This window comes from Streptomyces sp. 135 (assembly GCF_020026305.1).
GTDB lineage: Bacteria > Actinomycetota > Actinomycetes > Streptomycetales > Streptomycetaceae > Streptomyces.
This window is the reverse complement of the sequence record NZ_CP075691.1, coordinates 8,653,655-8,711,325: the sequence shown is the minus strand read 5'-3', so window position 1 is coordinate 8,711,325 and position 57,671 is coordinate 8,653,655. Positions and strand designations below refer to the sequence as shown.

Here is a 57,671-nt window from a genome sequence, read left to right as displayed (position 1 = left end):
CCACACCTTTACCGTGAGCTCGGCGATGACCAATGGGTTCCTCCGCTGTCCTCTGACATTCGCCGTTTCATGGACCCAGCGGTCAACCCGTACTTCGCGGAGGCGGAGATCGAGCACTTCCTCGCGGTCGACTCCGCCGGCGAGAGCGTCGGCCGGATCTCCACCACCATCGACCCCGCCTACGTGGAGCGCTTCGGCAAGACCGGCTTCTTCGGCTGGTTCGAGTGCGTGAACGACCCCGAGGTGGCCTCGGTGCTGCTGCGTACGGCCGAGACCTGGGTCGCCGAGCGGGGCATGGAACGGGCCGCCGGCCCCTACTCGTACTGCGCGACGCAGGAATTCGGGTTGCTGGTGGAGGGCTACGACGACCAGCCGGCCGTCTTCCAGCCGCACAATCCGCCCTATTACCGGCAGCTCCTGGAGGACGCGGGTTACGGGCCCGACTTCCGCACGAACACCTTCAGCTGGGTCGCCGAGCGCGACGCGGGCATGATGGAGCCGCTCGTCCGCCGGGGCGAGGAGCTCTGCGACAGGCTCGGCCTGACCGTGCGGGACCTGGATCCGGAGCGCTGGGACAGCGAGGTCGACCTCGTCCAAGGGCTGCTGGCGGCGTCGTTCGCCGAGAACCACGACATGGTCCCGATCAGCAAGCCCGTTCTGCGGTTCCAGCTGGGCGAGCTGCGCGAGCTCATCGATCCGCGCCTGACCCGCATCGTGGAGCACGAGGGCCGGGCCGTCGCCTTCGTCATGCTCGCGGCCGACGGCAACGAGCTGCTGAAGGTGGCCGGCGGCACCGTCACCGAGGAGTTCGCCGCCCGCTACGAGGAACTCAAGGCGAACATCCGGGGCACCGTGGTGCTGATGATGGGCGCCCGCCCCGAGTTCGAGGGCCAGGGCGTCGGACGGGTCCTGGTCGGCGAGATCGCGAAGGTCGTCCTCGGCCGCGTCGGTTCCTACCGCGACATGCACACCACGTGGATCCACGAGCACAACTGGCAGAGCAGGGCCTATCTGGCACACACCAGGACCGGGCCCGCGCGTACCTACGCCGTCTACGGGAAGGACCTCGCGCCGTGACCCGCGTGATGATCACCGGAGCGACCGGCAGTCTCGGCTCGGCGTTCGCCCGCCACCTCATCGAGTCCGGCGCGGACGTGGTCTGCCTGCTGCGCCCGGGCGAGGGGCCGGGCGGCCTGGAGCACCACCTGCACCGGTGCGAGGTCCGCCGGGGCGACGTCACCGACCTCGCCTCGCTGGAGAGCGCCCTCCAGGGCATCGACGAGATCTACCACTTCGCCGGCATCGCCATCACGCTCAACAAGCTGCACTCCCTGATGCAGGAGGTCAACGTCACCGGCTGCGCGAACCTCGTCAAGGCCGCGAAGAAGGCCGGGGTCCGACGGATCGTGCACGCCTCCTCCATCTCCGCCATCGGCTATCCCGCACCCGGTGAGATCGCCGACGAGAACTTCGACATCTCCCGCTCCAGCTGCCGGAACAGTTACATGATCACCAAGCGGGCCGGGGAACGTGAACTGCTGCGCGGATGGCGGGCGGACGGCCCGGAAGTGGTGATCGTCAACCTCAGTGCCTGCATCGCCCCGTACAGCGACCGCCGTTACGGCTGGGCCATGCTCATCGACAGTGCCCGGCAGGGGAAGCTCGTCGCCTACCCCCTGGGCGGCGCCGCCTTCACCTCGGTCGAGGACATGAACTTCGGCATGCGGGCCGCCATGGAACGCGGTGAGCCCGGATCCCGCTACATCGTCTCGTCGGTGAACCTCACCTACCGCGAACTCTTCCACCAGGTGGCGCAGGTCGTGGGGTGTGCGCCGCCGAAGCGGGCGGTGCCCAACAGCGTGGTCCGGGCCGCCGGCCGCGTCGGCGCGATCGTGGCCTCACTGCGCAAGGACCCGATGCGGTCGCCGTTCCTCGTCCCCGAGAACGCGGCGCTGTCGGTCAACCGGCTCTTCTACGACACCTGCCGAGCCCAGCGCGAGCTGGGGTTCCGCCCCACGTCACTGCACGACTCCATCGCCGCGGTCGACAACTGGCTCACCGAATTGGAGGTCGACGGGCTGATAGGCGCCCTGGGGCCCGAAAGGAGGCGGGGCAATGCCCTCCGCAGCGTCACAGACCACGACTGAGCACCACACCCTCGGCCACGCCCTCGCCTCCCACGCGGAGCGGCTGTCGGCCACCACCGCGCTCGTCTACGGCCGGTCCGACGGCGCTCAGGACCGACGCACCTACGCCGAGCTGTACGCTCAGGCGGCGGCGGCCGGCGCGGTGTTGCACGAGTTGCCTCCCCGTACGCACGACCGGCCCTTCGTGCTGATCGCGCTGCCCGACGGCGTGGACTACGTGGCGTCGTTCTTCGGATGTCTGCTGGCGGACGCCGTGGCGGTCACCTTCCATCCGCCGCTGATGTCGACCATGCGGGCCGGCAGAGCGTGGGACCACCGGCTGGAGCAGATCCTGCGGGACTGCGAACCCTCCGCCGTCGTCACAGCGCCGGAGCTGCGCTCCCGGGTCCGGGCCGTCGCCGACACCGCCGCACTGGCTCCTTTGGTGATCACACCGGACGAGATCCCTTGGCAGGCCGACGGTGAGGCGGGCCCGGTGCGGACCCGGCCGCGGCATCTGGCGCTGCTTCAGTACACGTCGGGCTCCACGTCGAGTCCCAAGGGCGCGATGGTCTCCAACGCCAACCTCGCGCACAACATCGCGCACATCCGGCGCAATCTCGGAACCGGGCCCGGTCAGTCGGCGGCGGGCTGGCTGCCGCTGTTCCACGACATGGGCCTGATCGGTATGGTCTGCCACCCGCTGACGGCCGGCATGAGCCTTCACATGTCGACGCCCACCGGTTTCCTGCGCAACCCGCTGGGGTGGCTGCGGACGCTCAGCGACACCGGCTCCAGCTTCACCATCGCTCCCGACTTCGGTTACGCGACGGCCGTGCGGAAGGTTGCGCAGGAGCGCCGTGAGGGCCTTGACCTGTCGGGGCTCAGGCACGCTCTCAACGGCGCCGAGCCGGTACGGCGCAGGACCGTCACGGCGTTCGCCGAGGCATACGAGCCGTACGGCTTCAACCCCCACGCGATGATGCCGGTCTACGGCCTGGCCGAGGCGACCCTGGTCGTCACCTGCCTGGACCGGCAGGCCCCTCCGGCGCTCGGCGAGGTGGAGAGGCAGACGCCGGGCGCCGCGAATGGGACAGTGCAGGGCTCGCGGCCCGGGACCACACGGACGGAACTGGTGGGCTGCGGGACCAGCATCGCCGCGGACATCGAGGTGGCCGTGGTCGATCCGAAGACGTCCCGGCGGCGCCGGCCAGGCGAGGTCGGTGAGATCTGGATCAGCGGTCCCAGTGTCACCGGCGGCTACTGGGGACACGAGAAGGTCACCCGGGAGACCTTCGAGGCAACGGTGGACGAGCCAGAGTTCCGCGGACGTCGCTTCCTGCGCACCGGGGACCTCGGGGTCTGGCACGAAGGCCAGCTGTGCATCGCGGGCCGCATCAAGGACGTGATCATCCATCGCGGCACCAACCACCATCCGCAGGACCTCGAAGCCACCGCGGAGGGCTGCCATGAACTGGTGGCGCGCGCCGTGGCCTTCGCGACGCGCGACGAGTGGGACCAGGACGAGCAGGTGGTGCTCGCCTGCGAACTGCTCGCCTACGGCCCCGGGGTGGACTGCGCCGCCGTCCTGTCGGCGGTTCGCGGGGCGGTCCTGGAAGAGCACGGGATCGCTCCCGCGGCGGTCGCGGTGGTCCGGTCCGGAGCGGTGCCGCGGACGACCAGCGGGAAGCTCCGGCGGGCCGAGGCGGCCAAGCGCTGGAGCGCCGGCGAGTTCAAGCCGGTGGCCCTCTGGCACCGGGGAGAGACAAGCGAGGGAGGACAGCGGTGACCACCGGAGCCACCATCACTCAGCGCGGCATCGCGGCCGTGGTGCAGGCGTCGATCGCCGGCGAACTGGGTCTCGCCCCAAAGGAACGGGTGGATCGCCACGCCACGTTCGTGGATCTCGGCCTGGACTCCGCCGCCCTGATCGGGCTCGCGGGAACGGTCGCCGAGGAGCTGGGGGTCGAGGTGCCCACGGAGTGGCTCTTCGACCATCCGACCGTCGACAGCCTGGCGGCGTTCCTGGCCCACATCCTCGCGACGCCGGAGCCCGCCCGTGGCTGAGGACGGCAAGGACCGCGCGGTCGCCGTCGTCGGGCTCGGCTGCCGGGTCCCCGGTGCCGACACCGTCGAGGCGTTGTGGCGGCTGCTGGACGAGCGGGGGGACCAGATCACCCCGGTGCCCAGCCACCGGGAACCCCTGTACACCGGCGTGACCTCGGCCGGCTCTCAGGCCGCCGGAGCCCAATGGGGCGGTTTTCTGGACGAGTTGGAGAGCTGGGATCCCGGATTCTTCGGCATCTCGCCCAGCGAGGCAGCTGGGATCGACCCTCAGCAGGCACTGGCGCTGGAGGTCGCCTGGCGCGCCCTGGAATGCGCCGGCATCGTCCGGGCCGACCTGCTCGGCAGCCGGACCGGGGTCTTCTTCGGCCAGGCCACGCACGATCACGCGATGCTCCTGGGCGGGCAGTCCCCCCAGGACATGCAGGGTCCGTACACCAACACCGGCCTCTCCCACGCCATCACGGCCAACCGCCTCTCGTATCTGTGGGATCTGCGAGGCCCTTCGCTCACCGTCGACACCGCCTGCTCGTCCTCCCTCGTCGCCGTGCACCTGGCCGTCCAGAGTCTTCGGTCACATGAATGCGACCTCGCGATCGCGGGCGGGGTGAACGCGCTGCTGTCCCCCGTCCCACAGCTGGGCGCGGCCGGCCTGACCGCACTGTCCCCCGACGGCCGCTGCCGCACCTTCGACTCCTCCGGCCAGGGCTACGTCCGTTCCGAGGGCGGCGGGGCCGTCGTCCTGCGCCGCCTGGAGGACGCCCTCGTCGTCGGCGAGGACATCCATGCCGTGATCAAGGGATCCGCCGTCAACCAGGACGGACGCACCAACGGGCTCACCGCGCCCAGCGGCCGCGCCCAGACCGAGCTGATCGTGCGCTCGCTGAGGCAGGCCGGAGTGACCTCCGCCAAGGCCCTCGGCTACGTCGAACTGCACGGCACCGGCACCCCGCTCGGCGACCCCATCGAGGGGCGGGCGCTGAGTGCGGCGCTGAACCGGGCGGTGGGACAGGACCGCCCCGCTCTGCCCGTGGGATCGATCAAGGCGAACATCGGCCACCTGGAGGCGGCGGCAGGCGTGCTGGGCCTGATCAAGGCAGCACTGGTGCTGCGGCACGGCGTCGTGCCCGGCAACCCCCACCTGCGGCAGGTCAACCCTCGTATCGACCTGGACGGTTTCGGACTCTCGATGTCGGCCGACCACACCGATCTGCCGACGGACGCCTCCACGGTTGCCGTCAGTTCCTTCGGTTTCGGAGGCACCAACGCCTCCCTCGTACTCGCCCGCGCGCCGCGCCGACCATCCCCCGTGCAGGGCGGCGCGCGGGCGAACTCCGGGCCCGTCCTGCTCCCTCTGTCGGCCCGGAGCGCCCAGTCGCTGGCTGCGACGGCCGGCGACTGGGCCGACCGGCTGGGCACCCTCGACTCCTGGGAGCAGGTACGCCAGGCAGCGCGCGCCGCGTCCGCCCACCGCACGGCCTTCGAGTGGCGCGCCGGGGTGGTCGCGACCGACCGGGAGGAGCTGCTGGGTGAACTGGCGGCGATCGCGGACGGCACGCGGAGCGCCGTGCGCGCGAGGACCGGCTCGCCTTCGTCCGTGGGCTTCGTGTACTCGGGGCACGGCTCGCAGTGGGAGGGGATGGGCCGCGAACTGTTACGCGCCTGTCCGCCCTTCGCCGCCCGGGTGCGTGAGGTGGACGCCGTACTGGCGCCCATGCTGGGCTGGAGTCCGCTCGCCGCACTGGAGCAGACCGCGCCGACGGACCTGGACGACATCTGTGTGGCGCAGCCCCTGATCTTCACCGTGCAGCTCGCTCTGACCGCGCAGCTGGCCCATCTCGGGATCCGGCCCGATGCCGTGGCCGGCCACAGCATGGGTGAGCTGAGCGCGGCCGTCGTGGCGGAGAGGCTCGATCTGGCCACCGCCTGCCGGGTTCTGCGGGCCCGCAACGACGCCGTCGAGGCGGCTCGCGGCACGGGCGGCATGGCCGTCGTGGAGGCCGGCGCGCGCGAAGCCGCCGAGATCCTGCGCCGGTCGGGCAGCCCCGTCACCGTGGCGGCGGACAACAGCCCTCGCTCCTGTGTGGTCTCCGGGGCCGCCGACGCGCTGGCGGCAGCTCTCGCGGAATTCGAACGGCGGGGATGTGACACCCGCCGGGTCAAGGTCGACTATCCCTCTCACGGCCCCTTGATGGAGGCGCCCGCCGAACAGCTCGGCCGGGTGCTGGGCCAGGTGGACGCGCCCCGGCAGAGCTCGGGACCGGCGTTCTACTCCTCGGTCGCCGGCGGGTTGCACGAGGCACCCCTGGGCGCGCGGTACTGGCAGGACAACCTCACTCATCCGGTCCGTGCCAGGGAAGCGGTCACGGCCATGGCGGACGACGGCGTCGCCCACGTCCTGGAGATCAGTCCGCATCCCGTGCTGCTCCTCGCACTGCGCGAATCCCTCGAAGCACAGGGCGAGGGGGCGGTGGCCATCTCCACGGGGCACCGCGACCAACGCGGAGAGCTCCGGCTGCGGAAGGCGGAGGCGGCCCTGTTCGAGCAGGGCCTGGACCTGCGGGCGGATGCCGACGCGGAAACCCGTGCGTGGGCCGCGCTCCTTCCGGTCCATCCCTTCCGGCGCACCCATGTCTACCGGGCTCCGGCGGCCGAGCCGTCCGACCGGGTAAGGGGCGCCGGACCCGGTGTCCTCACGGAGGCGTCCTTCCAGCCGGGGACGTACCTCGCGAGCCTGGCCATCCCCGCGACGCGCGAGAGCCACACGGTGGCGGGCGAGCCCGTGGTGTCCGTGCCGGAGCTCGTGGCGGCGGCGCTCTGGTCGGCGCGGGAGGCCGGCGTCGAGGATGCCCGGTTCGTACAGGACCTGGAGATGCACCGGCCGCTGCCCGCCGAGCCCGGTGTGGCGCGGCAGTTGGTCGTGCACCTGGGCGGGGACGGGTCGCGGCCCGCCCGGTCGGCGGCGGTGCGGTTCCTCTATCGGCGCGCCGGCCGGTGGACGACGGCGGCGGCGTGCACGGTCGGCGTCCGGCCGCCCGCCCCCTTGCGGGAGATCACGGCGACGGCCCGGTGTGAGGTGACCGTGCCCACCCCGCCACCGACCAGTTCGCCCGCCTCGCTGGTCAGTGTGCTGGACCGGGCGCTCCCCGCCGTGGCGCGGGCGCTGCTGGCCGACCGGCCCGGTCTGGATCCGGAGCAGGTAGCGGTCTCCCGCGTGATGGCCGTGCACACCTCGGCGGAGCTGTGGACGGCGGACAGCGCCGTGGCGCAAGGACAGCTGCGGGAGTGCGACGGGGAGGTGGTCATGGATCTGGCGTTCGTCTCCACGGCGGGCGACTTGCTGGCGCAGGTGCAGCATCTGGCGTTGGCACAGTTGTCGCGGCGCACCGGAACCGATCATCCGGCGGGGCTCGCTTCCGTCGGATCGGGCGACCGCCCCAGGCCCGGTGGTGAGCTGCGGCAGACGCTGCTTTCGCTCCCCTCCGACGCCGAACGGCGGCAGGTTCTCGGCAGCCGGCTGCGCGCCGCGCTCGACAGCGTCCTGCCGAACGGACTGAGCGTGGGCGCCGCGGACGACCTGCCCTTCGCCGAGATGGGGATGGAGTCGCTGGTGGGTGTGGAACTGCGCAACCGGCTGGAGAAGGAGCTGGACATCCGGCTCTCGGCCACCTTGGTCTGGGCGCATCCCACCATCCGCCAGCTCACCGACGCTCTGCTCGGGCGCGTCGTGCGGAACACGGAGCCGTCCCGGGGGTCGGCGCCCGGCGCCGCCCGGGACGCGACGGTGGCGGAGCGCATGGAGCCACCACCGGCGGCCGGCTCTGACGCCCTGAGCCGGCTGCTGGCAGAACTCGACGGCCAGCCACGGGGGAAGGCATGACCACCGACACCACGACCGAACAGGCACTGCTGCGCGCGGCGGAGACCATCCGTTCGCTGCGCACGCGTGTCGCGGAACTGGAAGCACGCTCGCGGACGGAGCCGATCGCCGTCGTCTCCTCGGGCTGCCGCCTGCCCGGCGGGGTCGAAAGCCCCGAGGAGTACTGGCAGTTGCTGGCCGACGGCCGCGACGCGGTACGGCCGCTGCGCGGTGAGCGCTGGACCGGCATCGACTTCTCCGGCCTCGACGACCCCGGATTCGCCCGGCTCACCCAGTACGCGGGACAGATCGACGACGTCGACGGATTCGACGCCGCCTTCTTCGGCATCGGTGACGCCGAAGCAAAGTTGCTGGACCCGCAGCAACGCGTGCTCCTGGAGATCGCGTGGGAGGCCGTCGAGCGCGCGGGGTGGCCGGCCCGACAGCTGGCCGGGTCCGCCACCGGAGTGTTCGTCGGCGTGGGCCATCAGGACTACATGCTGACCTCTCTCGCCGCGAGCGAGGACATCGGCAGCAGGCTCTCCACCGGCAGCGGGGCACGCAGCCTGATCGCCAACCGGCTCAGCTACGAGTTCGGGTTCCGGGGGCCCAGCATGGCCGTGGACACGGCGTGTTCCTCCTCGCTCGTCGCCGTGCACCTGGCCTGCCAGGCCCTGCGATCCGGCGCGTGCGACCGGGCGCTCGCCGGCGGCGTCAACCTCATCCTGTCCCCGCTGTCCACCACGATGACCGGGCGCGCGCTGCCGCTGGCCCCCGACGGACGCACCAAGGCGCTTGCCGCGGACGCCGACGGCATGGTGCGCGGCGAGGGCGCCGGTCTGGTCGTCCTGCGCCGGCTGTCGGACGCGCTGGCGGACGGCGACCCGATCGAGGGCGTGATCCTCGCCGACGCGACCAACCAGGACGGCCGCACCAACGGCCTCACGGCGCCCTCGCCCGTCGCGCAGGAACAGCTGATGCGCCAGGTGCTCGACGCCTCGGGGCTCGCCGCGGGCGACATCACGATGGTCGAGATGCACGGCACCGGTACGCCGCTGGGCGACCCCATCGAGTACGAGGCCGTGCGCGCGGTCTACGGCGGCCGGGGCACGCAGGAACCCACCTGCTGGCTGGGCTCGGTCAAGGCGAACCTGGGGCACCTGGAGTCCGCCGCCGGAGTCGCCTCGCTGATCAAGGCCCTCGGGGCGCTGCGCCACGGTCGGCTGCCGGAGCAGATCAACCTCAAGGAGGTCAATCCCTTCATCGAGCTGGAAGGCGAACGCTTCGAGATCCCCCGCCGCCCGGAGGCGTGGCAGCCGTCCGAGAAGCGGTACGCCGCCGTCAGCTCCTTTGGTTTCGGCGGCACCAACGCGCATCTCATCGTCGCCCACCCCGACGCCGTCCCGGCCATCCGCAACCACCGGCGCGCTACTCAGGACGCGCCCCGCCCGGACACCGGAACGGAGCCCGTGCTGCTGCCGGTCTCGGCGCGATCAGGCCCGGCGCTCACCCACGCGCTGCGGGAATTCGCCGTTCATGTGGGGGACTTGGGCGGCGCGGAGCTCCGCGATGTGATGGCCGCCGCCGCGCGCAGACGCCAGCACCACCCCTGGCGCGCGGCCGTGACCGCGGCGGCCCCCGAGCTGCTGGCCGAGGCCCTGCGCCGTACGGCGGACAGTCACGGCGGCCTGGCCTCCGGGGCGCCCTCGGTACCGCAGCGGATCGGCTTCGTCTACTCCGGCCAGGCAGGCCAGTGGGCGGGGATGGGCGTGGCTCTGGCGGAGCAGGACGGGCTCGTCCGTGACGAACTCCTCGCCTGGGACGGCGCGATCACCGCGGCGGGCGGTCCGCCGTTGATGAAGACGCTCGCGAGCCCCCACTGCGAGGAGGCGCTGCGCGACACGCGCTTCGCGCAACTCGCGATCGCGGCCCTGCAGGCGGCTCTCACGGCGCGGCTGAACGCCTGGGGGCTGGCGGCGGAGGCGGTCTGCGGACACAGCGTGGGAGAGGTGTCGGCCGCACTCGCGTGCGGGGCACTGACCCGCGAGCAGGCCGTGGCCGTGATCATCGCTCGGAGCGAGGTACTCCACGTGCACGCCTCCGGCGGAGCGATGTACGCGGTGCGGGCGCCGTCCGAGCAGGTGGCCGAGGCGCTGGCCCGGGCCGGGCAGCGCCCCGACGGGCCGGGCGACGGGGTGGGCATCGCGGCGGTGAACGGGCCGGAGGGCACCGTGATCACCGGGCCCGCACCGCAGACGGAGGCCCTGCTGCCGCACCTGTCCGACTGGCGCGTCACCCGTCTGGACACGGACTACGCCTTCCACGGCCCAGCCCTCGGCCCCGCCGCGGAGCAGCTGCGCAAAGAGCTGGGGACCGTGCGGCCCGCCGCCGGCCGCATCCCGCTGTACTCGACGGTGACAGGAGCCCTGCACCCGGCCGGCGAACTGACCGCGGCGCACTGGGCCGCCAACGCCGCTCTTCCCGTCCGCTTCAGCGACGCCGTGGAGGCGATGATCGACGACGGCATCACCTGCTTCGTGGAGATCGGCCCCCACCCCGCGCTCCTGCCCCATATGCGGCACCTGGCCGAGGCGAGGCCCGGAGACGTCCGCGTCCACGCGGTGGCCACGCTTCGCCGACGCGAGGACGAACTGGCGTGCCTGCACTCGGCGTTGGGCCAGCTGTGGGCGGCCGGGAACGACGTGGACTGGTCCGGCGTCTTCCCGGGTCCGTGCCCGATGGTTCCGCTGCCCACCTACCCATGGCAGCGCCGCTCGTACTGGGTCTCCGGCACCGAAACCGACAGCACGTCAGATGACGGGCCGGACAGCAAGGAGACGCCGACGCCTGCTCTGGACGTGGACTCGGTCCTGGAACGGCTCATCACGCACCTGGCCGACATCATGCGTGCCGACCCCGCCGCGCTGGTCCCCGACCGGTCCGCGCGGGACCTGGACGTCGACTCGGTGTCCTTCGTGGAGCTGAAGAACCGCCTGGAGAGCGACCTGGGGGCGGCGATTCCGATCACGGTGCTCACCGAGGGCGCGACGCTGCGAGAGGTGGCCCGCACCCTTGCGACAGCCGGTGGGACCCGCGCCCCCACCTCGGCCGAGGCCCGGCACGCCCTGGACCACCTCGACGAACTGTCAGAGGAAGAACTCGACCGTCTGATGGCGGCACTCGACTCCGAAGAGGGACGATAACTGTGGCTTCGACCCCACTGACCAGCACCGCCGAAGAGAAACGTGCCGCGCTGCGGGCCCGGCTGAGCAGCGTCGCGGCCCGGGACGAGACCGCCGAGCGCTACCGCCGTCACGCCAACCCCTACATCGCCCGCATGCTCGACGGCCTCGGCATCGACGTGCACTACGTACGGGGCCAGGGCACCAGGCTCTACGACGGCGCCGGCAACGAGTACCTGGACTTCGCGGGCGCCTACGGTGCCCTGCCCTTCGGGCACAACCCGCCGGAGATGTGGAAGGCGATATCCGCCGTGCGGGACTCGGGGGAACCCAGCATCACCCTGCCCTCGGTCCTCGGCGCGTCCGCGTTGCTCGCGGAGCGGCTGGCCGCCGTGGCACCCGGCCATCTCGACCAGGTGTGGCAGTGCAACAGCGGCGCGGAAGCGGTCGAGGCCGCCCTCAAGCTCGCCCGCGCCGCCACCGGCCGCCGTCTGGTGGTCTCGACGCGCAACTCCTTCCACGGCAAGACCCTCGGCGCCCTGTCCGCCACGGGGCGGCCCCGCTACCAGACCCCCTTCGGCGCGCCCTCGGCCGGCTTCCACCACATCGCTTTCGGAGACCCCGAAGCCCTCCGGCAGATCTTCGGCGAGCATCCCGAGGACATCGCCGCATTCATCGTCGAGCCGGTCCAGGGCGAAGGCGGCATCGTTCCGGCCCCGCCGGGCTACCTCGCCACCGCGCGTGAACTGTGCACCCGGTACGGCGCCAAGTTGATCGTCGACGAGGTGCAGACCGGACTCGGGCGCACCGGGCGCCTGTTCGCGTGCGAGCACCACGACGTGGTCCCGGACATCATGCCGCTGGCCAAGGCGCTCGGCGGCGGCATGGTGCCGATCGGTGCCGTGGTGTTCGGGCAGGACAGCCTCACCGAGGACTTCGGCCTCCGGCACACCTCGACCTTCGGCGGCAACGCCTTCTGCTCCCGGGTCGGCGTGGGCGCCGTCGAACTGCTCACCGCCGACGACCAGGCGCTGGTCCGGCAGGTGGCACGGCGCGGCGATCACCTTCTGGCCGGGTTGCGCGAGGTGGCCTCCCGGCATCCGGAGCTGGTCGCGGACGTACGTGGCCAGGGGCTGCTGCTCGGCGTACAGCTCTCCGACGACCCCGACCTCCACGCGCGGCAGGGCCTGTTCCGTTCGCTGGCCGATCAGGAGGGACTGGCCGGGTTCCTGTGCGGCTATCTGCTGCGCAACGAGGGCATCCGCCTGGCGCCCGCGTACTTCGCCAACAGCGTGCTGCGGGTCGAGCCTCCGCTGAACGTCACCGAGGCCGACTGCGACACTCTGCTGGGCGCACTCGACCGGGGCCTGGATGTGATCGAACGCGGGGACAGCGCACGGTTCTTCGCCCACCTCCTGCCCGCCTCGGAACGGCCCGCGCCCGCTGCGTCCCCCGAGGAGGACGCGTCCGCCGCGCCGCGTCCCACGCGGCTGCGGCCGCGTGAGGGCGAGCCGCGCTGGGCGTTCATCGCCCATCCCACGGACCTGGCGAGCTACGAGAGTTACGACGGCCGCCTCGGACTCCCCGGCGAGCAGGTGCGGGTGCTGTTCGACCGGATGAACCAGTGCCGCAACGTGGACACCGCCGCCGCCATGCTGGTCGGCCGGTGCCGGGTGGAGACCGACACCGGGGAGAGCTCCTACGGTGAGGTCTTCGCGCTGCCCTACGGGGCACAGCGGCTGCTGGACATGCCGAGCGCGCAGTCCACGGCGCTGGTGCAGGAGGCCGTCGACGACGCCGTGGCACGCGGCGCGCAGCTGGTGGGCCTCGGCGCCTACACCTCGGTCATCACGGCGAACGCCACGGCGCTGCGGGACGTACCGGTTCCGGTGACCACCGGCAACGCCTACACCGTGGCGGCCGCGGTGGACGGTCTGGAGGAGGCGGCACGGCAGCAGGACATCGAGCTGGGCGAGGCGTGCTGTGTGGTGCTCGGCGGTGCCGGCGCGATCGGCCTGGCGTCCAGCCTGCTCCTTTCGGAGAAGGTCGGCCGGCTGGTGCTGGTGGGCAACCCCGCCCACCGGGCGCGCAGTGAGCGCCGGCTGGCTGCCGCGCTGGAGTCCGTGGTCGGGCACCTGATGGAGGCCGACGACGCGCCCCACGCGGGTGCGCTGGCCCGGTCGGTGCGCACCCGGGCGTCCTCCGGCGCGAGCGCCCGTGCCATCGCGGCGGATCTCGTCGAGCAGGGGCTGCTGACCGCGTCCGTGGACGCCGAGGCCGTCCTGCCGGCGGGGGATCTGGTCCTGGCCGCCACGTCGACGCCGGACCAGCTGATCCAGCCGGAGCTGGTGCGGCGGGACGCCGCGGTGTGCGACGTGTCGCAGCCGCCGAACGTGGGCCCGCGGCTCAAGGCGGCCCGACCCGATCTGCGGGTGGTCGCGGGCGGTCTCGTCCAGTTGCCCGGCGGCCGGGACCTCGGAGTCGACTTCGGCGTCCCCAGCGGTGTGACGTACGCCTGCACCGCCGAGACGATGGTCCTCGCCCACCGCCTTCACGACCCCGTCGTCAGTCACGGCGACAAGCTCTCCGTCGATCTGGTGCGCATGCTCCGGGACGAGGCCCGGAAGCTGGGCTACCGGCTGTACCTGCCGACGGATACCGATCACCAGCGGCAGGGAGGCTCTCATGCATGACACGTTCGACGACGCCGGTCGGGCACCGGCGACGACCGCGCCACGATCGTCCCACCGCCCCGCCCCGTCGGTGCTCGCCTACTATCCCGACCTGGAGCGCGTTCCCGACTCCCGCTGGCAGCAGGTGTACCGCTCCACGTTCCTGCCCGGCGCCGATCCGGCCCAGGTGTGGCAGGGGGCCACCGAGGTCGTCGGCATCAACGCGGAACTCTCCCCCATGATGCGTATGACCCTGCCCAAGCGGATGCAGGGGATCGGCACGCCGTCGCTGGCGCGGGTGCCGCTCGGGCAGCCGCTGGGTCGCTCCTGGATCCTGCTGGGCCGGCTGCTGCCGTACGACTACGACGATGTCGTCATCGCCGAGCGCGAGGAGGGCCGGCGCTTCCTGGAGGTGTCCCGGATGGCGTCGGCGCATGCGTGGATCCATGAGCGGGTCATCGAGGGCAAGGAGGGCGGCACGGTCCTCTCCGACCGCCTGACGTATGTGCTCAAGCCGCACCTGCGGCCGATGACCCCGGTCTACCGCCGGACCGTGCAGCAGCTCTTCGCCCATCGGCACCGTCGTGTGGCGCGACGCTTCGCCCGTCTGGCCCCCCGAATCGCGGACTGAGGAGAACCCGGTGCCCAATTCCGACAAGACCACCCCCAAGCCCGTCTCCCGCGCCCGCTCCGGTGTCCGAGCCGTCGCACCCGCCGGTGAACAGGACGAAGCGGCGCGGAACGACGATGTGCGCGCCGATGTCTGCGTCGTCGGCCACGGTGTCGTCGGCCTGATCAGCGCCATCGCACTGGCCAAGCGTGGCCTGTCGGTGGTCTGCATCGACCAGCCGACGGAGAAGCAGCAGGCCAGTTACAAGGTCGGTGAGTCCCTGCTGGTGTACTCCAACGCTTTCCTGCGGTCCCTGGGCGAGCTCGACGAGTCGTTGGAGAAGTCCTTCGGCAAGAAGGGGTTCTGGATGGTGCACGGCCTTGAGGGCCGCACCAGTTTCGACGCATCGGTTTCCGAATGGGGCTTCCAGAGCGCGCTGCCCGCGCGCTGGATCGAGAAGATCGAGGATCCCCTCTTCCACCGCACCATGTTCAAGGACGCCCAGATCGTCCGTCCCGAGATCGAGGCGGTGCTGCGCGAACGCGCCCGCTCCACCCCGGGGTTGAGGTTCATGGACTGCGGTCTGGTCCGGGACATCACCCTCGGTGAGGACGGCAACGACCACACCCTGCACTGGAGTTCCCGGGACAAGGACCGCGGCGGCAAGATCTCGGCCCGCTGGATCACCGACTGCACCGGCCGCACCCGTCTGCTGGCCCGCCGTTTCGGCCATGACATCCCCTTGGAGGACGGATTCTCCACGACGGCGGCCTGGGCCCAGTTCTCCCACTGCACCCAGGACATGTTCGACGAGCGCTGGAAGTTCGCCTTCCCCGACGGGGAGGTGACCGAGCGCGAGCACACCACCGTGCACCTGTGGGGCGACGGGTACTGGATCTGGCTCATCCGGCTGAAGGACGACCGCATCAGCGTCGGCATCACCTACAGTCAGCAGCGTCCTCCGGAGGAGGGCAACGCCCGCGAGGTCTTCTGGAAGGTCCTGCGCCGCTACCCGCTGCTGGACTGGCTCCAGGAGGAGAACGTCCTGGAGTTCAGCGCCTACCGGGACGTCCAGCGCATGACCAACACCTTCATCTCCCCCAAGCGCTACGCCATGGTCGGCGACGCCTCCTCGATGATCGACGCCTTCTACAGCCAGGGCATCAGCCTGTCCATGGCAACCGCCTGGCATCTGGCGAACATCGCCCAGCGCGACGTCCAGCAGGGCCGGCTGGACATGGACTACCTCGACCACGTCAACCGTGCCGCCACGGCGGACTGGCGCATCATCCGCTCGATGGTGCGTTCGAAGTACGGTCCGGCCCTCGCCGACAGCCGCTTCTTCATCATGGACCACCTCCTGGACTACATGGTCTTCGGGGCCGCACTGCTGGGACGGTTCCGCATCTCGCGCTGGCTGACCGAGACGGGCGGCCGCACCGACGAGGAGAGCGTGGAGCACGCGCGGCTGCGGGCGGGGCTGGAGCGCCGGTTGTTCCTGTCTCAGTCCGCGCCCTGGCACCGCCTGGATCCGCACCGGGTCGCGGGGCTGGTGGAGAAGTGGCACGAGGGCCTGGAGCGGCGCGCCCTCTGGCGGCTGGAGAACGGCGAGAAGCTGCCTCCGACCAAGGCGGGCATGCGCGCGCACGCCGCCCTCCCCGGCATCTGGCGGCTGCCGTACGTGCACCGGATGGAGCGGGCGGATCTGACCCTGCCCGCCATCAAGGAGCCCGAGTTCATGCAGGTGACCGGAACCGAGTACCGCCCCGTGATACCGGCGGGTTCCGGCCCGATGCTCGTCGCCATCACATCGCTGGGAACGCTCCTGGACATCGCCGACACCCGGGTGCGCAAGGTGCGTCGGGCGCTGCGGCGACGCCGGCAGGGAGGCGCCTGATGACGACCGGGGGGCAGACGCGGAAGACGGCGATCCCGTGGGAACCGGAGATGGTCAGCGCGATGGAGCGGTTCTCCGTGAAGGAGGCGCACGACCTTCTGCGCGGGCTGTTCCGCCCGCGGATGGCGGTCTACTGGACCGATTTCACCCTCAGCGTGCTGCTGGCGGGCGTGGCGTTCTGGGTGGTTCGGCCACTGGGCGGGCTCACGGTGGCGGGGGTGGCGGCGTTCTTGGTCTCGGTCCTGGCCACGTATCGCTGTTTCGCATTCATCCATGAGATCGCGCACTTCAGGGCGAAGAAGAGTTTCGGCCCGTTCCGCATGTGGTGGAACGCGGTGTTCGGGATTCCCATGATGGTGCCGGTCTTCCTGTACGAGTGCCACGGCGAGCACCACAACCGCAAGCTGTACGGCACCGCGCAGGACGCCGAGTATCTGCCACTGGCGCGGATGGCGCCGTCGAACATCGTGGGGCTGCTGATCACGCCGCTGTTCCTGCCGTTCTTCGGCCCGTACCGGTTCGCCGTGCTCACGCCGCTGTCGTGGTTCGTGCCGAGAATCCGGGAGTACCTGTACAGCAATGCCTCGGCCCTGAAGCTCGACTTCGAGTACCGGGGGCGGCAGCCCACCGACGAGGAGAAGTGGCTGTGGCGCGGCCAGGAGCTGCTCTGTCTGGCCTGGATCGCGACGGCCGCGACCCTGCTGGCGGTGGGTGTGGTGCCGCCGGCGCGACTGGCGCAGTGGTACGCGCTGTTCGTCACGGTCGCGTTGCTCAACTCGCTGCGTCTGCTGGCCGCGCACCGTTACCTCGGTGACGAGGACGAGATGAGCATCGTGGAGCAGATGATGGACACCGTGAACCACTCGCGGGCCCGGCTGCTGGGTGAGTTGTGGGCTCCGGTGGGACTGCGGCTGCACGCCCTGCACCACTTGATGCCCGGACTGCCTTATCACAGCTTCCCGCAGGCCCATGCCCGTCTGGTGGCCGGCCTGCCGGAGGGTTCCGCCTACCGGTTGACCGAGAGCCCGGGCCTGACGTTCTCGCTGCGCCGCTTGTTGCGGGAGGCCCGGGCCCACAAGAAGGCGGGGACGCTGCTGGAGCGCTCGCCGTTGAAGGAAGTGTCGACATGACGACCGTGGTTCCGTCACGAGACCGGCAGTCGTCCCGCCCTCGTCGGTTGCCCATGGCGCCCGGTGGTGGGCTGCTCGGACACGCCACGGCACTCCAGGCCGACACCATCGCCACCCTGCACCGGATCGCCTCTGCCTCGGACGGCGTGATGGGCTTCCGGATCGGCGGAAGCCTGGCCGTCACCGTCTCCACGCCGGCCGCTGCCCGCGACGTACTGATCGAGAACGCCGATGGGTTCGGCCGGGGCAAGCGGCAGACGCGCGCCCTCACCCCGCTGATGGGCAACGGCCTGCTCACCAGCGAGGGTGAACTGCACAGGAGACAGCGGCGGTTGGTGCTGCCGCACTTCTCGCCGCGCCGCATGTCCCGCCATGCGGAGGCCATCGTATCGACGGCGGAGAGCGTGGCGGAGCGCTGGCGCGAGGGCGTCGACGTAGACCTGGTGGCGGAGATGAACACGCTGACGATGGACATCGTCAGCCGGCTCCTCTTCACCGCCTCCAGCCGGGACAACCGGGCCCTGGCGGACGCCATCACCGAGGCGTTCGAGTGGGAGATGTACGCCATCACCAGTCCGGCGGCGCTGCCTCTGTGGGTGCCCGTGCCCCGCAACCGGCGGGCGCGGCGGGCGATGACCGGGATCCGTACGTGGATCGCCCAGTTCATCCGGGAGCGGCAGGAGGCCGCGGAGGGCGGCGCCGAGCTCCCTGAGGACATTCTGGGCGATCTGATGGCGTCCCGTTACGAGGACGGCACCCCGATGTGCGGGGAGCTGCTGCTCGACGAGGTGCTGACCGCGTGGGGCGCGGCCCAGGAGACGTCGGCCGACGCGCAGGCCTGGACGCTCTATCTGCTGGCCCGGCACCCCGGGGTCCTCAAGCGGGTGCGGCACGAGATCGACACGGTCCTGGGCGAGAGGTCGGTGCGCTTCGAGGACCTGCCCCACCTGCCGTACTGCTTGCAGGTGTTCAAGGAGGCGATGCGGCTTTACCCGCCGGCGGCGGTGATTCCCCGGCAGGCGATCAAGGACACGGTGGTCGGCGGGTACGCCGTTCCTGCCGGGACCATGGTCTTCCTCAATGCCTTCAGCCTCCACCGGAATCCCGACGTGTTCGTCGATCCGGAGCGCTTCGACCCCGATCGCTTCAGCCGGGAACGGGAGAAGGCACTGCCCAAGGGCGCCTACCTCCCCTTCGGAACGGGCGGGAACGTCTGTCCGGGCAGCCATCTGGCGATGATGGAGGGGCACCTGCTCACCGTGGTGCTCCATCAGCGCCTGGCGTTCGACCTGCTGCCGCAGGGCGCGGAGGTGACGCCGGAGCTGTTGGTGAACCTCCGGCCGAGTCCGGGGGTGCGGGCGCGCGTCAGCGCGCGGTGAGTCCAGCGGAGTTGTCGGCGGCGGCCCCACCGCGTGAGCGGAAATCGTGGGGGCGCCGCCTTTCCCTGTGTCCGCTTCTCAGGCAGCGCGGATCGGCTCACGCCGGACGGTGGGCATACACACCACGAGGAGCAGGGTCAGGACGACGGTCATGGTCGCGCCGATCCGGGCCGTGGTCGTCATCCCGGCGACGAAGGCGTGCTGGGCGAGGGTGACCAGGTCCTCGCCCTCGCGTGCGGGCAGGGTGGCGGCGGCATCGGCGGCGCCGGCGATGCTCCGACGGGCCTCGTCCACCACCCCGTCGGCCAGGCCGGCGGGCGCCTCCGCACGCAACTCCCTCCGGTAGGTGGCGTTCAGGACGCTGCCGAGCACGGCGATGCCGAGGGCTGCGGCGATCTGCCGACAGGCGTCGGCGAGGGCGTGCGCGGTCGTGGCCTTCTCGGGCGCCAGCGAGCTGGTGAGCGCTCCGAGCGCGGTGGGCAGGGTGAATCCGAGCGCGAGGCCGGTGGTGACCAGAGCGCCGGCGGCAGCCGGATAGGAACTGCCGTGGCTCAGTTGCCCGATCCACCCGAGGCCGAGCGACCACAGCAGCATGCCGAGGACGAGCGTCCACTTGGCGTCGACGACGGTCGCGAGACGGCCCCCGGCGACGGCCCCCAGGGCAAGCCCGGCCATCATGGGCATCAGACGCAGGCCGCTGGCCCAGGCGTCGTATCCCTGCACCTGTTGCAGGTACTGGGGGATCATGAACAGCAGCGCGAGCAGCAGCAGCGTGATGCAGGACAGCGTGCAGATCGACCAGGTGAATCGCCGGTGACGCCACAGGGCGGCGTCGGCCAGCGGTGACCGTGTGCGGATCAGCCGGATGACCATCGCGGACAGCAGCGCCGCACCGGTGAGGAACACGGGCAGGATCACCGGGTGGGCCCAGCCCCGTACGGTCGACTCGGTCACCGCGTACGCGAGAGCCGAGGTCCCGGTCAGGACGAGTACCGTGCAGACGGCGTCCACGGGTTCGACGCGACGCCGGCGTGGCTCGGGGACCACCAGGGCGACTCCGGTCAAGGCCGCGAGAATCACCACGACGTTGACCACGAAGATCGACTGCCATCCGAAGGTCACCAGCAGCCAGCCACCGACCACGGGACCGAGTGGCAGACCGAGGGCGAAACCCGCCGAGGCCGACGCGGCTGCCGCCTGTCGGCCCGCCGGTGACGCCAGGCTCGGTGCGAGCGACAGGGCGTGCGGTACGGCCGCCGCCGCACCGGCCCCCATGAGGGCCCGGGAGGCGATGAGGGCACTCGCGCTGTCGGCCTGCACGGCGACGGCGGAGCCTGCCGCGAAGAGCGCCAGACCGGTCATCAGAAGTGGCTTGCGACCTCGGGTGCCCAGTGCCGTCGAGGGCAGCAGCAGCGCGGCGAACGGCAGGGTGAAGGCGTTGGTGATCCACTGCAATTCGGAGGTGGAGGCGCCGACGGCGGTGGCCAGGGTCGGCAACGCGACCGTCAGGACCGTGACTTCCAGCCCGATGATCAGCAGTGCCGCGGTCAGGCAGACCAAGCCAAGCCACCGCCGGGTCGGCGTCGGCAGTAAGTCAGAGATGTCAGCTCCTGGTGTACGCAAGGCTTGCGGTCAGCTGCTGGAGGATGCCCCAGGTGTGCCGGATGCCCCCGTTGCTTGCGCGGGAGCGGGTACCGCCGGGTCGCCGCCCTTGCCGGCCGGGGCCGGGCCGGGGCCTTCGGTGAGGTCGACGCGCGGGAGGACGCGGTCCAGCCAGCCCGGCAACCACCAGTTGGCATCGCCCGCCAGGCGCATGGCGGCGGGGACGACGACGACGCGGATCAGGGTGGCGTCGACCAGCACCGCGGCGGCCAGGGCGAAGCCCATCTGTTTCACCTCGACCACCTTGGTGATCATGAAGGCGGCGAAGACGACCACCATGATGGCGGCGGCCGCGGTGATGACCTTTGCCGTGTGGACGGTGCCGACGGTGACGGCGCGGGTGTTGTCCCGGGTGCGGTCCCACTCCTCCTTCATGCGGGAGATGATGAACACCTCGTAGTCCATGGACAGTCCGAAGAGCACCACGAAGGTCAGCAGCGGCAGATACGCCTGGATGAAGCCGCGGCTGGTGAAGTCGAGCAGCGACTCCCCCGCGCCTTCCTGGAAGACCCAGGTGAGCAGACCGAAGGCGGCGCCGACGGACAGCAGGTTCATCACGATCGCGCTCAGCGCCAGCAGCAGGCTCCGGAAGGCGAGCAGGAGCAGCACGAAGGACAGACCGAGGATGGCGCTCAGCACCCAGGGGGTCGAGCGGTCGATCTCGCCCGCGACGTCGACGGTCTGCGCCGTCAACCCGCCGGTGGCGACGGCCAGTCCGCCGGCGGAGTTCTCCGCGCCCGGAGCGGCGGTGTCACGGATCCAGTGCACCAGGTCGATGGCCTCGTCCGCATCCGGTGCCGCCTTCGAGAAGACGGTGAGGATGGCGGCGTCCGCACGGGAGTTGACGATCCGGTCCAGCGAGCCCCCGTCCTCGGCCAGGGCCGCCTTCAGGGCGCTGACGTCACTGCGTCCGGTCCGTTCCTTGAGCAGACCCGTGACCGACAGGACGCTGTCGACCTGCTTGTGGCCCTCGATCCGGGTGGCGAGCCGGTCCATCGCGGCGAGGTCTCCGTCGTCGAAGGAGCCCTCCTTCTTGGTGACGACGACCTGGATGGGTGTGGCGGCGCCCGGAGCGAACTTCTCGGAGACGAGGTGATACCCCGTGCCCGCCGGCGCGTCGGCGACGGCACTGGCCCCGACGTCGAAGCCCAGCTTCAGACCGGTGACCGGAATGGCGGCCGCGCCCAGCGCCAGGACGGCGGCACCGCCGATCAGCAGCGGTCGCCGTAGCACCAGCTTGGTCCAGCGGGCCCAGATCGAGTGCTCCGGGTCGGGGTGGCTGACCGCGCGTCGCAGGCCGGGCACGGCCAGCCGGTTGATCTTCGTGCCGCACAGGCCGAGCACGGCCGGCAGCAGGGTCATCGCCACCGTGAGCATCACGGCGACGGCCACCATCACGCCGAAGGCCATGGACCGGAACACGGGGGCGCGCACCAGGAGCAGACCCGCGACCGAGATCAGTACGGTGAAGCCGGAGAACAGCACCGCCTTGCCGGCGCTGGCCATGGTGGCGCCGACCGTCTGCGCGATCGGGCGGTCGGGCCGCGCCTGGAGCTCCTCGCGCTGGCGGGTGACGATGAACAGGCAGTAGTCGATGCCCAGTGCCAGGCCCAGCATGGTGACGACGGCTTGGACGAAGGTGTCGAAGCTCGTCAGATAGCTGAGCGCGCCCAGCACGCCGAACGACGTCATCAGAGCGGCCACGCCCAGCAGGATCGGCAGGCCGGCCGCCACCAGGGTGCCGAACGCGATCAGAAGGACGACCAGGGCGATGGGCACGCCGATGGACTCGGCCCGGGCGAGGTCCTTGTCTTCCTGCTCGACCACGGCGGCGTTCAGCGCGCTGGAGCCGGTCAGCATGACGTCGACGCCGTCACCCTGGATGCCGTCCAACGCCTGCTGGATGTCCGGGGCGTTGCCCTGCCGGTCACGCTCGTCCCCGGTCAGTCCCGCAAGGACGATGGCGGTGCGGCCGTCGGGGGCGATCTGCGCCTCACCACCGGGTGCGTACGGGTCCTCGACGCCGGCGACGCCGGGCTGCTCGCGCAGCTCCGCGATGCCGCGCTGGACGACGTCCCGGAACGCGGCGTCCTTCACCGAGCGGGTGGAGGAGTCGAAGACCACCACGACGTCCTCGGTGACGGCGCTGTCGAAGTCCTCCTTCATCACCTCCTCCGCCCGGGCCGACTCCGAGCCGCTCACCTTCAGGGAGGAGCCCGTGAGGCTGTCGGTGAACTTCGGAACCAGCAACCCTCCCGCCACCAGCACCACCAGCCAGACGGCCAGGACCTTCCACACGTGCGTGGCACACCAGGTTCCGAGCCGGTACAGGAGGGACGGGCCGTGGCCGCGCTTCCCTGGCTGCCTACGGGGGGACATACGCCGCTCCTTACTCGACTGACTGGTCGGTCGAGTCGAGTATGGCACTAGACCGACCAGCCGGTCTAGTGATACTTTTGGCGGTAATGGAAACGATCCCCGCTTCCATGTCTTCCGGTCGGAGACTCAGCAGGTCACGAAGGACGAATGTTCATGGCAGTTGACGAGGATCGTGTCGCGGCCCGGAAAACCCAGATCTTCGAGGCGGCTGCCGCGGTCTTCGCGCGGCAGGGGTACCACAACGCCCGCATGGACGATGTGGTGAAGGCCGCGGGAGTGAGCAAAGGGGGGCTGTACTGGTACTTCAAGAGCAAGGAGGAGCTGGCGACCGGCCTCGTCCATCAGATGCTCACCCACGAAGCCGACGCCATGCAGGCCGCGATGGCCGGCGAGACACCGGCCGCCGACCGCTTGCAGCATCTGGTGCGCGCGTTCGCCGGCGACCTGACGAAGAATCCCGACCGGGCTCCCCTGGCCCTGGAACTGCTCGCCCTGGGCCGCACCATCCCCGACATCCGCGCCTGCTTCGACTCCCATCACGAACAGTTCGTCGAGCACATCGCGACTCTGCTGGCCCAGATGAACGGTGCCGGCCCGGACGCACCCGACACACACACTGCCGCCCTGGCGTTCGCGTCCATGATCGACGGCATGGTGCTCCGCTGGACCCTGGCCAGGTCGCCGTTCGACCTGGAGAACACTTTGTGGGAGGCCACGCAGGTCCTGCTCCGAGGGATGGCCATGCCTCAGCCGCGCTGAGCCGCTGACGAAGCCGCGGCGGGCTCGGCGGTCGCTCGCCCGGGCCGTGCCGGGCACCGCCCGGCCGTGGACGACAGCCGCAGAGTCAGGGAGCGATCTCCACGCTCCACTCGTGTTCCCAGTCACCGTCGCACTGCCGCGCGTACCAGTTCTGCAGCCAGTCAAGAAGAGCGGGACGGCCTGGGTCAGGTACGTACACGAACCGGGTATTGCCGGCTGCTCCGTACTGGCGCACGAACCTCGCACTGCGGGAGACTCCTACTGTCATGCACTCGCTCAACTCTATTCGTCCCGGTCTTGCCGGGCGGGGGGTCTCATGGTGTGGCAGAGGTTGGCCGTGATCCTTGCAGTTGCCGGGATGACGATCGGGCTGAACGCGACGTCGGCCAGTGCGGCGGCTTCGAGGTCGGCGTTCGAGGGCATGCCGCACTCCGGGAAATGTCTGGACTACCGGGCGGACTACGGGCCGTATGTCTTCGGCTGTAACTACGGCGACTACCAGACCTGGTACTGGGACGACAGCATCGCGTACACGGCGCTGCGTCAGAAGGCGACGGGGTCGTGCCTCACGGCGCGGAGCGGGCTGATCGCGATGAAGCCGTGCCTGGCCGATGACGCGGCGGCGTACTGGTCGGTGCAGAAGAACGACACGTTGGGTGCGCTGATCAAGAACTCGGTGACGGGCACGTGCCTGGCCAGGAACACGAACGACCGGGTGCAGCTGTCGACGTGCACGGGTGGGCCTTCGCAGCGGTGGTCGATCTCGGCCATCGCCTAGCCGATACGCTCGTCCGCCGCCGCGCCCGCTTCGAGCCCAGCCTGCACGACCTGCGCGATCGCCGTCTCGTACCTCGCCGTCGCGGCGAGAATGAGACGTATGGAGACGAACAGCGTGCAGGACCTGCCCGATTCGACGACGGAGCGAGACGGATGCGCGATCGTGCGCGTGCTCAGTTACAACGTCCGCTCCATGCGGGACGACGTCGCCGCCCTCGCTCGGGTGATCCGGGCCTGTCGGCCCGATGTCGTCTGCGTGCAGGAGGCGCCACGGTTCTTCCGCTGGCGCAAGGCCGCCACCCGTCTCGCGCGGAGCAGCGGGCTCGTGTACGTCTCGGGCGGCGCCACCGCCTCCGGCCCGATGATCCTCTCCTCGCTCCGTGCCCACGTGGAGCGCACCGAGGACATCCTGCTGCCCCGCACCCCGGGGCTGCATCAACGTGGCTTCTCGACCGCCGTGCTGCGGTTCGGCCGGGCCCGGCTCGGGGTCCTGAGCTGTCACCTGAGTATTGACGACCAGGAGCGCTATACGCAGGGCGAGTTGCTGCTGGAGAGGCTGTCCGCCCTCGGGGAGCCGTACGCCGTCGTCGGGGGCGACTTCAACGACCGCCCCGACGGCCGCACCTTCGGCCTGCTCAGCAACGCACTCCAAGACGGCTGGGGGACGAAACCGTGGGGGCGGGAGCACACCACCCGGCTGGGCGATCCGCTGCAGCGCATCGACGCCGTCTTCGCCACACCGGGGGTGCAGGTACTGGGGTGCGGAGTGCCGATGGGCCTGCCCGGGGTTCGGGAACAGGATCTGCGCGCGGCCACGGATCACCTGCCGGTGCTGGCCGCCGTGCGAGTTCCCGCCACCGCTTGCTGATCCGTCCTTGAGGGTGTCGGGGTGTCGGCGGGGGTGGCTGGCAGTGTGGGTGGTGTGTCGTGTCGTCAGCTAGGTGGGTTGTGAACTACGCGCCCGGAGGTTCGGTCAGAGACCGGGGACGGCCTTGGCCCGGGGATTGCGTTCGAAGGCCGACCAGTACGAAGACGAGCAGTAACCGCAGTCAGGGCCGAAGTACAGGCTGCGGGCCTGCTCGTCGCGCATGAGGTGGAAGCGGAACCACGCGGTGATCGGGCCGTGCAGGCCGGGGATCCCGTAGTGATCGGCGCCGCGTTGTTCGGCGTAGATGGCGGGCACCTGGGTGGCCTGACCGTAGGTCCTGCGGACCGTCGAGGGCGACACGATGGTGTCGTTCTGACCGGCGTAGAACACGGCGGGCCCCCGTACGCGGCTGCCGCTGCTGAACGCCAGGGGGTAGATCGGCGCGATGGTGTCCACCCGGGGATCGGCACCGGCGTCGACCGCCGCTCCGCCGCCGAAAGAATGGCCGGTGGCGCCCACGTTGGCCAGGTCGACCTTGCCCTGGTAGGCGCTGCCCGCCCGGCCGTTCTCGGTTGTCAGGTAGTCCAGTCCTTGCAGCATGGGCCCTCCGGTGCCCGCGTTGCCCTCCGCCGCGGCGACGATGAAGCCGTGCGAGGCGAGGTGGTTCAGCAGGGGGGGCGTACCGGTCGAGACCGGAGCGGGCTCCGTTGTTCCACAGGATGACCGGGTGCGTGGTGCAGCCCGAGGTCCCCAGGTCGGTCGGAAGACGGTCGTGCCTCGGCCGTTGGAGGCGGAACTGACGGCGAACGGGCCGGGCGCGGCCCACTGGCCGTCGACCGACGGGCAGGTCGAGGTCGTCGCCCCGGCCGCGGTGGTGCCCGTGCCGCCGCCCACTGCCAGCAGGGTCAGGGCTGCGAGGACCGTGCCGATGGGGCGGCTCACGTGATGACGTTTCCGGGCGGGGAGTGGGGAAGCCATGGTTCTCCTTGCTCGAAGAGGTGGTGACTGCCGGGGAGTTGGACGAATGTGTGCGTCATCGGGTGACCCGTCACGTCGAGACGCCGAGGTCGGCGTCAGCCGACCTGCGCCGCTTCGCCGAGGCAGGCGGAAAACTCCTCCTGCTGCACGGCACCGCGGACGAACTCGTCAGCCACCGCTCCACCGTCGAGTACTTCCGGCGCGTCCAGAAACGTCTGGGCCCACGTGCCACCGGCTCCTTCGCCCGGCTCTACCTCATCCCCGGCGCGAACCACGTCAACGTGGACGCGTCCTTCGCGGCGAGCTACGACTCGCTGAGCGCGCTGGAGACCTGGACGCAAGGCGGCCAGGCGCCCGCACGGCCCGTCGTCACCGACACCAGCCCCGCCGGTAACGCCCGTACGCGGCCGCTGTGCGCCTACCCCTCCTGGCCGAGATACCGCGGGCACGGCGATCCCGCCTCGGCACACAGCTTCGACTGCCACAGCACACGGTCACGAACCTGATCCGATCCGTGCGCCGACCAACTTCGGCCACCGTCCCGAAAGTGGTGCTTCACATGTCGTCCCCGTTCCCCGCGCAACCCCCGGCCCCCACAGGCCTCAAGAAGATCGTGGCCGCCGGCCTCATCGGCACCACCATCGAGTGGTACGACTTCTTCCTCTACGGCGCCGCCGCCGCACTCGTGTTCAACAAGCTCTTCTTCCCCGACTCCGACCCCCTGGTCGGCACGTGACCGGCTGGGCCGCAAGAAACTCCGGGTGCACAGCCTGCTGATGACGGGCGGCGCGACCTTCCTGATCGGCCTGCTCCCCACCCACGCCACCGTCGGCTCGGCCGCTCCCCTGTTGCTCACCGTGCTGCGCCTGGTCCAGGGCTTCGCCTCTGGGCCTCGTGGCCGCAGACGGGAGCGCCGGCCGGGCGTTCGACTCCTGGGAGGGCGGTTTGCAGCGCATGCGGGTGGCGAACATTTCGGAGAAGAACGCCGCCTGCGGGGCGTACATCGCGCCGTGGAAGAGCAGGGCCACGGTGACGGCTGTGATCATGGCCGTGAAGGACTCTCTCCGTCGATGAATCGCCCGTGTGCGCCGCGTCCATCGCCCTTGACGTGATGGCCGGCCTGACATCGTCTTGGGGACAGCTTGCCGTCGGACGCGTGGAGGCCGCCGTAGGCCACCCCGCCCGGGGGGGTGTCAGGCCGGGTGACCGGCGGTGATGTCGCTCGCGTCGTGCAGCGTGAGTGCGGCCTGGTTGCCCTGGTCGTCCGCGGTCTCCTTGGCGTGGGCGGCGGCGATCGGATCGAGGACGAAGGCGACGTGGTCGCCGCCGTCGTACCGGTCATGGATCCGCCCGGTGAACCACGCGAGGGCATCGGTCAGGACGAGAGCCTCCTCCGGTCCTTCGTGCCACGCGAGGCCCTCGAACTTGTCGGTCTCCGCGCTGCAACGGGAGCCGAAGCGTGCGGCGAGGTCATGTCGGTCCCGCGGCAGCAGGTGGACCGTCAGGGTGTGCGCTGCCAGGGCGAGGCGGTAGGTGTGGTTGGCCTTGGAGAGCCACACGGCGAAGCGGACGGGGTCCAGTGAGCATTGGCTGGCGAAGCCGACCAGGCAGCCGGCCCGCTGTCCGTCCGCCGCCGCGGTGACCACGTATACGGAGGGGTCCGCGAGTGTGGTGAAGGCCGCGATGTCCTCGTCGTCCATGTCCACCTCCAAAGGTTCATCATTGCGCCCGCACGCTGACGGGCTGTTCATTCACCTGTGGTCTCAGCGTCCGCCCGCCGAGCGACGCCTGCCACTCGTGTCACTTGCCCCGGGCGGATGTAGTGATGCGCTTCGCTTCCGGACACGGTGTTCCGCGACCGGTGCTGGGTCGCGATGGACGGCCACGAACCGCTCAACACCCCCTGCGCGATCTGAGCGCCGCCGACGAGACATGGTCGAGGGCGAGCAACTACCCTCTGTCCTCCCCGGGCCAGGCGGGTCCGTATCTTAGGCGCAAAGGCCGCTCACATGTTCGGAGGTTGGGTGCGCATCGCAGATCACGCCACGTGGGACCGGGGTTTTCCGGTGAAGTTCCTCCTGGTTCAGGAAGACGAAGACGGCGTGGGACAGCTCTGGGGGAGGTGCGCGGGTGTCGAAGGTTTTTTCGTCGACCCGGTCCCGCCGCCACGGGAGGTGCTCACCCTCCGCGGATGCCGCCCCGACGGTCTCCTGAGCGAGGTACTCGCTGAGCCCGACGTCTCACTACGAGGTCTGGGCGACGTGTGCGTCGAGGTCTGGGACGACGAGGAGCCCGTGCAGTGGTGGACTCTCGTCGATGCGGTCGTGCTGGCCCACCAGCCCCACTCGGCCGATCCGGAACGGTACGACATCGTGCTCGGCGCCGGCGTAAGGAACGAGGAGCGCTTCTTCGAACTACCTGCGACGCCGCGCTTCGAGCTCTTCGCGGGAACGACGGCTGCTGCGGCGAGTGCAGGCCGGTGCTCCGGCGTGGACGGCCTGTTCAAGGCGCGTGTGGACCCGGCCCCCGCTCCGATGGAGCTGATCGGCTGCGAGCCCGCGGAGCCGCTGCTCGCGGCGCTGCGGCGACCCCGTCGGTCGGAGCGGGACTGGGCATACCTCCTGGTTCTGGATCGTCATGCTGCCGTGATGGCCTCCCGGTCCGTGGGCCTGGCCATCACCGGAGCGCGACCGTCCGTGCTCGGCGGTGCTCTCGTCGACATCACCCCTCACCGATGGTGGTGTCGATCGGCCATCGCCGGCAGCCCGCCCGATCTGGGCGGAGTGGTATCAGGGCCCGCCCACCGAACCCAACCTGTGGGCGCCGTACGACTCGCAGGGCAGGGCCGCGTGGTTGGACCTCACCACTCGTGCCTGGAGGGTGCCCGCGCCCCGGCCGGATCGGTCCGGCGGTGAGCACCATCTCGACGGCCGATTCGTCACGGACGTTGCCGGACTGCACTGCGCGATCGCCGAGGCCCTGCTCGGGCCCGGCCGCTACTTCGGCCGGGGGTGGACCGCGTTCAAGGACTGCCTGGGCGGTGGATTCGGAGTGGCCCCTCCCTTCACCTTGACCTGGCACGACTCCGAGATCGCGCGCCGCGCGCTGGCGGACGTTGTGGAGGATCCGGAGGACGGGCTCTCCTACTTCGAGGACATCGTGCGGCTCCTCGAACGGTGCGGCGTCACGGTCGTGCTCCGGTGAGCCGCAGGCACCCGAGCGCATATGACTCCTGGACAGGCTGAGCGGCTTCGGCGCCTGCTGTTGCCGGGCGCGAGCAGGCTGATCCTCGTGTGTCACACCTTTGCCCTTTCGCTGGCTCGGCCGGTGCCCTTCCGGATGTGTCGCCCCAGGAACTCGGCGAGCAGGCCGCCTGCGAGCGCGCCAATGGCCGCGATGGCAAACGGCGCCTTGATCCGCAGGGGCCACGGACTTTCCCACCTCGGCCTCGCGCGAGCGAGGGCTACGTTGCTCCGGGGACCCCCAGGGCGACCATCAAGGCCGAGGAGAGTTCTTCCGCGAACAGGGCCGACCCGGTGAGGGTGTGCCGGATGGCTTCCTCGTCGGGTGTCAGTCCGGCAGCGGCCGACCAGGCGAGTGCACCGGCGACGGCGGGTTCGAGGGGGAAGTGCTCCAGAGGTATCTCGTAGCTCTCCGCCATCTCGCGGTTGAGCAGGCCTTCCCAGCTGCCGCCGTCCGGCGTGAGGGCCTCGACGAATCCCACGTCGCTGTCATGGAAGGACACCATGACCGCCGGACTCCCCGTTCTCCGCACGAGGTTCGCCAGACTGTGCGGTCCGGCCACGGCGAACTCCGTCACCTGCCAGTTCTCCGCCAACGCCGCCGTGTCGTCCATGCCCGTGAACCCGGCTGCCCGCATGAGCTGGTGCAGCTCCCCCGTGGACCGGGTCGTCAATGATCCGCCTGAGTTTCCCATGGCCCGCAAGCTAGCGGATGCCTCTGACAAGTGTTGATGAGGGCGTTCAACGAGGTGTGAGGCGGACGGCGAGGATGGCGAGGTCGTCAGGGCTGTCGGCGCCCAGGCGGATCAGGAGTTCGTCGCAGAACACGTCGAGAGGGTCACCCGCCAGGGCGGCGGTGTGCTCGGCGAGCCGGGCCATGGAGTCGTCGAGGGTTTCGTCCCGGCGTTCGATGAGGCCGTCGGTGTAGAGCAACAGGGTCGAGTGAGCCGGGAGTTCGACGGTCGCGTCGGGACGCGGCATGTCGGGGTCCACCCCGAGCAACAGGCCCGCCCCTTCTTCGAGGAAGCGGGTCTCTCCCTCGGCGGTGGTCAGCAGCGGCGGCGGATGCCCGGCGGAGGAGTAGTGCAGCTGCCAGGGCCCCTCGGCGGGGCCCTTGATCAGACCGTAGAAGCAGGTGGCGGTGGCTTCCTTGTACAGGCTGTGGTTGGCGAGGTCCAGACGGCGCAGGACCGCTTCCGGAGGTTCCTGCCGGTCGATGGCGATACCGCGGAGCATGCTGCGCAGCTGGCTCATGGCGATGGCCGCGTCGAGATTGTGTCCGGTGACATCGCCGATGACCAGCGCGGTCCCGTGCGCCACGACGAAGCTGTCGTACCAGTCGCCGCCCACCTGCGCGGTGGTGGAGGACGGCGCGTACCGTGCGGCCATCGGCAGGTGCTCCACCTCAGGCAGCTTGGCCAGCAGCGCCCGTTGCAGGCGTTCGGCGACGTTCCGGGTGTCCTGGTAGAGGCGGGCGCTGTCCACTCCGAGGGCGAGGGTGCGGACCAGGTCGTCGACGAGGGACAGATCCTCTTGGGTGAAGGGGCGGCTCCCCCTCGTACGGGCGACGGTCAGGGCGCCGAAGATCTCCCGGCGCGCCCTGAGCGGCGCGACGATGGCGCTCGTCGCGCCCATCCGCTCGAACAGCTCCGCGTACTGGACGTCCAGCGGGTCCCCGTCCGGGCTCGGTGGGGGAACCTCGGTGAGCAGCAGCGGTCCCGCGCCGCGCAGTACGCGGGCCAGCGGACCCCTCGCGCCCTCGGCCAGCGGCGGGAGTCTGCCCTCGTACTCCTCGGGGAGCAGTCCCGGGGGCGGATCGCGGTGGGCGACGCAGACCCGGTCCACGCGGGCCTCGTCGTCGAACAGGTCCACCGTGCACCAGTCGGCGAGGCGTTCCGTCATGACCTGGCCCGCCCGTTGGAGTCCCGCGCCGAGGTGGAGGGTGTTGCTCAGCGCACTGCCGGTGCCGGCCAGCAGGGTGAGCCGTTCGAGGGGCGACATGTCCGTCCGCGTACCGCTGCGCAGCCGGTCGCGTTCCGGGGCGGCCGGCGGCTGGGGTCCGGCGGGGAGTTCCTGCGCGACCGTGAGCCGGTTCCTTCCGGAGTCGGCCGGTGTGGCTCCCCGGGGAACGAGGTGGGCCACGAACACGGTGCGGCCGTCGGTCAGCTCCTGGGTCCGGATGACGAGGCGTACGGGGACGAGGTGGCCGTCCTGGTGCTGAGCGGGCAGCGGCACCGAGCGGCCCAGGATGCGTGCCTCGCCGGTGAGCAGCAGAGAGGTGAACGCCGAGAGGTGGCGCTCGCGCAGGTGTTCGGGGATGAGCACGGTCAGCTTCTGCCCGATGAGCGCGTCGGCGTCCCAGCCGAGCAGGTCCGCCGCCGGTCCGTTCGCCGCGACGATGCGGTTCGCCTCGTCGGCGGCGATGGTCGGCACCCTGCTGGTCCGCAGGTGCCCCACGTCCCACGGCACCAGCTCCGAGGTGCTGAGGCCCGGCTCCGGAGGAACCATCAGCAGGGTCCAGGGGGCGGCCGAGCCACCGTCGAGCTGTCCGATGATCTGTTCGAGCACCCATTTGCGGAAGAGACGGTTGAGCGGCAGGGAGGGCAGGGTGAGGAGCTGCTCCTCACGGGCCGCGTCCTCGGCCACGGCGAGGACACGGCGCAGCGTGTTCACCGCGGGGGCGGCATCTGCCGGTACTGACAAGGTCAAGGAAAGGATGTTCGTCTGAGGGTGGTGTTCCTCGAGGGCGGCCCGCAGGCACGCGCTGACCAGGTTGTTCGTGTCGTGAGCGGTGGCCAGGTCCGCCGGCCGCACCTCGGGGTCGTCCCTTCCCGACATGGCGAGCGCCAGTTCGCGCAGCAGTGCGTGCCGGTGCTGTTCGGAGGCCGCGCAGAGGTCGCGCGGCATGTCCACCAGGTCCACGGTCGTGCAGGGGTTGCAGGGATCTGCGGGCGGCGCGGCGGCTTTCCACCCAGGCGATGACGACGGCGCACCACCAGCACCACCAGCACCACCAGCACCACCAGCACCACCAGCACCACCAGCACTATCGGGGCCCTCAGGGCCCCTGGGGCCCCCGCGGCCATCGGGCAGAAGTTCGAACCATGCCGTCTTGCGCTGCCCGTCGGCGTCCACCCCGTGGCGGGTCGCGAGCTCCTCGACGATGCGCAGGCCCTGCCCCGTGCCCGCGTACGGGCGGCCGCCGAGGGGCACCAGGCCGCGCGCGGGACAGAGATCCCTCACCTTCACGAGAGCGCCGCCGCCGCGAGGCAGGACCGCCACCTCGACCTCGGTGCGCGCGTGCAGCACCGCGTTGGTCACCAGCTCGCCGACCAGGAGCCGAGCGGTGTCGACCAGCTCCGACGGGGCTCCCTCCAGAGCGGTCCCGACGAAGCGCCGGGCCGACGCCACGCTCCGGGGCGTCGGCGGAAACCGGCGCGACCTGGCCCCAGGGGCATCGGAACTGTCCATGCGTCCAGCCTGCCTCACCCCACACGACCCCGCAGCCGCGCTCAGCGCGAGCCCTGGCCGGACAGAACCGTCGCAGGTGGGGGCCACTCGACTGTCGCCTTGCTGTGAACGCCATGTGTCACTCGGGCCTCAAAGGTTCCCGCACCGTTCATTTGGTGCCGGACCGGCAACCTCCGCACCGCACTTGCGCATCCGTTCGCCGGGGAAAGTTGGCTCACTCGTCCCTGCCCCTGCCCGGTCGGGGCCTCTACGGTCCCTGTGACCAGTCGGCGACGCCCGTCAACTCATCGTTCGTTTCTCGGTGTAGGAGTATCTGTGGACCGTCGCAATTTCCTGCGTGGTGCGGTGTTCGGCACCTCTGCCGCCGTCTTCGGAGGCACCCTCATGCACGGCGCCGCCTACGCGGCCCCGGCCCAGAACGGGACCGGCCCCTACGGCGGTCTGCTGGCCGCCGACGCCAACGGCATCATGCTTCCGTCCGGCTTCACCAGCCGCGTCATAGCCCGCTCGGGCCGGACGGTTTCCGGCACCTCGTACACGTGGCACGGCGCCCCTGACGGCGGTGCCTGTTTCGCCGACGGCACGGGCTGGATATACGTATCCAACTCCGAACTCGCCACCGGGGGCGGGGCGAGCGCCGTCAAGTTCAACGCGTCGGGGTCCGTCACGGGCGCCTACCGGGTGCTGTCCAACACCCGTAACAACTGCGCGGGCGGGGCCACCCCCTGGAACACCTGGCTGTCGTGCGAGGAAGTCAGCCGCGGCTACGTCTACGAGACCGACCCGTGGGGCGCGAAGGCCGCCGTGCGCCGGGGCGCGATGGGCCAGTTCAAGCACGAGGCGGCCGCCGCCGACCCGGTGCGCAAGGTGATCTACATGACCGAGGACGAGTCGGACGGCTGCTTCTACCGGTTCATCCCGGCCACCTGGGGCGACCTGTCATCCGGGACCCTCCAGGTACTGGTCGCGGGCACCGGCACCACCGGCTCCTTCACCTGGACCAACGTGCCCGACCCGGACGGCTCCCCCACCTACACCCGCGACCAGGTCTCCGGCGCCAAGATTTTCAACGGCGGCGAGGGCTGCCACTACGCCTCCGACACCGTCTGGTTCACCACCAAGGGCGACAATCGCGTCTGGCGGCTCAACCTGCGGAGCAGCACCTACGAACTCGCCTACGACGACAGCCTCGTCACCAACGGCAGCGCGCCACTGACCGGTGTCGACAACGTCACCGGCAGCTCCTCGGGAGACCTGTTCGTCGCCGAGGACGGCGGCAACATGGAGATCTGCGTCATCACCCCCGCCGAAGTCGTGGCCCCCTTCCTGCGCATCACCGGCCAGTCCGGCTCCGAGATCACCGGCCCGGCCTTCTCCCCCGACGGCAAGCGGCTGTACTTCTCCAGCCAGCGCGGTACGTCCGGCAGTTCCTCCGACGGCATCACCTACGAGGTGACCGGACCCTTCCGCACCACCGCCTGAGCACGCTCCGGCCCGCGCGGCGTGTCAGCGGCGGACGCGGCGGATACGGATCGGGCCACGGACGTCCGCCGGGTCCACGGCGTGGCCCCGCTGGGTGATCTCCACCTCGCCGGCCGTGACCAGCCGGCGGGCAGCGCGGCGGGCCGGTTCCATCAGCGCGCGCCAGCCGTCGTCGTCCCCTCCGTACACCGCCCGTGCGGCGTCGGAGGGGCAGATCGTCGCGGTCGGGCCGCGGCGCTCCAGCAGGTCCAGGATGGCCCGTTCCAGGCGCCGGTCCGTCTGCCGTACGTTGTCCGCCACATCCGCCAGTGTCACACCGCGAGTGCCGTACCGCCGGTGCCGTACCGCCGGTGTTCCGTACCCTGACGGCATGCGTATGCGCCCTACTCTGAGCTGGACACCTGCCGAGGACCTGCCGCCGGGTACGACGGATCCGGCGCCAGTCGTCGATGTGCTGGGCGCCGGCGGTGTGCTGGTGCTCAGCGGGGCGGGTATCTCGACGGAATCCGGCATCCCCGACTACCGGGGCAAGGGCGGAAGCCTGAGCCGGCACACCCCGATGACCTACCAGGAGTTCACCGCAGACCACGAGGCCCGGCGTCGGTACTGGGCGCGCAGTCACCTCGGGTGGCGCACCTTCGGCCGGGCGCGGCCCAATGCCGGGCACCGGGCCGTGGCCGCGTTCGCTCGGCACGGGCTGCTCACCGGCGTGATCACGCAGAACGTCGACGGCCTGCACCAGGCCGCGGGCAGCGGGGACGCCGTGGAACTCCACGGAAGCCTGGACCGGGTCGTCTGCCTGTCCTGCGGCACGTTCAGCCCGCGCGGTGAGCTCGCCCGGCGGCTGGAGGAGGCCAATCCGGGCTTTGCGCCGGTGGCTGCCGGCATCAACCCGGACGGCGACGCCGACCTCACCGACGAACAGGTCGGGGACTTCCGCGTGCTGCCCTGCACGGTCTGCGGCGGCATCCTGAAGCCGGATGTGGTGTTCTTCGGCGAGGCGGTTCCGCCCGAGCGGGTCGAGCGCTGCCGCGCCCTGGTCCGCGGGGCGGCGTCGCTCCTGGTCCTCGGCTCCTCGCTGACGGTGATGTCCGGGCTGCGGTTCGTCCGCCAGGCGGCCGAGGCCGGCAAGCCCGTGGTGATCGTCAACCTGGATGCCACCCGGGGCGACCGTTACGCCGTCACACGGGTCGCACTGCCGCTGGGACCGGCGCTCTCCTCCGTGGCCGACCGGCTGGGCGTCCACGTAGAGGGAGCGGCCGGTCGGCGGTCCGACCCGGCCTGATGCGCCCGCGGGCGAGGCGGGAGCAGGGCGCCCGGACCTGGTGAACGCACCTGCTCGCTGCCCTCCGCCCGCGGCTGCGCTTCCGGTCAGATGACGCCCTGGGCGGACATCGCGTCCGCCACCCGCTCGAAGCCCGCGATGTTCGCGCCCGTCACGTAGTCACCGGGGGCGCCGTAGCGCTCCGCGGTCTCGTGGCACGTGCTGTGGATGTCGTTCATGATGCGCGTCAGTTCCTCTTCGACGCGCTCCGCCGACCACGACGTACGGGCGTGGTTCTGGGCCATCTCCAACGCGCTGACCGCGACGCCGCCCGCGTTGGCCGCCTTCCCTGGCCCGAAGGAGACACCCGCCTGCTGGAAAAGGCGTACGGCCTCGGGTGTCGTCGGCATGTTGGCGCCCTCCGAGACCGCCTTCACGCCGCCCCGGATCAGAACGGTGGCGTCGTCGGCGTCCAGCTCGTTCTGCGTGGCCGACGGCAGTGCGATGTCGGCCGGTACTTCCCAGACCCGCCTGCCCGGCACGAAGCGGGCCGAGGCGCCGCGGCGCTCGGCGTAGGTGTCCACGCGGGCGCGTTCGACCTCCTTGACCTGCTTGAGGAGGTCCAGGTCGATGCCCTTCTCATCGACCACGTAGCCGGAGGAGTCCGAACAGGTCACGGCGTTGGCGCCGAGCGCGGCCAGCTTCTCGATGGTGTAGATGGCGACGTTCCCGGAGCCGGAGACGACCGCCGTCCGCCCTTCGAGGGTCTCGCCGCGCTCGCGCAGCATCGCCGCCGTGAAGAGGACGTTGCCGTATCCGGTCGCCTCCGGACGGATCTGGGAGCCGCCCCAGTTCCGGCCCTTGCCGGTGAGGACGCCCGCCTCCCAGCGGTTGGTGATGCGCCGGTACTGGCCGAACAGGTAGCCGATCTCCCGGCCGCCGACGCCGATGTCGCCCGCGGGTACGTCCGTGTGCTCGCCGATGTGCCGGTACAGCTCCGTCATGAACGACTGACAGAAGCGCATGACTTCCGTGTCGCTGCGTCCGCGCGGGTCGAAGTCGCTGCCGCCCTTGCCGCCGCCGATACCGAGGCCCGTCAGCGCGTTCTTGAAGATCTGCTCGAAGCCCAGGAACTTGATGACGCCGAGGTTCACCGACGGGTGGAAGCGCAGGCCGCCCTTGTACGGGCCGAGCGCGCTGTTGAACTCCACCCGGAAGCCGCGGTTGACCCGCACGCGACCGCGGTCGTCCTGCCACGGCACCCGGAAGACGATCTGCCGCTCCGGTTCGCACAGCCGCTCGATCAGCCCGGCTTCGGCGTACTCGGGGTGGGCCGCGATGACCGGCGCCAGCGTCTCCAACACCTCACGGGCGGCCTGGTGGAACTCCGGCTGGGCCGGGTTGCGGTGTTCGATCTCGGTGAGCAGCTGCGAGAGCGCCGGCAGCGCTGACTTCGAATCGGGTCGCGTGGTCAAAGGGGGCCCTTTCTGGCACGGCTGACACCGGCGATCCGGTCAGGGACGCCGCTCGCTCCGGTGCAGCCCGGTCGGAGCGCTCGGCGCCATTGCCGTGCGCGGGACGCGCAAGCCGCAAGTATGACGCGCATGTAAACACAGTGACCAGCCCCTCGGTCCAGAGAGTGACCACGATGCGAGACCGGGCCGCCGGGTGCTTCCGGCCTGCTCGGCCGTCACTTATGGGGTCAGTAGGTCTGAGTGAACCGGCCGACCGCCGGGAACGTGTTCGCTTGAGCCCGGCATCGGTGCCCGGCTGACGTACGAACGAGAAGGCGATATCCCGCGATGGCCGATGACGCATACCTGTTCCTCCTTCCCGACCGGCACCCTCGACTGGGAGCGGCCCTCGCCGCCGTCGGCGCCTTGGAATGCACGGAAACTCCAGCTGTGCAGGGCTGGTTGCAAGCCCACGAGGTCTCCCTGTCCTCGGAACAGGTCAGAATCCTGCCCGCCGATGCACAGGCGCTCATCCCGGAGGACGCCGAGCGGCTGCCGGTGCCGCTGAGCGAGGAGGAGGCGCTGAAGGTCCAGCAGGAGTGCGCGCCTCAAGCCGTCACGGACCTGGAGAGCGAACTGCTCGCGTTCCGGGAGACGACCCAGGACTGGGAGGCCCTCGTGCACCGGGCCCTGACCGCGGGGATGCCGGCGCAGCGCATCGCCCAGCTGACCGGCCTCGATCCGAAGGAGATCGCCCGCCTGACCGCCTGACCGCCCCCCGGGACCCTCCCCGGTCAGACCTCCTCCCTGACGCTTCGTCGCTTCGCCACGAGCGACGCCATGGGGGTCCTCGGGTCGGACACCGCCAGCGACAGGAGCCGGGCGAAGTCGGACATCCAGGCCTCGATGGTCGCGGGGGCGAACAGGTCCGTCGAGTATTCGAAGGTGAGCGTCGTCTTCTCCGGTCCGGGATGCACGACGACGTACAGCTCATTGCGGGCCGCCGCGCGCACGGCGACACCTTCGACGGCGGAGGACAGACGGTGCAGCTCCAGGGCGGGCGGCCGGGCGGTCACCACCGTGAACAGCACCGTGGGGAAGAGCGCGGAGCTGAGGCGCTCCTCCAACAGCCCGGCCACCTCGCTCAATGGCAGGTCCTGGTGGTCGAGCGCCCTGAACAGCGTGCCGCCCAGCTGGTCCACCAGGTCCGCGAAGACGCCGGCGTCACCGATCCGGGCCCGCAGGAGTACGGCGTCACCGATGAACCCGACGACTCCCTCGCGGCCCGGCTTGGCGCGGTTGGCGCTGGAGGCGGCGAGGACGACGTCGTCGGGGCCGCCGCACACGGACGCGGCCCAGGCGGCGAAGGCGGCCGCCCACATCACGTACGGAGTGGTGCCCAGGCCCGCCGCCGTCTCGGCGACCAGCGCGGCCGTGCCCTCCTCAAGGGTGAGGGTGTGCAGCGCGCCGCCTCCCGACAGAGCGGCCGGGCGGGGATGGTCGTAGGGAAGGTCCAACGTCAGCCGCGCCCCGCCGAGTTCACGGCGCCAGTACTCCTCCAGGACCCGACGCCGGTCGGGAGCGAGAGCGTGCTCGGCGCGCGCCACGTCCGTGAACTGTGCTGCGGGCGGCTGGAGTTCGGGAGCGGTGTGCCGGCAGGCGGCGTTGTACAGCTCCTGCAGCTCCTGCCAGAGCACGGTCATCGACCAGCCGTCGCAGATCGCGTGGTTCAGTACGGCCAGCAGGACCCAGCGGTCCGCGGCGAGGCGGGCCAGGCGGAAGCGGAAGAGCGGGGCCCGGTGCAGCGCGAAGGGCCGCGACGCCTCGCTCCGGCACCAGTCGGCGACGGCCCCGGCGTCGTCGCCGTGTGCGGTCAGATCGGTGACCGGCACCTGCACCGGTACCGCGGCAAGCACCTCGAAGAGCTGCTGCCCGGCCCGCTCGACGCACCGGGCGCGCAACGCGTCGTGCCGGGCGACGAGGGCCGACAGCGCCTGCTCCAAGTGGCGGGGGTCCAACTCCCCTTGCAGGTCGAGGCGGTGGGTGACGTTGTAGACGGCCGGGTCGGCGCGCCCGTGGTGGCGTCGCCACAGTCGGCGCAGGCTGGAGGTCAAGGGGACGGCGGCGGCGACCGCCTCGTCCGGGTCCGTGCTCCCGCCACCGCCCCGTGCCGCCAGGCCCCTGATCGTCGGCGTACGGAAGAAGTCCGCCATCGACAGGTGCAGGTCCAGCTCCTCGGCCATGCGGTGCAGCAGCCGGATCGCGCCGAGCGAGTGCCCGCCCAGCTGGAAGAAGGAGCGGTCGACGGGCAGGGACCGGGTGCCGAGTTCGGCGCACCAGAGCTCGTGCAGGGACTTCTCCCGGGCGGTGGCGGGTTCAGCGCCCGAGACGTGCGGGGCGTCCGCCGTCTCGGGATCCGGGAGGCCGCGCCGGTCGAGCTTGCCCGAGGTGTTGACCGGCAGCCGCTCCAGCGCCACCCAGCGGCCCGGGACCAGGTGGTCGGGGAGTTCGGCGGCGAGCGCGGACCGGAGCCGGGCCAGGTCGGTCCCGGCGCGTCTCGGGACGACGTACGCGACGAGTTCCATGTCGCCGTGCGCGTCGCGGCGCGGCACGACGGCCGCGTCCTTGACGTCGGGCAGGGAGGTCAACGCGCTGTGCAGCTCGGCGGGTTCGACGCGGTGTCCCCTGATCTTGACCTGGTCGTCGGCCCGGCCCCGGTACTCCAAGGTGCCGTCCGAGCGCCAGCGGGCGAGGTCGCCGGTGCGGTAGTGCACCATGCCGGTGCCGTCGTCGACGAAGCGGGCCGCGGTCTCCTCGGGGCGGCCGTGGTAGCCGTGCGCGACCTGCACACCGCTCACGTGGATCTCACCGACGGCGCCCACCGGCACCTCGCGTCCGTCCGGGGCGACGAGCCGGATGTGGGCGCCGGGCACGGGGGTCCCGATGGGCGGCCACTCCTCCCCCTCGGGCGCGACGCGGTGCGAGGTGACGACGATCGAGGTCTCGGTGGGGCCGTACTGGTTGTACAGGACGCACCGCGGGTGGCCGGCCAGGAAGCGCTGCAGCGCGGCGGTGACCTGCAGGGGCTCGCCGCACTGCACCACCTCGCGCAGCGCGGGGAGTTCGGGCGCCGTGTCCATCACGTAGCGCAGCGGGGTGCTCGGCATGTAAAGGCGCTGCACCTCGTGGTGGCGCAGCGTCCGGGTGAGCACGGCCGGGTCGTGCCGCACCTCGTCGTCGATCAGGACCAGGGCGGCCCCCGACGCGAGCGTCGTGAAGATCTCCTGGACGCTGATGTCGAAGGCGGGCGAGGTCCACTGGAGGGTGCGCAGCGGCCTGTGCCGCGCCACCTGCCCGCGCACCAGGGCGGCCGGGCCCCGGTGCGGGACGACGACACCCTTGGGCCGGCCGGTGGAGCCGGAGGTGTAGATGCAGTACGCCGGGTCCTCGGGTCGCACCTCGACGTCGGGGGGTGTGTCCGGGAGCGTCGTGTCGCTGTCGTCGCTGTTGTCGCTGTTGTCGCTGGTTTCGGCGAGCAGTACGCCGGGCGCGTGGGCGGCCAGATCGGGGTGCCGGGCGAGCACGGTGGCACAGGTGAGCAGCAGCACGGGGCGGCCGTCCGTGAGCAGCCCGCTCAGTCGGCGTGTCGGGGCGGACGGATCGAGCGGCAGGTAGGCGGCGCCGCTCTTGAGTACGGCGAGCAGCGCGGAGATCAGCTCGGGGCCGCGCGGCAGCAGGACCGCCACGCGCTCCCCGCGGTCCGCGCCCAGCCGGCGCAGGCGGTGGGCCATGCGATTGGCCCGCACCTCCAACTCGCCGTAGGAGACGGCACGTTCGTCACCGATGAGCGCGAGCGCGGCCGGTTCGGACCGGGCCTGCTTCTCGAACAGGCCGTGCAGGCTGGCGGGGCCGGACGGTGCCTGCTCCCCCAGTCCACCCCACCGTGCGAGCGTGCCGCGGTCGGTGGGCGAGGGGGCGGTCAGCTCGGCGACCGGGACGTCGGGCGCTTCGAGGGCCCGCCGCAGCAGTTGCTCCACGTACTCCACGAAACGGCGCACGGTGGACGCGTCGAAGAGTGCCGTGTCGTACTCCACCATGAACCGCAGGCCCGCGCGGTGGTGCGTCAGGTAGATGCTGAGGTCGAAGGGGGCCCGCTCGCTCGGCACGTCCAGGAGCGTCGCGGCCAGGCGTGGCGGGTCGAAGTCGACCTCGGCCTCCTGTTCGTACTCCACCATGACCTGGAAGAGCGGATTGCGGCCCGGGTCGCGACGCGGCGCCAGCGCGCCGACCAGCTCGTCGAACGGCAGGGCCCGGTGTTCGTACGCGGTGGTGCTGGTGTTCCTGACGCGGCGCAGCAGGGTCGCGAAGTCCGGATCGCCGCTCAGGTCCAGGTGCAGCGGAACGGTGTCGAGGAAGAGCCCGACCGCGTGCTCGGCGCCCTCGGGCCGGGCCGCGACCGCGGTGCCGAGCGCGAAGTGGTCCTGCCCGGCGAAGCGGCCGAGTACGGCACCGATGGCGCCGGTCAGCGCCATGAAGACGGTGGCCCGTTGGGACGCGGCGAACTTCTTGATGCCCTCGGTCAGTTCGGCGTCCCACGTGTACGTCAGGCTCGCCCCCTCACCCGTGCGCTCCGGAGGGCGCGGCCGGTCGGCGGGCAGGTCGAGGTCCGGTACGTCCGCCAGCTCGCGCCGCCAGAATTCAAGGCTCTCCGCGGCCGTCGCCGGGTCGGGAACGTCCTCGGTGATGTCGTCGTGGAGCGCCGGAAGCCGGGGCTCGCCGTCGGGCCAGGAGCGGTAGTAGGCGGCCAGGTCGCGGGTGAACACCTCGGTGGAGGAGGAGTCGAAGGCGATGTGGTGGGCGAGCAGGAACAGCAGGTGCCGCTCGGGGGCGAGGCGCAGCAGCCGCACCGCGAGGGGCGGGCCCTCGCGCAGGTCAAGGATGCGGCGGCCCTCGGTGGCCATCGCGGCCCGCAGCGCCTCCTCCTCACCCGCCCCGGTGTGGTCGTCCACCGGGCAGTCGAGTGTGATCCGTTCCAACACCTGCCGGTAGGGGGTGCCGTCGGCGTCGCGGAAGACGGTCCGCAGTGCCGCGTGCCGGTCGGCCACCTTTTGGAGGGCCCAGCACAGCGCGTCGGTGTTCAGCGCCCCGTCCAGGCGGATCGCCTTGGGCTCGTGGTACATGCTGGTGCCGGGGCGCAGCTGCTCCAGGAACCAGATGCGGCGCTGGGCCGGGGTGAGCGGCCTGCGCCCACCGGGACGCGCGTTCCCCTCCGCTTCGGCGTCGCGCCGGCGGGAGCGCAGGCCGTCGAGCAGGGGCAGGGCGGCGAGCACCTTGTCCGCCGGTACACCGAAGTCCACGAAGCACGCGATCTCGTCCGCGCCCGCCGCCCTCAAGCGGCTCACCGTCTCGGCGGCCGTCGACTCGTCCCCGATCAGGGCGCGCGTGTCGCAGTAGCGTTCGTAGGCACGGCCGAGCAGGAACTCCACGTCATCCTCGGGGGTGTTCGCCAGGTCCACGTCGAAGCCGAGGCTGTTGGTGACCTGGTCGAACAGGGAGAGCGAGGAGCGCAGGTACGACACGAAGGGCCGGTACGCCTCGGCGCGTGCCCGGGCCGCGTCCTGGTCCAGATACGTGTGTACGAGGACGACGACACGGCCCGCGGCCGGGTCGAGACCGTGCTCGGCGCGGGTGCGGCGGTACAGGGCGATGTTCTCCGCCAGCTGCTCCACCGTCTGCGCCATCAGGTTGGTGACGACGCCCAGGTCGTTCGCGGCGGCTCGCCGGTAGCTTTCGGGGTTGCCCACCACGGCGACGTACAGGGGCGGTTGGGCTTGGAGGGGCCTCGGGTGCAGCTGGACGTCGACGGGCTCGCCGTCCCCGCCGGTCAGGGTGATGGCCTCCCCGGACCACAGCCGGCGCACGGTCTCCAGCTGCTCGTACATGGCCTCGCGGTGGCGTCCGAAGGCGTCGGGGGCGAGGGCGAAGTCGGTCGAGTGCCAGCCACTGGCGAAGCACAGGCCCGCCCGGCCACCGGAGATGTTGTCGACCACCGACCACTCCTCCGCCACCCGGACCGGGTGATGCAGCGGCAGAACCACGGAACCGGCGTGCAGCCGGACGCGGCGGGTGCGGGCCGCCAGGGCGGCGGCGAGGACGGAGGGGTTGGGGAAGAGCGCGCCGAACGAGTTGAAGTGCCGCTCGGGGAACCACAGCGCGTGGAATCCGTGCTGGTCGGCGAAGTCGGCCGCCCGCATGATCAGGGCGTACTTGTCGTGGGCCGCGTCGTCCGGGTAGTCGCCGAAGAAGTAGAGGCTGAAGTCCGGCGCGTCGGTGGTGGCCGGTAGGTCGGATACCGGCGGGGTGGTGGCCGGTAGGTCGGATACCGGCGGGGTGGTGGCCGGTACGGCATGTACCGGCGGGGCAGTCGGTACAGGGCGTTCCGGTGGGGCAGCGGGAACGGTGAGGGGTTCGGCGGGCGCGGCGGGTGGCGCCGGCCTGGCGGCGGCGAGGGCCGCCGTCTGCCGGTTGACGACGCCGGTCACCTGGTCGATCAAGTGCCGCGTGAGTTCCAGCTGCTGCGCGAAGAGGTCGTGCAGGTCGGGTGAGGCCCCTGCCGGACCGGACTGCGGGAGGGCGGGCGCCTCGGGTGCGGGCGGGGCTTGCGCGGGCCGCGGCGTCGGTTCCGGTTCGAGTGCCGACGTAGCGGTGCGCGGTGGCAGCCCGGTCGCCTCGGCTTGCCGCTGTGCGACGCGGTCGGCCAGTTTGCGCGGCGTGTCCGCCGTATCGAAGAACTCGCGTACGGGGACGCGCACGCCGTAGCGGCGATCGAGTTCCTTGGCCATCCCCATGAGGGAGAGCGAGTCCGCGCCCAGCTCGAAGAACGAGCGGTCCGGCGTGACGTCCGCGATGTCCGCGCCCAACTGGTCCGCGGTCATCTCCCTGATGCCGAGCAGGGGCGCGGCGTCGGGCAGTACGAGGATCGGCTCGTCCGGAGCCGCGTGCGCGACCGGCACGGCGGTGTCCGAGGCCGTGGTGCCCGGGGTCATGGTGTCCCGAGCCGCGGTGTCCCCGGCCGCGGCGGATATGCGGGCGGGAGCCACCTCGCGGCGGCGCAGCGGATGCCCCGGCAGCGGGATCCGGCCCCCGCCGCGTGCGAGGGCCGACCAGTCCAGGTCCGTCCCCGCGCGGTACAGCTCGCCGAGCGAGTGCAGCATGCCGCGCTGCTGTACGGCGGCCCCGCTCCCCTCCCCCTGGCCTCGCAGCCAGCGGCTTTCCGGCAGGCAGTGCCGTCCCAGGCCCCGGAGCGTGTCCCCGGCGCCGAGCTCGACGAAGCCGCCCTGCCCCCAGGCCGCCGCCGTGGCCAAGGCCAGGTCGAAGCGGACGGGCTGCCGTGCCTGTGCGCACAGATACGAGGCGTCGGGGGTCCAGCCCGCGGGGCGCACCTCGCCGTCGAGGCAGCTGACGAGGGGCACGCGCAGCGGCGCGTACGACACGTCGGCCGCCGACGCGCGGAACGCGGACAGCGCGGCGTCGAGCCCCGCCGAGTGGAAGGCCCGGTCCACCGGCAGAGGCCGCCACCGGATGCCGTCACGCTCCAGCAGGCGCGCCGCCTCGTCGAGGGCTTCGGGCGTCCCGGAAAGGACCTGCGAGCGGGGCCCGTTGACCACGGCGACCTCGGCGCCGGAGGCCTCGGCGACGCGCTGGGCGGTCGTCGGGTCGGTGCGGACCGCGAGCATCGTGCCGGGCGGGCTGTTTCGCTGCATGAGATGACCCCGCCGAGCGGTGAGACGCAGTCCGTCGTCGACGCTCAGCGCTCCCCCCGCGTGCAGCGCCGCGTACTCGCCGACGCTGTGGCCCAACACCATGGCGGGCCGCACCCCGCAGGCCCGCCAGACCGCCAGCAGGGCCGCCTGGTGGGCGAACAACGCGGGTTGGGCCACTTCCGTGGGCCACACCTGGTCCGCGTCACCGTCGGCGCCACCGTCCGCGCCGCCCGAATCGCCGGTACTGGCCATATCCCCGGTACCGCTCTCGCCGAGCAGCAGCGGCAGCAGCGTGCCGCCGAACTCATCGGCGTAGAGGCGCTCGCAGCGGTCCACCACCGAACGGGCCTCGGCGAACGCGTCGTAGATCCCACGGGCCATGCCCGCGCGCGCACTACCCTGGCCGGGGAAGGCGAACGTCAGCGGTCCGAACGGGGAGAGGGCGGCCGGTGGTTGCTCCAGGGCTCGCGCGAGTTCACCGGCGTCGGCGCCGACCACAGCCGTGCGTGCGGCGCGGTGCGGACGGCCGCGCCCCATCGTGGCCGCCACGTCGGCGGGGCCCGTGTCCGGCGCGTTCCGCAGGCGGTCGCTCAGCAGAGCGGTCAGCTCCCCCAGCGCCTGGGCGTCGCGTGCCGAGACGGGGACGAGCGCGGGCCTGCTGGACGTGGCCCTGGGGCGCCGGGCCGGGGCTTGTTCGAGGATGACGTGGGCGTTGGTGCCGCCCACGCCGAGAGCACTGACCCCGGCCCTGCGGGGCGTCCCGTCCGGCACGGTCCATGTCCTCAGTTCGGTGGCGAGGCTCAGGGGGCCGTCCTCCAGGCGCAGCCGGGGGTTGGGGTGCGTCAGGTGCAGGGTCGGCACCAGGGTGCGGTGCCGCAGCATCAGCACCGTCTTGATCAGACCCGCCATGCCCGCGCAGCTGTCGAGGTGTCCGATGGCCGGCTTCACCGAGCCGACCGCGCAGAACGCGGTGCGCCCCGTGTCTTCGCCGAGGGCCCGCCCCAGCGCCTCGAACTCCACCGGGTCCCCCAGTGGCGTCCCGGTGCCGTGCGCTTCCACGTAGGTGACGGTGTCGGCCGGGACGGCGGCCCGGCGCAGCGCGTCGCGCACGACCGCCACCTGTCCGGCCATTCCGGGTGCGGTGTAACCGGCTTTCCGGGCGCCGTCGTTGTTGACCGCCGAGCCCAGGATCACCGCATGCACCGTGTCCCCGTCGGCCAGTGCCCTGTCGAGGCGTTTGAGCAGTACGGCCGCCACTCCGTTGCCGCCCACGGTGCCGTCGGCGTCCGCGCCGAAGGCGCGACATCGGCCGGTCGGGGACAGGATGGAGTCGGGGTGGCTGCGGTAGCCGGTCTCCTGCGGCAGGTGCACGGCCGCTGCACCGGCGAGCGCGACGTCCGCGTCACCGGTCAGCAGGGCCTGCGCCGCCAGGTGCACGGCGACCAGTGACGTGGAACAGGCCGTCTGCACGCCGATGGCGGGACCGGTGAGGTCGAGCCGGTAGGCGACCCGGGTGGCGACGAAGTCCGGCTGCTGCCCGATCGTGCTCTGCATCCCGGTGACCGGGTCCCCGTCGGCGTCGGCGTCGGCGTACGAGGGAGATCCCGTCTGCTGGTGGTCATAGAGGTGCATGCCCGAACCGGCGAACACGCCGATTCTGGTGTCCTGTTGAGGGAGTGCGTAACCGCCGTCCTCCAGCGCCCGGTGGCAGCACTCCAGGAAAAGGCGGTGTGCCGGGTGGGTGAGCCGGGCTTCCTTGGGGGTGAGCCCGAAGAAGTCGGTGTCGAAGTCCAGCGCGCCGTCGAGGACCCCGGCGACCGGCACCCGGTCGGCGGCCGCCGCCTGCTCGGCCGTGAGGCCCGCGGCCCGTAGTCGGCCCTCGTCGAAGACGGTGAGGCAGTCGACGCCGTCACGTAGGTTCTGCCAGTAGGCGTCCGGCGAGTCGGCGCCGGGGAAGCGCAAGGCCATCCCGATGATCGCGACCCGCTGGTCTGCGCCCCTCCCGGCCTCTTCGGGCTGGCGCGCGTGCCCCGTTCGTGGCGGGGTTGGTTGCTCGGCGAGGTGCGCGCTGAGGTGCTCGGTGAGCGCGTCAGCCGTGGGGTGTTCGAACACCGCGGTGTCGGCGATCGCCCGCCCCAGACGCTCTTCGAGCCGTCCCCGCAGACGGAGCAACTGCACGGACGTCAAGCCGAGTTCATAGAACGGCAGGTGCACCGGCGCCGGGCCGCCGAGCACGGCGGCGAGCTCCTCGCGCACCGCTCGCCCCGTGTCATCGCTCCGGTCCCCGGCACCGGGGGGAGCGGCGGCGGCGCGGGGGGCCGCGCGCAGGCCTTCTTCGATGAACCGGTCGCGCAGCTCGGTGCGCCGCACCTTGCCGGCGGGTGTGCGCGGGAACCGTTCCGCGGGGACGGGCAGCACGTGTGTGGCGGTCAGGCCGAGGCATGTGAACAGCTCCGCCTTCACCTGGCGAGTGATGCGGGCGTCCTCCTCGTCCCCCCGGCCGACGAAGAACACCGCGAGTCGTTCCGTGCCGCGGCCGGCGTCCGGGATCCCGCAGGCGGCCACCTCGCCGACGCGTACCCCGGGCACGGTCGCTGCGGCGGCCTCGATCTCGTGGGCGTACACGTTGTTCCCGTTGAGGATGATCACGTCCTTGCGGCGGCCGGTGATGACGACCTGGCCCTCGGCGAGGAACGCCAGGTCCCCGGTGGCCAACCAGTCGCCGCCCTCGGGGTAGGCCGAGGCGTCGGCGTCCGGGTTGTCGACGTAGCCCGGCGTCAGACGCATGGGAGAGTGCACCTGCAACTGCCCGATCCTGCCGCCCTCCAGCGGCCGTCCTCCGTCGTCGACGACCCGCAGGGACGTCCCGTGGGCGGGCGAACCGGCCGCGACGAAGGTCACGCACTCGCTGTCCGGAGTGTCCGCGTCCGCGCTCCGCAGCTCCCCGCCGAGGCTGGACTTGACCAGGCGGTGCACGGTGCCCGGCCGGTCGAGGCGTCCGTAGGTGATCGCGGTGACCGTCTCGGCCATGCCCCAGACGGGGACGAGGTGACGCTCGCGGACACCGAAGTCCGAGGTGGCGTCGAGGAAGGCCCGCAGGACCGGCAGCGTGATCTGCTCACCGCCGCACACCAGCGAGGTCAGGCCGCTCAAGTCCCAGTGCCTGTGGGTCTGTTCGGCGAGCGCGTCCGCCACCAGTTGGTACGCGAAGGTGGGCGCCCAGCCGTGCTGGGCGCGGTACTCGTGGAGCAGATCGAGCCAGCGCAGCGGGTCGGTGAGGACCGCCCGGGTGGGCGTGTGCACGTTGGCGCAGCCCGCGAACACCGGAAGTACGTGGTAGAGCAGGAACGCCCCGCTGTGGTCCAGGGGCAGCCAGTTGACGAAGGTGTCACCCGCCCGCACCGGCAGGGTCCGGCGGGTACTGGCCGCGAAGTCGGCGAGCCCGGCGTGCGTGAGCCGCACCGCCTTCGGCGCGCCCGTGCTGCCGGAGGAGAGCATCAGCAGCGCGGTGTCCGCCGCCTTGGGCTCGTGGCGGTCGTACGACTGCGGATGCCGGAGGAAGTCGGCGGCGACGACGACCTGCTCGCCCTGGTCGAGGCCCGCGAGAGCGGCGGCCCCCGGGGCGTCGGTGAGTACGAGGGGGTCTTTCAGCAACGCGCGGGTGTGGCGCAGCCGTTCGGCGGCCACGGAGCCCGCCGCGGGCGGGTCGGCGATGGCCACGGGCACGGCGCCGCCGAGGACGCAGCCCCAGAAGGCCGGGAAGAACACGTCGAGCGACAGCCCGCACAGCACCACGGTGTCCCCCGGCCGCACGCCTTGCGCGCGCAGCCCGGTGAGGAACCGCCGTGCCCGGTCGAGGAGTTGGGGGTACGTCTGCGTCTCGGCCCGCCCCTCGGGGCCCACCGTGACCACTCCCACTGCCTCACCGGCGGCCGCCGCCCCGAGCAGGGCACGGACCGCGTCACGAGGGTCGTCCCCGTCGAGTTCTGGCTCAGGACCCCGGCAGAGGGCCTGCCCCCGTACGCGCGTCATGTCCGCCCCCTTCTGCTTCAGCTGTCAGTGGTGTCGTGGACCCAGGACCGCGGGTGTCGCGACCGGGGGGGCATGGCAGCGCCGCGACGGCGCGCGGCGGCGAACGCCAGGAGCGCCAACGCCCCGCACAGGGCGGTTCCGTGGAAGGCGGCGACGACCGCGAGCACGGGGAAGCCTTCCAGCGCGGCGGCTGCGGCGATCATGCCAAGGGTGAAGCCGGCGGTCTCGGCGGACGCCGACATGCCGAACAGGCGGCTGCGTTCCCGCTCGGGCGCGGCCTGTAGGCGCGAGACGTACACGATCTCGGTACAGCCGTCGGCGATTCCCGCCGCGAGGGCCGCCAGGATCAGGGCGGGGGTGGGCAGTCCCGTGAAGACGAGCACGAAGAAGACCGCCATGGCGGCGGTTCCGAGCGCGAACGCGCGCTCACCGTATGCCTTTTCGGGCTGGAAGCGTTTGAGGACCTGGTGGGAGAGGAGGGCCCCCACGGCCCAGGCCACCCAGAACTGGGTCATGAACAGCGCCGGATTGTCCGGGGACTCCAGGCCGGCCACGATCGGCAGGGCCACGTTGTGCGAGGAGGAGGCGAACGCGTCGGTGCCCCGCAGCAGGAGCGCCCCGGCCAACAGCGCGGGGATTCCCGCCAGTCCGAGCCTCGCGCCGGTCTTCCGCCGCCCCGGGGCCGGTTCCGTCGGGGGTCCCTCGTCCGCCGCGTCCTCGGCGTCGGTGCGGGGCCGCAGCACCAGTACGACCGCCGCCGACACCACGAAGCTGGCGCTGTTGACCGCGAACGCGAGCGCGTACCCGCCGGAGGCGATGACGGCCGCGGCCGAGCCGTATCCGAGGACGGTGGCAGCCGAACGCCCCGCCATCAGCAGCCCGTTGGCCCGCGAACGCTCGTCGTGACCGACGAGTACCGGCACGGCGCTGCGCAGCGCCACCGTGAACAGTGTGTTCCCCGCGCCGAGGACGATGACCGCGCCCAGGAGGAGGGTGAGCGAGGGATCACGGGCGCTGACCGCGAGCAGCGCCATCGCGAGGGCCTGCGCCACGTCGGCGCCCATCATCACGGTGCGGCGGCCGAGGGCCGTGGTGAGCGCGCCCGCGCCCAGGCCCGCCAGCATGCCGGAGAACAACCGGAGCGCCATCACCGCGCCGATACCGAAGGCGCTGCCCACGACTTCGTACGTGAACAGGCTCAGGGCGATCAGGTTGAGGAAGTTCCCATAGGCGGAAACGGCATAACTCGCCACGAGTGCGCGAAATCGCCAGCTGATCGACGCCGTTTCACTTCGCCGACCCGCCCTCACAAAACCCCTCACTCATGTGACCGTTCAACGGATTTGAGGTAGTCAACCCGCTGGGTCAAATCGAGTCAACCCACCGCCGGCCGGCTGCGCGGCTCCCGGACGACCAGGGTCTCCGCCCGTGTGCGCCGCGCGGGTACCGGACTCGGCCGGTCCGGCGTGCCGCGGCTGAACCCTGGGCGGTTTCCCGTCATTCGCACGTGTCCCATACTGCGCAACCTCGTCCGAGCTGGCTGATAAACCGTCAAGCGACGTCAGTCATCAGGCCGTTCCCCTACATCGTCGGCTTCGCGCCCGGGAACTGCCGTCTCATACGAGCCAGTCCAATTCACGGGGCAACCCCTCACCGGCCCCTCGCCCGGCCGTGGCCGAGCTGCTAGACACTGCGCCGCCGGTACGTACCTCAGCCGGCTCCGACCGTTGGCCCACCAAGGGGGACACTCATGGCATCGCGCATGCTCACGAGAGCGCTGTTGACCACCTTCACCGCTGCCGCCCTCAGCCTCGGCACCGTCGCCGGCGCGACAGCGGCCGTCGCCGCGCCCGCCCAGCAGCCCAGCGGTTCCGCCACCATCCAAGCCGTCAACAATCTCGGCCTCTCCATCTCCGAGGGCAAGAGTGTGCAGTGCTACGTCCGCGACGCCGCACCGCGCGGTAGGTACAACCCTGGCGCCATCGACGGCCAGCTCGGCACCAGCAGCTGGAAGGCCTGGCAGCTGTTCCTCAACGACCGCAATTACAACGCCGGAGCCGTCGACGGCGCCGTAGGCCCGAACACCATCCGGGGCCTCCAGCGGTTCCTGGTCGACATCGGCTATGACACCGGCGGCATCGACGGCGTGGCCGGAACCAAGACCAAGGCCGCCTGGAAGGCGTTCTCCCGCCTCCCCAACGACGGCAGCTGGTGCTGATCACGACTGCGTGAGTCCAGACGGCCGGGTCCCGGGGATGTTGGTGTCCCCGGGGCTTTTCGGCGCCTATGCGAGGCCGCCGTTGCTCATCAGCAGCTGACCGTTGATCCACTCGCCCTCCTTGGAGCACAGGAAGTCCACGAGGTGCGCGGTGTCCCTCGGGGTGCCCAGCCGGCCGAGCGGGGTGCTGCGGACACAGTGCTCACGGACTTCCTCGGGCATCCAGCCGGTGTCGACCGGCCCGGGATTGATCACGTTGGCGGTCACGCCGAGGTGTGCGAGTTCGTGGGCGGCGGCCAGGGTGATGCGGTCCAGGGCGCCCTTGCTGGCCCCGTAGGGCAGGTTGCCGACGGTGTGATCACTGGTGAGGCTGACGATCCGGCCGGTTCCCCGTTCCGCGGCGAAGCGGCGTCCGAATTCGCGAATGAGCAGCCAGGTGGCGCGCGCGTTGACGGCGAAGTGCCGGTCGAAGCTCTCGACGGTGGTGTCGAGCAGCCCGGAGTCGACGGACTCGCAGTGACTCATCACCAGCGCGGTGACATTGCCCATTTGCGCTTCGACTCTGTCGAAGACGCGTGCCGGGGTGTCCGGGTCGGCGAGATCCGCCTCGATCGCGGTGGTGGACGCGCCGTGTTCGGCCAACGACCGGCTGATCGCTTCGGTCGCGCCGGGCTCGCTGCCCCAGCTCATGCGGTCGTCGTAGGGGGTCCAGTACGTGAAGGCGATGTCCCAGCCCGATGCGGCCAGTCGAAGGGCGATGCCCGCGCCGATGCCGACGGTGCGGCCGACCCCGGTGATCAGGGCGAGCGGGCGGTCGGCCGAAGAGCCTCGACCGTGGGCAGCCCGGTCATGATTGGTGTCCGTTGTCACGGCCGGAATGGTTCACGGGCGACACCTCGGCGTCAATCGTTTTCCTGCGGCGCGGCGGCAAACGAGCGGGGACGGCACCGGGGCCTGCAAACACCTGCCGCCCTGCGGGCGTTGGTAGGTTGCCCGCCATGACCGAACCAGGATCCGCCGCCCGGCCGCCCGCCCCGATCAGGACCGAGCGGCTCGTGTTGCGCCGGTCAGACGCCCGGGACCGTGCGGCGTTCATCGAACTCTTCGCCTCGCCCGAGGTAAATACCTACCTCGGTGGTCCTCAGCCGCGCGATGAACTCGAGCGCGCGATGCCCGAGGTGCCCGGGCGGCGCCCCGGGGTTTTCGTCATCGATCTCGACGGAGCGATGATCGGCAAGGTCATGCTCGATCCGCACGCAGACCGTCCGGGCCACATACGTCCGGACGTCGGGAGGACCGAGCTCGGTTACCTGTTACTGCCCCAGGCATGGGGACGGGGATACGCCGCCGAGGCGTGCGCGGCGGCACTCGACTGGTTCGCCGACGCGAATCCCAGCGAGTCGGTGGTGCTCCGCACCCAGACCGCCAACGACCGCTCGATGCGCCTCGCGGCGAAGCTGGGCTTCGTGGAGGTGGAGCGGTACGAGGACTACGGCGCCGAGCAGTGGTTCGGCGTGTGGTCTCCCGGCACGTCGTCCGGTTGATCCGCGTGGCGTACGGCGCCGAGCGGGTAGGGAAGATCGCATGCCTGAAATCTTCGAAGCCGGTGTATGGGGCCTTGTGGCCGGTTCCGCCCTGCTGCTGGGGGCGGTGATCGGGTACGGAGTCCGGGTGCCCCAGTGGCTGGTGGCATCCGTGATGGCGTTCGGTGCGGGAGTCCTGCTGTCGGCCGTGTCCTTCGAACTGGTCGCGGAGGCGTACGACGAGGCCGGCCTCGCACCGGCGGCGATCGGCACGGTGGCCGGGGCGCTCGCCTATACGGCCGGAAACGCCTGGCTGGCACGGCGCGGCGCCCGCCACCGCAAGCGCAGCGGCCACGGCAAGCAGCCTTCCGAGTCCGAACAGGGCGGCTCGGGGCTGGCGCTGGCGCTGGGGGCCCTGCTGGACGGCGTACCGGAGTCGGCGGTCATCGGGGTGAGCCTGCTGAAGGGCGGTGCGGTCAGTGTGGCGACGGTGGCCGCGGTGTTCATCAGCAACGTACCCGAGGGCCTGTCCAGCTCCGCCGGGATGAGGCGGGCGGGGCGCGGCAAGGCGTATGTGTTCGGCGTGTGGGGGGTGATCGCGCTGGCCAGTACGGCGTCGGCGGTGCTCGGGTACGCGGTGGTGGGCGGGATGTCCACGGCGGTGGTGGCGGCTGTGACCGCGGTGGCGGCCGGCGCGATCCTCGCCATGATCGCCGACACGATGATCCCGGAGGCGTTCGAGAACGCTCACCTGGCCATAGGGCTGATCACGGTGTGCGGTTTCCTCGTGTCGTTCGCCCTGTCCCATGCCTGACCTCGCGGCTTTCGGAGGGAACCGGAGTGCTCGCGCCGGGCAGGGGTAGACGCAAGGGATGCTTGGGACAAACCTTCTCCCGCCCATTGCCTCTCTGCCCGGCGCCCGGCTCCGCGGAGAGCCCCGTCACGCCCGTCGCCGTCGTCGCCGTGGCCGGCTGCACCGGCGGCTGCTCGCCTACCGCGACGTGGAGATCCTCCACTCCCCCGCACCGACGGGTGACGAAGCGCGCTGCCTGCTCCTGGTGTACGGGCGCCGCATCGTCGGCCGCCTCGACTACCAGGTCTGCGAAGAGTGCGGCAGCGGTGTGGTGACCCACGCTCAAGTGACCGGCCCGCTGCAGGACAGCGGTCTGGGGACACGTGCCGTCTCCCACCTGCGGGCTTTCTACCCGGATGTGGACTGGTACAGCCGCCTCACGCGACGCCTGGCGCGTGACCTCGCGCACCGTATGCGTATGCCGCAGGGCTTCGCCGGGCCCTGCACCCATTTGCAGCCGCGTGCGAGCACGGCCGCGGATCCGACGGTGCGGGCGCGTGCCCTGCCCTGACGCGTACGCCCCCGCACACCCTCTCCCCCGACTCACCGGGCTCCCTATCGGCGGCTGCGTACGAGCAGATAGAGGAAGTACGGCGTGCCGATCACGGCCGTCATGAGCCCGGCGCCGAGCTGGGCCGGGGCGATGACCGTCCGGCCCACCAGGTCGGCGGCGCACACGAGGATGGCGCCGAGGAGGACGGCGACCGGCACCACCCGAACGTGCCGGCGGCCCACCAGGGCCCGGGCGGCGTGCGGCGCGACGAGCCCGACGAAGCCGATCGTGCCGGCGGCCGATACCGCGGTGGCGCTCAGCAGGACGGCGAGGACGAGGAAGCCCAGGCGTCCGCGGCCCAGGTCTAGGCCGAGCAGCCTCGGGGTGTCCTCGTCGAGTGACACCAGGTCGAGTTCGGTGCGTCGTACGACCGCGACGACCAGGCCCACGGCGAGGACGGCCGCGAGAGGCACCACGTCGGGCAGGGTCCGCCCGTAGGTCGAGCCCGCGAGCCAGGTCAGTGCCTTCGTCGCGTTGAACGGGTCGGTGAGGATGATGAGCAGGCTGATGACGGCCGTCGCTCCCGTGGCGACCCCGAATCCGACGAGGACGAGCCGGTTCTGCTGGAACCCGCCCCTCGCCGCGAGGCCGAAGACGAGCAGTGAGCTGACCGCGGCGCCCGCGAACGCGCCCGCGGCGATGCTCCAGGAACCGGCCGCCGGCACGGTCGTGACGAGCAGGACGGCGCCCACCGCGGCGCCGTTGGTGACGCCCAGAACACCCGGTTCGGCGAGGGGGTTGCGCGTCACGGCCTGGATGAGTGTCCCGGCGAGGGCCAGTGCCGCTCCCGCGCAGAGGGCGGCGATCACGCGCGGCACGCGGGTGTCCAGGACGAAGGTGACGGTCTGCCCGGCTCTGCCCTGGGCCCAGTTGACCACGTCGCCCATCAGCAGCTTGCTGTCCCCGATGAGTACGGCGGCGATGACCAGGCCGATCAGCGCGGCCACGAGGACGGTCGTCGTGACGACGAAGACGGTCCTGCTGCGGATGCGCAGCTTGTCGGCGGGGGCGGCGGCCGCCGTGTCCTTGGCCCGCGCGGCCATGACGACCAGGAAGACCGCGCCGACGAGGCTGGTGACGACGCCGGTGGGCACGGCGACCGCGGTGTCCGAGGGGACGACGGCGCGCAGCAGCACGTCGGAGCCGAGGACCAGGGCCGCGCCGGTGAGACCCGCGAACGGCAGCCGGGACCGCGAGCGGGTGAAGGCGCGGAACCTGCGGGCGAGGGGGCGTACGAGCGCGGGCGCGCACAGGCCGACGAAGCCGACGGGTCCGGCGAGGGTGACGGCGGCGGTGGAGAGCAGCGCGGCGAGCACGACCGCGACGACGCGGGTGGAGCGCACGGGGACACCGACGCCGTGCGCGGCGTCGTCACCGAGGGCCAGCGCGTCGACCCTGCGGGCGAGCAGGATCAGACCGATGAGTCCGACGGCGCCGATGGGCAGCATCTGAAGTACGCCGTCGAAGCCGTTCTGCGCGATGCTCCCCTGGTTCCACTTGTAGAGGCCCTCGGTCTCGTGGGGGAACAGCAGGAGCAGGCCCTCGGTGACGGCGGTGAGGCCGAGGGTGAGGGCGCTGCCCGCGAGGACGAGGCGGACCGTGCCCGCGCCGAGGCCGGACAGGCCGAGGACGACGGCCGCCGCGGCGAGGCCGCCGATGAACGCGATGCCGGAGGAGGCGAGGAGCGGCAGCGATATGCCGGTGGCGGCGGCGACGCCGAGGGCGAGGTACGAGCCCGCGTTGACGGCGAGGGTGTCGGGCGAGGCGAGGACGTTGCGGCTGACCGCCTGGAGGGCGGCGCCCGCCATGCCGAGTACGGCGCCGACGAGCAGGCCCGCGGTCATTCTCGGCAGCCGGGAGGCGACGACGACGGACGCGTCGGCCGTGTCGGCACTGCCGGTGAACGCCTTCCACACCTCGGCGGGGCCGACGGCGGCCGTGCCCTGGGTGATGTCGACGACCGCGAGCGCGGCGACGAGGAGGACCAGTGCGGCCGTCACCGCGGCCGCGCCCGTACGGGAGGCGGCTGTCGACGGGCGGGCGGCGGGGGTGGTTGCGGTGACGGCCATGGTGCTACTTCTTCAGCGCCTCGACGACGGAGTCGATGTACTGACTCATCGACTCGGTGCCGCCGAACATCCAGATGCCGTCGGGCAGCCGGTGCACGTTGCCCTTCTTCACGAACGGCAGCGACGTCCACACCTTGTCCTTCTTCAGGACGCCGGTGAACGGGTTGCTGCTCTTGTCGCCGTCGTTGCCGATATAGGCGAAGTGCACGTCCTTGTCGAGCTTGGTGAGGCCCTCGACGTCGGTGGCGCCGAGGCCGTAGGCCTTGTCGCCCTTGGCCGTCCAGTCGTTCTTCAGGCCGAGCTTCTCGTTGACGGCTCCGATGAGCGAACCGCTGGTGTACGGCCGGATCGAGGTCTGGTTGCCGGTGACGTAGCCGTCGGCGAAGGCGTACTTCGCGCCGCCGTGACCGGCGGCGGCGAGCTTCTTCCTGCCCTCGGCGAGCTTCGCCTCGAAGTCCTTCTTGAGCTTCGTGGCCCGCTCGGTGGTGCCGGTGGCCTCGGCGAGGAGGTCGAGGTTCTCCGTCATCTGGCCGATGGGGTCCGCGGCGTCGGCGGGGCGCAGGTTGAGGACCGGGGCGATCTTGCGCATCTGCTTCAGGTGCTCGGTCGCCGCGCGTGATGGGTCGTTCTTCAGCGGGACGGCGGTGTCCCAGGTCTTGTAGCCCTTGACGTCGGCGACGCCGGTCGGGTCGACCCCGAGCGATATCAGGCTCTCCACGGCGTTCCACTCGGTGCCGACGACCTTCTTCGCCGGGCCGTCCAGCTTCACCTTCGTGCCGGTGCCGTCGGTGAGGGTCAGGGCGGAGGCGTTCTTCTTGGCGTCGTCGGCGGCCCGGTGGTCGGTGTGCGAGGCCGATGGCGCGGGTGCGCAGGCGGCCGGTGAGGGGGTCGGAGTCGACTTCGATGCGGATGCCGTACGTGTCGGTCAGCCGCTGCGGTGTCAGTACGTCTGCGGGGTCGCCGTCCGCGACGACCCGCCCCGCGTCCAGCAGCAGGATCCGGTCGGCGATGGCGGCCGCCTGGTCGAGGTCGTGCAGGACGGCTCCGACGGCGATCCCGTGGTCGTCCGCCAGGTCCCGCATGAGGTCGAGGAGTTCGACCTGGTAGCGCAGGTCGAGGTGGTTCGTCGGCTCGTCGAGCAGGAGCACGCCCGTCTCCTGGGCGAGGCAGCCGGCGAGCCAGACGCGCTGGAGCTGGCCGCCGGACAGGTTTTCGGCGCCCCGTTCGGCGAGGTCCGCGACGCCGGTCATGGCGAGGGCACGGTCGACCGCGGCCCGGCCGCCCGGGTCGGTCCTGCCCCAGCGGCCCCGGTGCGGGTAGCGACCGAATTCGACGACGTCCCGCACGGTCAGTCCGCTGGGCGTGGGGCGGCCCTGGGTGAGCAGCGCGACGTGCCGGGAGAACT

General features: G+C 71.4%; 38 protein-coding genes and 3 pseudogenes (1 of these 41 cut by a window edge). 26 read left to right on the top strand and 15 right to left on the bottom strand.

The genetic code is table 11. The annotated features are described in order from the left end of the window. Nucleotides 1–69: 69 nt before the first annotated feature. From KKZ08_RS37930 to KKZ08_RS37880, 11 genes are all read left to right on the top strand, one after another. Nucleotides 70–1,077, top strand: a complete 1,008-nt coding sequence (locus tag KKZ08_RS37930) for a hypothetical protein (protein WP_223778763.1) — start codon at nt 70–72, stop codon at nt 1,075–1,077. After that, nucleotides 1,074–2,147, top strand: coding sequence for an SDR family NAD(P)-dependent oxidoreductase (locus tag KKZ08_RS37925; RefSeq protein ID WP_223778762.1), 1,074 nt, complete (start codon nt 1,074–1,076; stop codon nt 2,145–2,147). Before KKZ08_RS37930 ends, KKZ08_RS37925 begins: the two co-directional genes overlap by 4 nt. Continuing rightward, on the top strand, nt 2,116–3,915 hold the full coding sequence (locus KKZ08_RS37920; RefSeq protein WP_223778761.1) for a fatty acyl-AMP ligase: 1,800 nt from the start codon (nt 2,116–2,118) through the stop codon (nt 3,913–3,915). Before KKZ08_RS37925 ends, KKZ08_RS37920 begins: the two co-directional genes overlap by 32 nt. Further along, nucleotides 3,912–4,193 (top strand): acyl carrier protein, encoded by a 282-nt coding sequence (locus KKZ08_RS37915; RefSeq protein ID WP_223778760.1) that lies wholly within the window; start codon nt 3,912–3,914, stop codon nt 4,191–4,193. Before KKZ08_RS37920 ends, KKZ08_RS37915 begins: the two co-directional genes overlap by 4 nt. Further along, complete coding sequence (locus KKZ08_RS37910; RefSeq protein WP_223778759.1) at nt 4,186–8,070, top strand: type I polyketide synthase; 3,885 nt, start codon at nt 4,186–4,188, stop codon at nt 8,068–8,070. The genes KKZ08_RS37915 and KKZ08_RS37910 overlap by 8 nt, the downstream gene beginning before the upstream one ends. Further along, a complete protein-coding gene (locus KKZ08_RS37905) occupies nt 8,067–11,252 on the top strand; it encodes a type I polyketide synthase (protein ID WP_223778758.1) in 3,186 nt (1,061 codons plus the stop codon). The genes KKZ08_RS37910 and KKZ08_RS37905 overlap by 4 nt, the downstream gene beginning before the upstream one ends. 2 nt (nt 11,253–11,254) lie before the next feature. After that, nucleotides 11,255–13,924 (top strand): aminotransferase class III-fold pyridoxal phosphate-dependent enzyme, encoded by a 2,670-nt coding sequence (locus KKZ08_RS37900; protein ID WP_223778757.1) that lies wholly within the window; start codon nt 11,255–11,257, stop codon nt 13,922–13,924. Continuing rightward, entirely contained in the window at nt 13,917–14,534 is a 618-nt protein-coding gene (locus tag KKZ08_RS37895) for a hypothetical protein (RefSeq protein ID WP_223778756.1), read from the top strand. The genes KKZ08_RS37900 and KKZ08_RS37895 overlap by 8 nt, the downstream gene beginning before the upstream one ends. Before the next feature lie 10 nt (nt 14,535–14,544). After that, nucleotides 14,545–16,410, top strand: coding sequence for an FAD-dependent oxidoreductase (locus KKZ08_RS37890; RefSeq protein WP_223778755.1), 1,866 nt, complete (start codon nt 14,545–14,547; stop codon nt 16,408–16,410). A gap of 77 nt (nt 16,411–16,487) precedes the next feature. After that, the gene (locus KKZ08_RS37885; RefSeq protein ID WP_223778754.1) at nt 16,488–17,540 is read left to right on the top strand and encodes a fatty acid desaturase; all 1,053 of its coding nucleotides are present in this window, start codon (nt 16,488–16,490) and stop codon (nt 17,538–17,540) included. Next, nucleotides 17,537–18,919, top strand: coding sequence for a cytochrome P450 (locus KKZ08_RS37880; RefSeq protein ID WP_223778753.1), 1,383 nt, complete (start codon nt 17,537–17,539; stop codon nt 18,917–18,919). Before KKZ08_RS37885 ends, KKZ08_RS37880 begins: the two co-directional genes overlap by 4 nt. A gap of 78 nt (nt 18,920–18,997) precedes the next feature. Here KKZ08_RS37880 and KKZ08_RS37875 read toward each other — a convergent pair whose 3' ends face one another. Both KKZ08_RS37875 and KKZ08_RS37870 read right to left on the bottom strand, forming a co-directional pair. Beyond that, nucleotides 18,998–20,479, bottom strand: coding sequence for an MFS transporter (locus tag KKZ08_RS37875; RefSeq protein WP_223778752.1), 1,482 nt, complete (start codon nt 20,477–20,479; stop codon nt 18,998–19,000). Between the two features lie 72 nt (nt 20,480–20,551). Further along, nucleotides 20,552–22,960 (bottom strand): MMPL family transporter, encoded by a 2,409-nt coding sequence (locus KKZ08_RS37870; RefSeq protein ID WP_223778751.1) that lies wholly within the window; start codon nt 22,958–22,960, stop codon nt 20,552–20,554. A 153-nt stretch (nt 22,961–23,113) separates the two neighbouring features. Here KKZ08_RS37870 and KKZ08_RS37865 point away from each other — a divergent pair, with 153 nt between their 5' ends. Beyond that, nucleotides 23,114–23,719, top strand: a complete 606-nt coding sequence (locus KKZ08_RS37865) for a TetR/AcrR family transcriptional regulator (RefSeq protein ID WP_223778750.1) — start codon at nt 23,114–23,116, stop codon at nt 23,717–23,719. A gap of 85 nt (nt 23,720–23,804) precedes the next feature. Here the strand turns inward: KKZ08_RS37865 and KKZ08_RS37860 are convergent, their stop codons facing one another. Further along, nucleotides 23,805–23,987, bottom strand: coding sequence for an Imm53 family immunity protein (locus tag KKZ08_RS37860; RefSeq protein WP_223778749.1), 183 nt, complete (start codon nt 23,985–23,987; stop codon nt 23,805–23,807). A 90-nt stretch (nt 23,988–24,077) separates the two neighbouring features. Here KKZ08_RS37860 and KKZ08_RS37855 point away from each other — a divergent pair, with 90 nt between their 5' ends. After that, nucleotides 24,078–24,497, top strand: a complete 420-nt coding sequence (locus KKZ08_RS37855; RefSeq protein WP_223778748.1) for an RICIN domain-containing protein — start codon at nt 24,078–24,080, stop codon at nt 24,495–24,497. Nucleotides 24,498–24,587: 90 nt separating this feature from the next. Continuing rightward, nucleotides 24,588–25,364: an endonuclease/exonuclease/phosphatase family protein gene (locus KKZ08_RS37850; RefSeq protein WP_223778747.1), complete on the top strand. Its 777-nt coding sequence runs from the start codon at nt 24,588–24,590 to the stop codon at nt 25,362–25,364. 105 nt (nt 25,365–25,469) lie between these two features. Here the strand turns inward: KKZ08_RS37850 and KKZ08_RS37845 are convergent, their stop codons facing one another. After that, nucleotides 25,470–26,306, bottom strand: coding sequence for an acetylxylan esterase (locus KKZ08_RS37845; RefSeq protein WP_223778746.1), 837 nt, complete (start codon nt 26,304–26,306; stop codon nt 25,470–25,472). 98 nt (nt 26,307–26,404) lie between these two features. Here KKZ08_RS37845 and KKZ08_RS37840 point away from each other — a divergent pair, with 98 nt between their 5' ends. The 3 genes and pseudogenes from KKZ08_RS37840 (at nt 26,405) to KKZ08_RS37830 (ending at nt 27,416) form a co-directional block, all read left to right on the top strand. Further along, a complete protein-coding gene (locus KKZ08_RS37840) occupies nt 26,405–26,848 on the top strand; it encodes a tannase/feruloyl esterase family alpha/beta hydrolase (protein WP_223778745.1) in 444 nt (147 codons plus the stop codon). Between the two features lie 53 nt (nt 26,849–26,901). Then, a pseudogene (locus tag KKZ08_RS37835) lies at nt 26,902–27,226 on the top strand (MFS transporter); the annotation flags it as partial. Nucleotides 27,227–27,236: 10 nt separating this feature from the next. Beyond that, a complete protein-coding gene (locus KKZ08_RS37830; protein ID WP_223779391.1) occupies nt 27,237–27,416 on the top strand; it encodes a hypothetical protein in 180 nt (59 codons plus the stop codon). A 119-nt stretch (nt 27,417–27,535) separates the two neighbouring features. Here the strand turns inward: KKZ08_RS37830 and KKZ08_RS37825 are convergent, their stop codons facing one another. Next, nucleotides 27,536–28,042: a flavin reductase family protein gene (locus KKZ08_RS37825; protein ID WP_223778744.1), complete on the bottom strand. Its 507-nt coding sequence runs from the start codon at nt 28,040–28,042 to the stop codon at nt 27,536–27,538. A 324-nt stretch (nt 28,043–28,366) separates the two neighbouring features. Here KKZ08_RS37825 and KKZ08_RS37820 point away from each other — a divergent pair, with 324 nt between their 5' ends. Together KKZ08_RS37820 and KKZ08_RS37815 are read left to right on the top strand one after the other, a co-directional pair. Then, the gene (locus KKZ08_RS37820) at nt 28,367–29,257 is read left to right on the top strand and encodes a hypothetical protein (protein ID WP_223778743.1); all 891 of its coding nucleotides are present in this window, start codon (nt 28,367–28,369) and stop codon (nt 29,255–29,257) included. Next, entirely contained in the window at nt 29,223–29,546 is a 324-nt protein-coding gene (locus tag KKZ08_RS37815) for a barstar family protein (RefSeq protein WP_223778742.1), read from the top strand. The genes KKZ08_RS37820 and KKZ08_RS37815 overlap by 35 nt, the downstream gene beginning before the upstream one ends. Nucleotides 29,547–29,805: 259 nt before the next feature. On the opposite strand, the gene KKZ08_RS37810 is transcribed toward KKZ08_RS37815, so the two are convergent. Beyond that, the gene (locus KKZ08_RS37810) at nt 29,806–30,279 is read right to left on the bottom strand and encodes a hypothetical protein (RefSeq protein ID WP_223778741.1); all 474 of its coding nucleotides are present in this window, start codon (nt 30,277–30,279) and stop codon (nt 29,806–29,808) included. A gap of 46 nt (nt 30,280–30,325) precedes the next feature. Then, a complete protein-coding gene (locus KKZ08_RS37805) occupies nt 30,326–33,055 on the bottom strand; it encodes a SpoIIE family protein phosphatase (protein WP_223778740.1) in 2,730 nt (909 codons plus the stop codon). 315 nt (nt 33,056–33,370) lie between these two features. On the opposite strand from KKZ08_RS37805, the gene KKZ08_RS37800 reads away from it, so the two are divergent. Then, nucleotides 33,371–34,537, top strand: a complete 1,167-nt coding sequence (locus KKZ08_RS37800; RefSeq protein WP_223778739.1) for an alkaline phosphatase PhoX — start codon at nt 33,371–33,373, stop codon at nt 34,535–34,537. Between the two features lie 24 nt (nt 34,538–34,561). Here the strand turns inward: KKZ08_RS37800 and KKZ08_RS37795 are convergent, their stop codons facing one another. Next, nucleotides 34,562–34,837, bottom strand: a complete 276-nt coding sequence (locus tag KKZ08_RS37795; protein ID WP_223778738.1) for a DUF3253 domain-containing protein — start codon at nt 34,835–34,837, stop codon at nt 34,562–34,564. Between the two features lie 70 nt (nt 34,838–34,907). Here KKZ08_RS37795 and KKZ08_RS37790 point away from each other — a divergent pair, with 70 nt between their 5' ends. Next, nucleotides 34,908–35,822 (top strand): NAD-dependent protein deacetylase, encoded by a 915-nt coding sequence (locus tag KKZ08_RS37790; RefSeq protein ID WP_223778737.1) that lies wholly within the window; start codon nt 34,908–34,910, stop codon nt 35,820–35,822. Nucleotides 35,823–35,908: 86 nt separating this feature from the next. Here the strand turns inward: KKZ08_RS37790 and gdhA are convergent, their stop codons facing one another. Then, nucleotides 35,909–37,276, bottom strand: coding sequence for an NADP-specific glutamate dehydrogenase (gdhA, locus tag KKZ08_RS37785; RefSeq protein ID WP_223778736.1), 1,368 nt, complete (start codon nt 37,274–37,276; stop codon nt 35,909–35,911). A gap of 327 nt (nt 37,277–37,603) precedes the next feature. On the opposite strand from gdhA, the gene KKZ08_RS37780 reads away from it, so the two are divergent. Then, nucleotides 37,604–38,026: a DUF6003 family protein gene (locus KKZ08_RS37780; RefSeq protein ID WP_223778735.1), complete on the top strand. Its 423-nt coding sequence runs from the start codon at nt 37,604–37,606 to the stop codon at nt 38,024–38,026. Between the two features lie 23 nt (nt 38,027–38,049). Here the strand turns inward: KKZ08_RS37780 and KKZ08_RS37775 are convergent, their stop codons facing one another. Then, entirely contained in the window at nt 38,050–49,050 is an 11,001-nt protein-coding gene (locus tag KKZ08_RS37775) for a non-ribosomal peptide synthetase/type I polyketide synthase (protein ID WP_223778734.1), read from the bottom strand. Between the two features lie 17 nt (nt 49,051–49,067). Further along, complete coding sequence (locus KKZ08_RS37770) at nt 49,068–50,303, bottom strand: MFS transporter (RefSeq protein WP_263303392.1); 1,236 nt, start codon at nt 50,301–50,303, stop codon at nt 49,068–49,070. 497 nt (nt 50,304–50,800) lie between these two features. Here KKZ08_RS37770 and KKZ08_RS37765 point away from each other — a divergent pair, with 497 nt between their 5' ends. After that, nucleotides 50,801–51,268 carry a peptidoglycan-binding domain-containing protein gene (locus tag KKZ08_RS37765; RefSeq protein ID WP_223778733.1) on the top strand — a complete coding sequence of 156 codons (468 nt, stop codon included), beginning with the start codon at nt 50,801–50,803 and terminating at the stop codon, nt 51,266–51,268. A 66-nt stretch (nt 51,269–51,334) separates the two neighbouring features. Here the strand turns inward: KKZ08_RS37765 and KKZ08_RS37760 are convergent, their stop codons facing one another. After that, nucleotides 51,335–52,138, bottom strand: coding sequence for an SDR family oxidoreductase (locus KKZ08_RS37760; RefSeq protein ID WP_223778732.1), 804 nt, complete (start codon nt 52,136–52,138; stop codon nt 51,335–51,337). A gap of 128 nt (nt 52,139–52,266) precedes the next feature. On the opposite strand from KKZ08_RS37760, the gene KKZ08_RS37755 reads away from it, so the two are divergent. From KKZ08_RS37755 to KKZ08_RS37745, 3 genes are all read left to right on the top strand, one after another. Next, nucleotides 52,267–52,812, top strand: coding sequence for a GNAT family N-acetyltransferase (locus KKZ08_RS37755; protein WP_223778731.1), 546 nt, complete (start codon nt 52,267–52,269; stop codon nt 52,810–52,812). A gap of 40 nt (nt 52,813–52,852) precedes the next feature. Then, nucleotides 52,853–53,605 carry a ZIP family zinc transporter gene (locus KKZ08_RS37750; protein WP_223778730.1) on the top strand — a complete coding sequence of 251 codons (753 nt, stop codon included), beginning with the start codon at nt 52,853–52,855 and terminating at the stop codon, nt 53,603–53,605. Between the two features lie 187 nt (nt 53,606–53,792). Next, nucleotides 53,793–54,155: a hypothetical protein gene (locus KKZ08_RS37745; protein ID WP_223778729.1), complete on the top strand. Its 363-nt coding sequence runs from the start codon at nt 53,793–53,795 to the stop codon at nt 54,153–54,155. 44 nt (nt 54,156–54,199) lie between these two features. Here the strand turns inward: KKZ08_RS37745 and KKZ08_RS37740 are convergent, their stop codons facing one another. The 3 genes and pseudogenes from KKZ08_RS37740 to KKZ08_RS37730 all read right to left on the bottom strand — a co-directional run. Continuing rightward, nucleotides 54,200–56,266: an iron ABC transporter permease gene (locus tag KKZ08_RS37740; RefSeq protein WP_223778728.1), complete on the bottom strand. Its 2,067-nt coding sequence runs from the start codon at nt 56,264–56,266 to the stop codon at nt 54,200–54,202. 4 nt (nt 56,267–56,270) lie between these two features. After that, nucleotides 56,271–57,098, bottom strand: a pseudogene (locus KKZ08_RS37735) (ABC transporter substrate-binding protein); the annotation flags it as partial. A 19-nt stretch (nt 57,099–57,117) separates the two neighbouring features. Further along, nucleotides 57,118–57,671, bottom strand: a pseudogene (locus KKZ08_RS37730) (ABC transporter ATP-binding protein); its annotated part runs 265 nt beyond the window's last position; the annotation flags it as partial.

Bases quoted from the DNA above. Each gene is read 5' to 3' on its own strand.
- KKZ08_RS37930 (WP_223778763.1), top strand. From the start codon at position 70: ATGGACCCAGCGGTCAACCCGTACTTCGCGGAGGCGGAGATCGAGCAC.
- KKZ08_RS37920 (WP_223778761.1), top strand. From the start codon at position 2,116: ATGCCCTCCGCAGCGTCACAGACCACGACTGAGCACCACACCCTCGGC.
- KKZ08_RS37905 (WP_223778758.1), top strand. From the start codon at position 8,067: ATGACCACCGACACCACGACCGAACAGGCACTGCTGCGCGCGGCGGAG.
- KKZ08_RS37895 (WP_223778756.1), top strand. From the start codon at position 13,917: ATGCATGACACGTTCGACGACGCCGGTCGGGCACCGGCGACGACCGCG.
- KKZ08_RS37880 (WP_223778753.1), top strand. From the start codon at position 17,537: ATGACGACCGTGGTTCCGTCACGAGACCGGCAGTCGTCCCGCCCTCGT.
- KKZ08_RS37870 (WP_223778751.1), bottom strand. From the start codon at position 22,960: ATGTCCCCCCGTAGGCAGCCAGGGAAGCGCGGCCACGGCCCGTCCCTC.
- KKZ08_RS37865 (WP_223778750.1), top strand. From the start codon at position 23,114: ATGGCAGTTGACGAGGATCGTGTCGCGGCCCGGAAAACCCAGATCTTC.
- KKZ08_RS37860 (WP_223778749.1), bottom strand. From the start codon at position 23,987: ATGACAGTAGGAGTCTCCCGCAGTGCGAGGTTCGTGCGCCAGTACGGA.
- KKZ08_RS37855 (WP_223778748.1), top strand. From the start codon at position 24,078: ATGACGATCGGGCTGAACGCGACGTCGGCCAGTGCGGCGGCTTCGAGG.
- KKZ08_RS37850 (WP_223778747.1), top strand. From the start codon at position 24,588: ATGAGACGTATGGAGACGAACAGCGTGCAGGACCTGCCCGATTCGACG.
- KKZ08_RS37825 (WP_223778744.1), bottom strand. From the start codon at position 28,042: ATGGACGACGAGGACATCGCGGCCTTCACCACACTCGCGGACCCCTCC.
- KKZ08_RS37810 (WP_223778741.1), bottom strand. From the start codon at position 30,279: ATGGGAAACTCAGGCGGATCATTGACGACCCGGTCCACGGGGGAGCTG.
- KKZ08_RS37805 (WP_223778740.1), bottom strand. From the start codon at position 33,055: ATGGACAGTTCCGATGCCCCTGGGGCCAGGTCGCGCCGGTTTCCGCCG.
- KKZ08_RS37790 (WP_223778737.1), top strand. From the start codon at position 34,908: ATGCGTATGCGCCCTACTCTGAGCTGGACACCTGCCGAGGACCTGCCG.
- KKZ08_RS37780 (WP_223778735.1), top strand. From the start codon at position 37,604: ATGGCCGATGACGCATACCTGTTCCTCCTTCCCGACCGGCACCCTCGA.
- KKZ08_RS37775 (WP_223778734.1), bottom strand. From the start codon at position 49,050: ATGACGCGCGTACGGGGGCAGGCCCTCTGCCGGGGTCCTGAGCCAGAA.
- KKZ08_RS37765 (WP_223778733.1), top strand. From the start codon at position 50,801: ATGGCATCGCGCATGCTCACGAGAGCGCTGTTGACCACCTTCACCGCT.
- KKZ08_RS37755 (WP_223778731.1), top strand. From the start codon at position 52,267: ATGACCGAACCAGGATCCGCCGCCCGGCCGCCCGCCCCGATCAGGACC.
- KKZ08_RS37750 (WP_223778730.1), top strand. From the start codon at position 52,853: ATGCCTGAAATCTTCGAAGCCGGTGTATGGGGCCTTGTGGCCGGTTCC.
- KKZ08_RS37740 (WP_223778728.1), bottom strand. From the start codon at position 56,266: ATGGCCGTCACCGCAACCACCCCCGCCGCCCGCCCGTCGACAGCCGCC.